The sequence below is a fragment of the Pedobacter lithocola genome (genome assembly GCF_042650845.1).
In the GTDB taxonomy this organism is placed as follows: Bacteria; Bacteroidota; Bacteroidia; order Sphingobacteriales; family Sphingobacteriaceae; genus Pedobacter; species Pedobacter lithocola.
The window spans coordinates 692,060-749,730 of the sequence record NZ_JBHSBW010000013.1 but is presented as its reverse complement, the minus strand read 5'-3'; the positions used below and the strand labels follow the sequence as shown (position 1 = coordinate 749,730).

General features: G+C 34.8%; 51 protein-coding genes and 2 pseudogenes (1 of these 53 cut by a window edge). 20 read left to right on the top strand and 33 right to left on the bottom strand.

The window, feature by feature from the left end:
- Window positions 1-156 precede the first annotated feature (156 nt).
- The 4 genes from cysS to ACFOWA_RS17410 all read left to right on the top strand — a co-directional run bounded on the left by cysS (window position 157) and on the right by ACFOWA_RS17410 (window position 4,791).
- The gene (gene cysS, locus ACFOWA_RS17425) at window positions 157-1,617 is read left to right on the top strand and encodes a cysteine--tRNA ligase (RefSeq protein WP_378987545.1); all 1,461 of its coding nucleotides are present in this window, start codon (window positions 157-159) and stop codon (window positions 1,615-1,617) included.
- Between the two features lie 84 nt (window positions 1,618-1,701).
- Entirely contained in the window at window positions 1,702-2,682 is a 981-nt protein-coding gene (locus tag ACFOWA_RS17420; protein ID WP_378987542.1) for a M28 family peptidase, read from the top strand.
- 145 nt (window positions 2,683-2,827) lie between these two features.
- On the top strand, window positions 2,828-3,685 hold the full coding sequence (locus ACFOWA_RS17415) for a nuclear transport factor 2 family protein (protein ID WP_378987539.1): 858 nt from the start codon (window positions 2,828-2,830) through the stop codon (window positions 3,683-3,685).
- A 221-nt stretch (window positions 3,686-3,906) separates the two neighbouring features.
- On the top strand, window positions 3,907-4,791 hold the full coding sequence (locus ACFOWA_RS17410; RefSeq protein ID WP_378987537.1) for a glycerophosphodiester phosphodiesterase family protein: 885 nt from the start codon (window positions 3,907-3,909) through the stop codon (window positions 4,789-4,791).
- 61 nt (window positions 4,792-4,852) lie between these two features.
- Here the strand turns inward: ACFOWA_RS17410 and ACFOWA_RS17405 are convergent, their stop codons facing one another.
- The 4 genes from ACFOWA_RS17405 to ACFOWA_RS17390 form a co-directional block, all read right to left on the bottom strand.
- Window positions 4,853-5,053 carry a hypothetical protein gene (locus tag ACFOWA_RS17405; protein WP_378987534.1) on the bottom strand — a complete coding sequence of 67 codons (201 nt, stop codon included), beginning with the start codon at window positions 5,051-5,053 and terminating at the stop codon, window positions 4,853-4,855.
- A gap of 102 nt (window positions 5,054-5,155) precedes the next feature.
- Window positions 5,156-6,118, bottom strand: a complete 963-nt coding sequence (locus tag ACFOWA_RS17400) for an AAA family ATPase (protein ID WP_378987531.1) — start codon at window positions 6,116-6,118, stop codon at window positions 5,156-5,158.
- A gap of 6 nt (window positions 6,119-6,124) precedes the next feature.
- Window positions 6,125-7,486 (bottom strand): peptidylprolyl isomerase, encoded by a 1,362-nt coding sequence (locus ACFOWA_RS17395; protein ID WP_378987528.1) that lies wholly within the window; start codon window positions 7,484-7,486, stop codon window positions 6,125-6,127.
- Between the two features lie 60 nt (window positions 7,487-7,546).
- Window positions 7,547-8,134 carry a hypothetical protein gene (locus ACFOWA_RS17390; RefSeq protein WP_378987525.1) on the bottom strand — a complete coding sequence of 196 codons (588 nt, stop codon included), beginning with the start codon at window positions 8,132-8,134 and terminating at the stop codon, window positions 7,547-7,549.
- 104 nt (window positions 8,135-8,238) lie between these two features.
- On the opposite strand from ACFOWA_RS17390, the gene ACFOWA_RS17385 reads away from it, so the two are divergent.
- Window positions 8,239-8,880: a hypothetical protein gene (locus ACFOWA_RS17385; protein ID WP_378987522.1), complete on the top strand. Its 642-nt coding sequence runs from the start codon at window positions 8,239-8,241 to the stop codon at window positions 8,878-8,880.
- Between the two features lie 10 nt (window positions 8,881-8,890).
- A complete protein-coding gene (gene rdgB, locus ACFOWA_RS17380; protein WP_378987519.1) occupies window positions 8,891-9,463 on the top strand; it encodes an RdgB/HAM1 family non-canonical purine NTP pyrophosphatase in 573 nt (190 codons plus the stop codon).
- A 12-nt stretch (window positions 9,464-9,475) separates the two neighbouring features.
- Here rdgB and ACFOWA_RS17375 read toward each other — a convergent pair whose 3' ends face one another.
- Window positions 9,476-11,677: an OstA-like protein gene (locus ACFOWA_RS17375; RefSeq protein WP_378987516.1), complete on the bottom strand. Its 2,202-nt coding sequence runs from the start codon at window positions 11,675-11,677 to the stop codon at window positions 9,476-9,478.
- Window positions 11,678-11,740: 63 nt separating this feature from the next.
- Here ACFOWA_RS17375 and tilS point away from each other — a divergent pair, with 63 nt between their 5' ends.
- The 5 genes from tilS to ACFOWA_RS17350 all read left to right on the top strand — a co-directional run bounded on the left by tilS (window position 11,741) and on the right by ACFOWA_RS17350 (window position 17,694).
- Window positions 11,741-13,072 carry a tRNA lysidine(34) synthetase TilS gene (tilS, locus tag ACFOWA_RS17370; RefSeq protein ID WP_378987513.1) on the top strand — a complete coding sequence of 444 codons (1,332 nt, stop codon included), beginning with the start codon at window positions 11,741-11,743 and terminating at the stop codon, window positions 13,070-13,072.
- Window positions 13,073-13,561 carry a hypothetical protein gene (locus ACFOWA_RS17365; protein ID WP_378987510.1) on the top strand — a complete coding sequence of 163 codons (489 nt, stop codon included), beginning with the start codon at window positions 13,073-13,075 and terminating at the stop codon, window positions 13,559-13,561.
- A gap of 126 nt (window positions 13,562-13,687) precedes the next feature.
- Window positions 13,688-14,827 (top strand): N-acetyl-alpha-D-glucosaminyl L-malate synthase BshA, encoded by a 1,140-nt coding sequence (bshA, locus tag ACFOWA_RS17360; protein ID WP_378987507.1) that lies wholly within the window; start codon window positions 13,688-13,690, stop codon window positions 14,825-14,827.
- Between the two features lie 248 nt (window positions 14,828-15,075).
- The gene (locus ACFOWA_RS17355; protein WP_378987504.1) at window positions 15,076-16,956 is read left to right on the top strand and encodes a glycoside hydrolase family 35 protein; all 1,881 of its coding nucleotides are present in this window, start codon (window positions 15,076-15,078) and stop codon (window positions 16,954-16,956) included.
- Window positions 16,957-17,247: 291 nt separating this feature from the next.
- Window positions 17,248-17,694, top strand: coding sequence for a KTSC domain-containing protein (locus tag ACFOWA_RS17350; protein WP_378987501.1), 447 nt, complete (start codon window positions 17,248-17,250; stop codon window positions 17,692-17,694).
- An 84-nt stretch (window positions 17,695-17,778) separates the two neighbouring features.
- Here the strand turns inward: ACFOWA_RS17350 and ACFOWA_RS17345 are convergent, their stop codons facing one another.
- Both ACFOWA_RS17345 and ACFOWA_RS17340 read right to left on the bottom strand, forming a co-directional pair.
- Complete coding sequence (locus tag ACFOWA_RS17345) at window positions 17,779-18,894, bottom strand: lactonase family protein (protein ID WP_378987498.1); 1,116 nt, start codon at window positions 18,892-18,894, stop codon at window positions 17,779-17,781.
- A gap of 82 nt (window positions 18,895-18,976) precedes the next feature.
- Window positions 18,977-20,521, bottom strand: coding sequence for a pseudouridine synthase (locus ACFOWA_RS17340; RefSeq protein WP_378987495.1), 1,545 nt, complete (start codon window positions 20,519-20,521; stop codon window positions 18,977-18,979).
- A gap of 263 nt (window positions 20,522-20,784) precedes the next feature.
- On the opposite strand from ACFOWA_RS17340, the gene ACFOWA_RS17335 reads away from it, so the two are divergent.
- Together ACFOWA_RS17335 and ACFOWA_RS17330 are read left to right on the top strand one after the other, a co-directional pair.
- Window positions 20,785-21,555 carry a lytic transglycosylase domain-containing protein gene (locus ACFOWA_RS17335; RefSeq protein ID WP_378987492.1) on the top strand — a complete coding sequence of 257 codons (771 nt, stop codon included), beginning with the start codon at window positions 20,785-20,787 and terminating at the stop codon, window positions 21,553-21,555.
- A gap of 183 nt (window positions 21,556-21,738) precedes the next feature.
- A complete protein-coding gene (locus ACFOWA_RS17330; RefSeq protein WP_378987489.1) occupies window positions 21,739-22,782 on the top strand; it encodes a 2Fe-2S iron-sulfur cluster-binding protein in 1,044 nt (347 codons plus the stop codon).
- Between the two features lie 53 nt (window positions 22,783-22,835).
- On the opposite strand, the gene ACFOWA_RS17325 is transcribed toward ACFOWA_RS17330, so the two are convergent.
- The 7 genes from ACFOWA_RS17325 to ACFOWA_RS17295 form a co-directional block, all read right to left on the bottom strand.
- Window positions 22,836-23,264, bottom strand: a complete 429-nt coding sequence (locus ACFOWA_RS17325; protein ID WP_378987486.1) for a hypothetical protein — start codon at window positions 23,262-23,264, stop codon at window positions 22,836-22,838.
- A gap of 272 nt (window positions 23,265-23,536) precedes the next feature.
- The gene (locus ACFOWA_RS17320) at window positions 23,537-24,343 is read right to left on the bottom strand and encodes a carboxypeptidase-like regulatory domain-containing protein (protein WP_378987483.1); all 807 of its coding nucleotides are present in this window, start codon (window positions 24,341-24,343) and stop codon (window positions 23,537-23,539) included.
- 602 nt (window positions 24,344-24,945) lie between these two features.
- Window positions 24,946-25,248, bottom strand: a complete 303-nt coding sequence (locus ACFOWA_RS17315; RefSeq protein WP_378987480.1) for a hypothetical protein — start codon at window positions 25,246-25,248, stop codon at window positions 24,946-24,948.
- Window positions 25,249-25,321: 73 nt separating this feature from the next.
- Window positions 25,322-26,362 carry a hypothetical protein gene (locus ACFOWA_RS17310; protein ID WP_378987477.1) on the bottom strand — a complete coding sequence of 347 codons (1,041 nt, stop codon included), beginning with the start codon at window positions 26,360-26,362 and terminating at the stop codon, window positions 25,322-25,324.
- A 360-nt stretch (window positions 26,363-26,722) separates the two neighbouring features.
- Complete coding sequence (locus ACFOWA_RS17305) at window positions 26,723-27,301, bottom strand: hypothetical protein (RefSeq protein WP_378987475.1); 579 nt, start codon at window positions 27,299-27,301, stop codon at window positions 26,723-26,725.
- 163 nt (window positions 27,302-27,464) lie between these two features.
- Window positions 27,465-27,785 carry a tyrosine-type recombinase/integrase gene (locus ACFOWA_RS17300; RefSeq protein WP_378987750.1) on the bottom strand — a complete coding sequence of 107 codons (321 nt, stop codon included), beginning with the start codon at window positions 27,783-27,785 and terminating at the stop codon, window positions 27,465-27,467.
- Complete coding sequence (locus ACFOWA_RS17295) at window positions 27,674-28,153, bottom strand: hypothetical protein (protein ID WP_378987472.1); 480 nt, start codon at window positions 28,151-28,153, stop codon at window positions 27,674-27,676. The genes ACFOWA_RS17300 and ACFOWA_RS17295 overlap by 112 nt, the downstream gene beginning before the upstream one ends.
- 421 nt (window positions 28,154-28,574) lie before the next feature.
- Between ACFOWA_RS17295 and ACFOWA_RS17290 the strand changes: the two genes are divergently transcribed.
- Both ACFOWA_RS17290 and uvrA read left to right on the top strand, forming a co-directional pair.
- A complete protein-coding gene (locus tag ACFOWA_RS17290; protein ID WP_378987469.1) occupies window positions 28,575-29,549 on the top strand; it encodes a hypothetical protein in 975 nt (324 codons plus the stop codon).
- Window positions 29,550-29,660: 111 nt separating this feature from the next.
- Window positions 29,661-32,567 carry an excinuclease ABC subunit UvrA gene (gene uvrA, locus ACFOWA_RS17285; RefSeq protein ID WP_378987466.1) on the top strand — a complete coding sequence of 969 codons (2,907 nt, stop codon included), beginning with the start codon at window positions 29,661-29,663 and terminating at the stop codon, window positions 32,565-32,567.
- Window positions 32,568-32,873: 306 nt separating this feature from the next.
- Here uvrA and ACFOWA_RS17280 read toward each other — a convergent pair whose 3' ends face one another.
- From ACFOWA_RS17280 to eat, 12 genes and pseudogenes are all read right to left on the bottom strand, one after another.
- Entirely contained in the window at window positions 32,874-33,311 is a 438-nt protein-coding gene (locus ACFOWA_RS17280; RefSeq protein WP_378987463.1) for an SH3 domain-containing protein, read from the bottom strand.
- 8 nt (window positions 33,312-33,319) lie between these two features.
- Entirely contained in the window at window positions 33,320-33,784 is a 465-nt protein-coding gene (locus tag ACFOWA_RS17275; protein ID WP_378987460.1) for a BON domain-containing protein, read from the bottom strand.
- 417 nt (window positions 33,785-34,201) lie between these two features.
- Window positions 34,202-34,756 (bottom strand): SMI1/KNR4 family protein, encoded by a 555-nt coding sequence (locus ACFOWA_RS17270; RefSeq protein ID WP_378987457.1) that lies wholly within the window; start codon window positions 34,754-34,756, stop codon window positions 34,202-34,204.
- A gap of 566 nt (window positions 34,757-35,322) precedes the next feature.
- Window positions 35,323-35,793: a CYTH domain-containing protein gene (locus ACFOWA_RS17265; RefSeq protein WP_378987454.1), complete on the bottom strand. Its 471-nt coding sequence runs from the start codon at window positions 35,791-35,793 to the stop codon at window positions 35,323-35,325.
- Window positions 35,793-37,742, bottom strand: coding sequence for a beta-N-acetylhexosaminidase (locus tag ACFOWA_RS17260; protein ID WP_378987451.1), 1,950 nt, complete (start codon window positions 37,740-37,742; stop codon window positions 35,793-35,795). The genes ACFOWA_RS17265 and ACFOWA_RS17260 overlap by 1 nt, the downstream gene beginning before the upstream one ends.
- Window positions 37,743-37,840: 98 nt before the next feature.
- Window positions 37,841-38,392 carry a cupin domain-containing protein gene (locus tag ACFOWA_RS17255; protein ID WP_378987448.1) on the bottom strand — a complete coding sequence of 184 codons (552 nt, stop codon included), beginning with the start codon at window positions 38,390-38,392 and terminating at the stop codon, window positions 37,841-37,843.
- 68 nt (window positions 38,393-38,460) lie between these two features.
- Window positions 38,461-39,294, bottom strand: coding sequence for a helix-turn-helix domain-containing protein (locus tag ACFOWA_RS17250; RefSeq protein WP_378987446.1), 834 nt, complete (start codon window positions 39,292-39,294; stop codon window positions 38,461-38,463).
- 52 nt (window positions 39,295-39,346) lie between these two features.
- The gene (locus ACFOWA_RS17245) at window positions 39,347-40,711 is read right to left on the bottom strand and encodes an aldehyde dehydrogenase family protein (protein WP_378987443.1); all 1,365 of its coding nucleotides are present in this window, start codon (window positions 40,709-40,711) and stop codon (window positions 39,347-39,349) included.
- 92 nt (window positions 40,712-40,803) lie between these two features.
- Window positions 40,804-41,517 carry a gamma-glutamyl-gamma-aminobutyrate hydrolase family protein gene (locus tag ACFOWA_RS17240; protein ID WP_378987440.1) on the bottom strand — a complete coding sequence of 238 codons (714 nt, stop codon included), beginning with the start codon at window positions 41,515-41,517 and terminating at the stop codon, window positions 40,804-40,806.
- A 116-nt stretch (window positions 41,518-41,633) separates the two neighbouring features.
- Entirely contained in the window at window positions 41,634-42,782 is a 1,149-nt protein-coding gene (locus ACFOWA_RS17235; RefSeq protein WP_378987437.1) for an iron-containing alcohol dehydrogenase, read from the bottom strand.
- Window positions 42,783-43,033: 251 nt separating this feature from the next.
- Window positions 43,034-44,395 (bottom strand): annotated as a pseudogene (locus ACFOWA_RS17230) (glutamine synthetase family protein).
- Window positions 44,382-45,665 (bottom strand): annotated as a pseudogene (gene eat, locus ACFOWA_RS17225) (ethanolamine permease). Before eat ends, ACFOWA_RS17230 begins: the two co-directional pseudogenes overlap by 14 nt.
- 240 nt (window positions 45,666-45,905) lie before the next feature.
- Between eat and ACFOWA_RS17220 the strand changes: the two are divergent.
- A complete protein-coding gene (locus ACFOWA_RS17220; RefSeq protein WP_378987434.1) occupies window positions 45,906-47,405 on the top strand; it encodes an NAD(P)H-hydrate dehydratase in 1,500 nt (499 codons plus the stop codon).
- A gap of 10 nt (window positions 47,406-47,415) precedes the next feature.
- Window positions 47,416-48,117 (top strand): AIM24 family protein, encoded by a 702-nt coding sequence (locus ACFOWA_RS17215; RefSeq protein ID WP_378987430.1) that lies wholly within the window; start codon window positions 47,416-47,418, stop codon window positions 48,115-48,117.
- Window positions 48,118-48,325: 208 nt separating this feature from the next.
- Here the strand turns inward: ACFOWA_RS17215 and ACFOWA_RS17210 are convergent, their stop codons facing one another.
- The 3 genes from ACFOWA_RS17210 to lipA form a co-directional block, all read right to left on the bottom strand.
- Window positions 48,326-49,180 carry an anti-sigma factor gene (locus ACFOWA_RS17210; protein ID WP_378987427.1) on the bottom strand — a complete coding sequence of 285 codons (855 nt, stop codon included), beginning with the start codon at window positions 49,178-49,180 and terminating at the stop codon, window positions 48,326-48,328.
- 2 nt (window positions 49,181-49,182) lie between these two features.
- Window positions 49,183-49,734 carry an RNA polymerase sigma factor gene (locus ACFOWA_RS17205; protein WP_378987424.1) on the bottom strand — a complete coding sequence of 184 codons (552 nt, stop codon included), beginning with the start codon at window positions 49,732-49,734 and terminating at the stop codon, window positions 49,183-49,185.
- A gap of 101 nt (window positions 49,735-49,835) precedes the next feature.
- Window positions 49,836-50,729, bottom strand: coding sequence for a lipoyl synthase (gene lipA / locus ACFOWA_RS17200; RefSeq protein WP_378987421.1), 894 nt, complete (start codon window positions 50,727-50,729; stop codon window positions 49,836-49,838).
- A 514-nt stretch (window positions 50,730-51,243) separates the two neighbouring features.
- On the opposite strand from lipA, the gene ACFOWA_RS17195 reads away from it, so the two are divergent.
- The gene (locus tag ACFOWA_RS17195; protein WP_378987418.1) at window positions 51,244-52,752 is read left to right on the top strand and encodes a malate:quinone oxidoreductase; all 1,509 of its coding nucleotides are present in this window, start codon (window positions 51,244-51,246) and stop codon (window positions 52,750-52,752) included.
- Window positions 52,753-52,821: 69 nt separating this feature from the next.
- Here ACFOWA_RS17195 and ytxJ read toward each other — a convergent pair whose 3' ends face one another.
- The 4 genes from ytxJ to ACFOWA_RS17175 form a co-directional block, all read right to left on the bottom strand.
- Window positions 52,822-53,130: a bacillithiol system redox-active protein YtxJ gene (gene ytxJ, locus ACFOWA_RS17190; protein WP_378987415.1), complete on the bottom strand. Its 309-nt coding sequence runs from the start codon at window positions 53,128-53,130 to the stop codon at window positions 52,822-52,824.
- Between the two features lie 287 nt (window positions 53,131-53,417).
- Complete coding sequence (ribH, locus tag ACFOWA_RS17185) at window positions 53,418-53,909, bottom strand: 6,7-dimethyl-8-ribityllumazine synthase (RefSeq protein ID WP_378987412.1); 492 nt, start codon at window positions 53,907-53,909, stop codon at window positions 53,418-53,420.
- Between the two features lie 63 nt (window positions 53,910-53,972).
- Window positions 53,973-54,647, bottom strand: coding sequence for a LytR/AlgR family response regulator transcription factor (locus ACFOWA_RS17180; protein WP_378987409.1), 675 nt, complete (start codon window positions 54,645-54,647; stop codon window positions 53,973-53,975).
- Window positions 54,648-54,977: 330 nt separating this feature from the next.
- Window positions 54,978-56,483, bottom strand: coding sequence for a sensor histidine kinase (locus ACFOWA_RS17175; protein WP_378987406.1), 1,506 nt, complete (start codon window positions 56,481-56,483; stop codon window positions 54,978-54,980).
- 192 nt (window positions 56,484-56,675) lie between these two features.
- On the opposite strand from ACFOWA_RS17175, the gene ACFOWA_RS17170 reads away from it, so the two are divergent.
- Together ACFOWA_RS17170 and ACFOWA_RS17165 are read left to right on the top strand one after the other, a co-directional pair.
- Window positions 56,676-57,023 carry a Spx/MgsR family RNA polymerase-binding regulatory protein gene (locus tag ACFOWA_RS17170; RefSeq protein ID WP_378987403.1) on the top strand — a complete coding sequence of 116 codons (348 nt, stop codon included), beginning with the start codon at window positions 56,676-56,678 and terminating at the stop codon, window positions 57,021-57,023.
- Window positions 57,024-57,091: 68 nt separating this feature from the next.
- On the top strand, window positions 57,092-57,671 hold the 5' portion of the coding sequence (locus ACFOWA_RS17165) for a hypothetical protein (RefSeq protein ID WP_378987400.1). Its footprint extends 164 nt past the window's final position; only the first 580 of its 744 coding nucleotides appear in the window; it begins with the start codon at window positions 57,092-57,094; its stop codon lies beyond the right edge, outside the window.

Below are 57,671 nucleotides of genomic sequence, written 5' to 3'. Positions count from 1 at the left end.
TACGCTTTACTGCGCTAACAGCCAAAATGGCTGTAGTATTGATTTTCAGATAAAATATTTAGATTACTTAATGTATGAATTGTCAATTAACCAATTGGATTGTTAAACAATTTATCAATTTTAAAACTTTACGATGGTAAATATTACATTTGCAATATGAATACCGGCTTACAACTATATAATACGCTTTCTCGTAAAAAAGAACTGTTTATACCCTTAAATGCACCAAATGTTGGCATGTATGTGTGCGGACCAACAGTTTACAGTGATGTGCATTTAGGCAATTGCCGAACTTTTATGTCGTTCGATTTAATTTTCCGCTATTTAAAATATTCGGGTTACAAGGTTCGATATGTGAGAAATATTACAGATGCAGGCCATTTGGAGGGAGATAGAGATGAGGGTGACGATAAATTTGCAAAACGAGCGAAGTTAGAGCAGCTAGAGCCAATGGAAATTGTACAAAAGTACACACTTGGCTTTCATGATGTTATGCGGATGTTTAATACTTTGCCGCCGAGCATAGAGCCGACAGCTACTGGGCACATTATTGAGCAAATTGAGATGATAAAAATCATCATCGAAAATGGCTACGCTTACGAAATTGGCGGTAATGTTTATTTTGATGTAGAAAAATATAGTAAAGAATACAATTACACCATTTTAACCAATCGTAACTTGGAAGACATGCTGAACAATACCCGCGAACTGGGCGGTCAGGATGAGAAAAAAGGACGATTAGATTTTGCATTGTGGATTAAAGCAAAACCAGAAACTTTGATGCAATGGCAATCGCCATGGGGTTTAGGTTTTCCCGGTTGGCATATCGAATGTTCGGCAATGAGTGCGAAATATTTAGGTGCAGAATTTGATATACACGGTGGTGGAATGGATTTGGCGGCAACGCATCATACCAACGAAATTGCTCAGTCAGAAGCTTGCAGCAAACATCAACCTGCTCGATTCTGGATGCATACCAATATGTTAACCGTAAACGGAACCCGAATGTCAAAATCGGCTGGTAATGGGTTTCTTCCTTTACAATTGTTTACCGGCGACCACCCATTGTTAAAGAAAGGCTATGGCCCGATGACGGTAAAGTTTTTTATGATGCAGGCTCACTATCGCAGCACTTTAGATTTTTCTAATGATGCACTCGATGCATCGGAAAAAGGTTTTCGCCGATTAATGGCTGCCGTAAGTTTATTGGATAAATTAAATACATCTGAGGAAAACGAATTCGATATCGACGCATTAAAGCTGAATTGTGTAAATGCAATGAACGATGATTTTAATAGTCCGGTTTTAATAGCAGAACTGTTTGAAGCGGTAAGAATTATCAATACAGTTTATGATGGAAAGGGAAAAATCTCAGCTACTGAATTGGATAAATTGAAGCAGTTGATTAATGATTTTGTTTTTGATATTTTGGGTTTGAAAGATGAAGAATCTGATAATCTGGAATTAAACAGTGTTTTACAAATGGTTATAGATTTGCGTAAAGAAGCTAAGGAAAATAAAGATTATGCAACTTCTGATAAGATAAGAATCGGTTTGCAAGAATTGGGTATTCAGCTTAAAGATGGTAAAGAAGGTACAACCTGGAGTAAATCCTAGTTAGCACTCAACCTCAGTCTTAACCTCAGCCTCAATCTTAGCCTCAACCTTAACCTCAGCCTTAATCTCAACCTCAACCTTCCCATGAACAAAAAACTTTATATACTTCCTGCACTCATATTATTAGCTTTTCAAGCGTGTAAGAACGATAAGAAAACCGAGCAAACAGAAACTGTTGAACAGGAGATAAAACTGGTTTCGCCAGAGTTTAATGCCGATAGTGCTTTTGCATATACGAAAGCGCAGGTAGATTTTGGTCCGAGAATACCCGGTACCGTAGCGCATCAAAAGTGTGCTGATTATTTGGTTTCGAAACTAAAATCATTCGGTGCTGAGGTTAAAATGCAAGGTGCAAAAACCACAACTTACGATGGTAAAAGCTTTCAGTTAAAAAATATATTGGCAAGCTTTAATTCGGAGAACAAGAATAGGGTTTTAATTACTGCACATTGGGATGCCCGCCCATTTTCTGACCAAGATACCGATCCTGCAAACCACACGAAACCATTTGATGCAGCTAATGATGCCGGAAGCGGTGTTGCTGTTATTTTAGAAATGGCAAGGCAAATGCAACAAAAACAACCAAATGTTGGTGTAGATTTTGTTCTTTGGGATTTGGAAGATTATGGCAAAGCCAATGATGAAACGCCTGATGAAACCACTTGGTGCTTAGGTTCGCAATATTGGGCTAAAAATGCTTTGGCAAATGGCTATAAAGCAATGTACGGCATCAATTTGGATATGGTAGGTGGGGGAAACGCACAGTTTACACAAGATGAAATTTCTCGCCAATCGGCCCCTGAAGTAGTAAATAAGGTTTGGAATATTGGAAGTGAAATTGGGTATTCATCATATTTTGTAAGCATTCCTAGTGGTAAACTGGTTGACGACCATTTCTGGATGAACAAAGCTGGTGTGCCATCAATAGATATTATACATTACAATGATAATAGCGGGTTTTACATAAACTGGCATACACAACTTGATAATTTAGCCAACATCGATAAAAATACAATTAAGGCTACCGGGCAAACCGTGCTAGAAACCATTTACCGCGAAAAGTAAATGTTAAATTGTTAATTACTTTTACAAACATCTGGTACATAAAATTTTATATTCGCCATACCTTAATACAAATGAAGATGGAATCAGCATAATTGTTCATCTAATTAGAACTGGCTGCATAGCTTCAACAAATAAATTTATCCTCATGAAAAAAATATTAACAACCACTTTTGCAATTGCATTATCGTTCAGCGCCATTGCGCAAAAAAGTGACGGAACAACTAAATCTCTTGTTAACGCCGAAAAGGAGTTTGCAAAAACAATAGCCAAAAGGGGCGATAAAGATGCTTACCTGGAGTTTTCATCAGCAAATACTTTAGTTTTCAGACCAAATCCTGTTAATGCAAAAACTTTTTATGCAGGTCAATCAAAAGGTACAAGCGAAGTAATGTGGGAACCTAACTATGCAAAAGTATCGCGAAGTGGTGATTTAGGTTTTACTACTGGTCCGTATGAATTAAGTGGTACTGAAAAAAAATATGGTCAGTATCTTTCTATTTGGAAAGCAGAAAACGGCACCTGGAAGCTAGCAATAGATTTGGCTACTGAAAGCAATAAGCCTTTGGCAAATACTACGAAACGTTATGAGGAGCCAAAAGACCGCTACATTCCAAAATTTTTAAATGAGAAAGACCAGAAAGCAGCAAAGGATGTAATTTTAACTACAGAAAAAACACTTAATACATTTCTCAAAACCCACGGTATTGGTGCTTTTGGAGGTTTTCTAACTCCCAATGCTCGTTTATTATTCCCAGGCAATGAAGCAATTGAAGGCAAAGGAAAAATCCTAACTTTTTTAAATGGAATGGTTGATAAAATTAATTTAAAAACCGCAGGTGTGGATAAAGCTTTAGGAAGCGACTTAGCCTACACGTATGGTGTTGCAACGATAGATTATAAGGCAGATTTAAGAGAAAGCTTTAACTACGTTTTTGTTTACGAAAAAGCTGCTGATGCAAGCTGGAACTTAATAGTTCAGGCTTTTGTGCCAGCAGATAGATAATATTTAATGTGAATTTTATAAAGGGCGCTCGGTAAAATGAAGCCCTTTTTTTGTTTTAAGCAACTGGTTTTTTAGCTGCAACGCCCTTTCACATTAGCCCTGATTGCGGCGGTATCCTCGAAGCGCAGCGAAGAGATATAGCCAAAAGCAGGAACAAATTTATTGTATAGCATTTGCTTTGTGCTACAAAAATTAATCTAATCGATTTACGTTTTAATTTCATGAATAAAAAATTTAATCTTCTGCTCCTTGTAAGTTTTGTTTGCTTACAGGTTTTAGCTCAAAAACAAAAGTTCGATGTGCAAGGGAAGGCCGGAGCACGTGGTATTATGCCCGAAAACACCGTTAAAGGGATGTTAAAAGCATTAGATTTAGGTGTTAATACTTTAGAAATGGATGCTGTGATTTCGAAAGATAAAGAAGTAGTATTATCACAGGAGCCCTATTTTAATAATGAAATTTCTTTGCAGCCCAATGGAAAGGCAATTACTTTTAAAGAGCAAAAGAACTTCAATATCTACAAAATGAATTATGATGAGATAAAGAAGTTTGATGTTGGGAGTAAAGTTCATGCTCGCTTTCCCGGACAAATGAAATTTAAGGCATCAAAACCACTTTTATCAGAAACTATTGATGCAGTGGAGGCATATGTAAATGAAAATAAATTAAAGAAGCCAGTTTACAGCATCGAAACAAAAACGATTAAGAATGGTGATAATGAATTCCATCCTGAGCCTGCAGAGTTTATAGATTTAATTATGGATGTAGTGAATGCAAAGAAAATATCGAAGAGAGTGATTATTGAATCGTTCGATATGCGAACATTACAATATTTGCATGAGAAATATCCTAAAATACAAACATCTTTATTAATTGATGAGAAGGAACCGTTTGAAGATTACATCGAGAAATTAGGCTTCAAGCCAACCATTTATAGCCCGTATTCTATTTTGGTAGGTAAAGGATTGGTAGATAGATGCCATGCAATGGGTATTAAAATTATCCCGTGGACGGTAAATACGGTTAAAGAAATTACATATTTTAAGAGTTTGGGTGTAGATGGAATTATAACTGATTTTCCAAACATCATCGGACAGATTAAGTAACGTCTAAACAAAAAATGCGCTGATGTTTTCAGCGCATTTTTTTATGAATATTTTTTATCTCTTAATGATGTGGTGCTGCTTCTGCTCCTTCGTGAGCTGGCATTTCTGTTTTTTCATGAGATGAGGCAGGTGCTTCTTCATGATTAAAAATTGGTCTGGTAAAAATTACGACTAATATTAAAACCAGAATCCATGCGGTTAATGGTAAAGCCCAAATGCCTGATGTTTGCTGAACTGGTGCGTGTGAATCGTGAGCTGACATATCGAATATTTTGATTTAAAATTTATGCTTTGTAAATGTTTGCTAAAGATAGTAACAAAGTTTAAAATATAAAGATTTGACTTTTATTTCTATTTCAAATACTTACAACAAATCTTTTATTATTTTCTCAATGGATAAACCTTCTGCTTCAGCACGATAATTTCGCACTATACGATGGCGAAGAATTGGTTCCGCTACGGCTTGCACATCTTCAATATCTGGTGCGTATTTACCCGAAATTGCGGCATGGCATTTAGCACCTAAAACTAAAAATTGCGAAGCCCGCGGACCAGCGCCCCAACTTATGTACTTATTAATGGCATCAGTAGCAAATTCGCTGTTAGGACGAGTTTTCGCTGCTAATTTTACAGCGTATTCTAAAACATTATCGGTAACCGGAATATCTCTAATCAGTTTCTGAAAATATTGAATATCATCTGCATGGATAATTTTTTGTAACTGAACTGTTTTATTGCTGGTTGTATTTTTAACAATTGTTAATTCATCTGCAAAAGCCGGATAATTTAACTGAATGTTGAACATAAAACGGTCTAATTGCGCTTCTGGTAGGGGATAAGTTCCTTCCTGCTCAATAGGATTTTGAGTGGCTAATACAAAAAATGGTTTTGGTAATGTATGTGTTAAACCTGCCGCTGTAACCGATTTCTCTTGCATGGCTTCTAACAATGCAGCTTGAGTTTTTGGTGGTGTACGGTTTATCTCATCAGCTAAAATAATGTTCGAAAAAACTGGTCCCTTGATAAATTTGAAGTGCCTGTCTTCACCCAAAATTTCAGCTCCAATAATATCACTAGGCATTAAATCTGGCGTAAATTGAATTCTGTTAAAATCTAAATCCAACACCGAAGCCACCGTTTGTACAAGTAAAGTTTTTGCTAAGCCTGGCACGCCAACCAACAAACAATGTCCGTTGCTAAAAATGGCTATTAAAACAGCTTTAATAATATCATCCTGACCAATAACAACCTTGCTAATTTCTGCTTTTATGTTGTTAAAAGATTGATGAAGCGCATCAACAGCTTCTACTTCGTTCTTGTACTGCATCGGCATTTACTTGGTTTGCGTAGTGTTCTTCGTCCAGATTTTTAATTCAGGACAAGTTTCAAATTCGTCGTCAATTTTAATATATGTGCTTTCACGGCGTTTTTCAAACCATTCACTTAAGATGCGATTGATTTTATCTGTTTGTGCAGCATCCCTTATTTTAGGGAAATCCTGTCCGAGGTTTGCCTTATGAGGTGGAATTTTCGATTTTAAATACAATAAACGATAACCCTGTTTCCCATCAGCAGCAGTAAATAAATTTGGTTTAGAAATGCTACCAACTTTCATGGTATCAATTACTAAAAATATAGATGGATCTACTTTCTCCAACGGTATAAAAGTTGTTCTGGCTTGTACGTTATCTGCATTAAGCATCATACCACCGTTGTATTTTGTTTCTTTATTATCAGAGTATAAATTAGCAGCTGCAGCAAAAGTTAGTTTTTTAGCCATTATGTTGTTGTAAATACTGTCGGCATGCAACTTAACTCTATCTAAACTAGATTGTGTACTTTTTGGCATAATTAAAATGTGGCGGGCATGAACCTGCTCACCTCTTCGCTCTATAACTTGTAATATGTGAAAGCCAAATTCTGTTTCAAATACTGGCGACATTTCACCTGCTTTAAGTTTAAATGCCCAAGATGTAAACTCTTTGGCCATCATGTTTCTATCAAAGAAACCTAAATCGCCACCATCACCAACTGAACCAGGGTCCTCAGAATATGCTTTCGCTAATGCGCCGAAATCTTCTCCACCTTTAATTCGTAAACGTAAAGCTTCAATTTTATCATGAAACCTTTCTTTTTCTGCTTTAGTCAGCTGCGGATTTAAAATCACTTCTCCAACTTCTACTTCAGTACCAAATTCAGGAACGCTATCGCCTAAAGATTTGAAATATTTTTCAACTTCCAGAGGAGTAACATTGATGTTTTCTGTAATCTTACTTTGCATCTTCTGTGCCTGCAATTCATCTTTTATTGATGGTCTCATCTCATCTTTATACTGCAATAAAGATTTGTTTAGAAACGATTCCAAGCGTTCTTGTCCGCCGGCACGTTGCATCATCGAACGCATTCTTCTATTTACCTCATCATCAACCTGCCCATCTTCTACCATCACCGAATCGATTTCGGCTTGTTGCTTAAGCAATTTTTGCGTTAAGGTTTGTTGTAAAATCATACACTTAATACTTGGGTTAGGCTGATTTCCCTGATACAAATATTGGGTGTATTGCTGATTTAAATCTGATAATAAAATAATACCATTACCTACTACAGCAGCAACTTTATCGATGTTATTTTTTTGAGCATAGCTGTTAAAAAACAAGCTTACCAAAGCAGTTACTACTAAAAAAACTTTCTTCATTCTATTTATTGTATTTTGCAAATTTACTACTAATGGTTTAATTAATTGAATTTGATTTAGTTAGGGCTTTATCAACTTCCGCAATTCAGTATCATTAATTTTAACCGGATATTTTTCTCTTAAGCTTTTCAGCCAATTGCTTTCCAATTGTTGTTGGTAATCGGCAATAACTTCACCTCTTACGTCATGCAATGGTTTGTTATAAATTAATTTATTTCTTCTGTAAAAATCATCTATCTCTTGCTCATCATCCTGTGCCTTGTTCCATATTTTCTGTTCGGAAACGTTAAACATTAAAACACCTTCGCGATATTCATTTAGTAGATAATCATAATCTTTGCTCGAATTAATTGCCTTTTTGTGTGCGTCTAAAGCGCTTTCGAAAGTCTTAATTTCTGCCTTGTACGTGTTGTTTTTATCAAGCCCCATTTCTCGGGCATCTAATACCTTTAATTTAAAATTGATGTACAAATTTAAATAATTCAATAGCTCGTTATAATCTGTAGTGTTATTGCCATTGTGGCTTTTCTTGTAAGCCCACATAAACTCTTTACTGCTAACGGGTTTATTGTTAATTGTGGCAACATTTTGCGCAAACGCCGAACTACCCAATAAGCCTAAAACAAATAAGCAATACGCCTTTCTCACACAGAATATTCTACAGAATTTAAAGGATAAAAGTAACAATAAGCGGGGCTATTATAAGATATTTAACTAATTTTAACAGATATTATTTTACTGCAAAAATACGAATGGAAAGTCAGGTTACCAACAACGCAAATGCTTTAAGGTTATTTTTTACTGAAGATGTTTTTTTGGTTGAAGACAAGGACGTTAAAATCGATGCTGAGGTTGCCTATGAAGGTGTTTCTGACAAATTTACCCCACTAAAACAAGCGGCTGATAACAATAAAATTTCAGTTTTGAAGGATGAAACACCTGTAATAGTTGAAAATGAATATATAGAAAACGCAGAAATTCCGCTTATTTCAGAAGAGCCTAAACCAAAGCCAGACTTTAAATATCTAGGTGGAAATAAAAAGTTTGTTCTTATTTTGGTTAATGATAAGAACTACGATGTAAGCAGCGAACAGGGTAGGGAGTTGCTTCGGAAAATTGTTAAAGCAATTGATTTAAGTACGCCAGATTTTGCGCTTTTAAACTACGCAAATCACCTAGAAACAGACTATGCTGAATTACAGCAATTTTTTAAACCGCAGTTAGTGCTTGCATTTGGCGTTGAAACCAATCATTTGAACTTAAATTTAGTGTGGGCAAATGAGATTTTAATACATGAGTCAACCAAGATGATATTTGCTCCTAATCTTCATGATTTAGACAGTAATCTAACCGAGAAAAAAGCCCTTTGGTCGCACCTTCAAAAAATTAAGTAACACCTAATTTATGAATCAACTAGTTTTCGCAACAAATAATCAGCATAAAACTGAAGAAATTCGTGCTGCTTTAATTGGACAATATGATGTTTTAAATTTAGAAGATATTGGTTGTTTTGCTGATATTCCGGAAACTGCCGATACCTTTGAAGGAAATGCGACGCTTAAAAGCCAGTATGTTGCAACTCATTATAAATTAGATTGTTTTGCCGATGATAGCGGCTTGGAGGTTGAAGTTTTAAACAATGAACCAGGTGTTTATTCTGCCAGATACGCAGGAAGCAGAGATAGCTTAGAGAATATTAATTTGGTGCTGAAAAAATTGGACGGTATTGTTAACCGGAAAGCTAGGTTTAAAACTGTTATTTCTTTAATGCAAAATGGAGAAAACCATTTGTTTGAAGGTGTAATAAATGGCACCATACGAACAGAATTGTCTGGCGCTAAAGGTTTCGGCTACGATCCGATTTTTCAGCCTGATGGTTATGACATTACTTTTGCAGAAATGGATATGAAGGAAAAGAATAGCATCAGCCACCGAGCAATTGCTTTGAAAAAAATGTTAGCGTTTTTAACAAAGTAAGGTCAATCCTGCTTATTGTTTAAATAAGAGTTTTGGTGCTATTTTCGTCGTATCCTTTTTAGGCAATATTGGCTTAATACCAAAATTCGGCAAGGAATCGGTTTTAGGGATGAATTTAGGCACAATTGGTTTAATCACAACTAGGGTTTTACTTGCAAGGGGCTTCGTCACCGCTTTTGGTGTTGTCTTTGCTGGAGTACTTTTCACATTCGCTTTAGCTTTGTTGCTACCTGTTGCGCCAATTGCTTCTTTTCTCGATTTTGGTCTGTCTTTCGGTTTCCAGGAGAAGCCTTTCAAAACGTTATCCTTTTCGGTTTTAATTTCTGGATTTAAAGCGCCTTCAATGCTATTGATGTAAACAATATCATCAATATCATTATCTTTAAAAGTAAATTTTATACGACTGCTAACCGTTTGATTCATTTCTTTATACACCTTCGTACTATCATCTTGTGTATAATAAATACTTTCGGCGTTGCCATCAACATACAGTGTTTTTAATTTTCCTTCAAAGAAAAATCCGGTCATGTAGCGACCTTTAATCTGATTAAACCTTAACGAATCGGCAGGCGTATTTACCAAAAATGCATTCCTGAAAGCCTGCAAATTATTCAGCTTATTCTTTTTAAATTGTACGTATATGGTATCGCCAACTACTTGCGAACCTTGCGACCAAATTATTGGATTGCCAAAGCAGCGTAAGGTAGAATCGGCATTGGTATAAAATAAGCTATCAGTTTTCGCCTGGATATTGCTTTTGAAAATTTTAACGTTATGATGGGCTTTAATAATTCGGGTTGTTATAGTATCTGCCGGATTAAATGCAGAATCTGGTTTCAATAAAGAAGGTTTTAATTTAGCAATAGACTTGCTAATAGTATCCTTAATTCCTTTTTTAGAAACTAATTTTTGTAAAGAGTCCGTTTTAATCTTGGGCAAAACTTTCACTATAGAATCTGGTTTCTTTACATTCTTCAATAGCGTATCTGTTTTTGATTTTACAAAATTTATCTTTGTCGAATCGATTTTTAACTTTAAACTATCGGTTAATTTATCAGAAACATCATCAGGTTTTTTGGGTGGCAATTTCTCTCCACGCTTAATTTTAGGTTCTTTGCTTTGGCTATTGGTAGGTTTTTTATTACCAGAACTTTCAGCAATTTCGGTATTTCTTTCGGGTTTTTCCGTTTCCTCCTCATCTTCTCCCACCTGGTTATCGGCTTTGACAAAAATTTTTGGTATCAGTTTTAATGTTTTCTGCAATACCACCTGCGTTTGCAAAGTATCAGCACCAAGGCGAAGTGTGTCTGGACGTTTCTTATTGTTTACCATTACCGAATCGCCAGAAATTAAATCGATATATGCATTCTTGGTAACCAATGTTCGCTGGTCTATCTTATAATAGAAGCCTAAATCACCAAACATTTTTGTTCCGTCTTTCTTATCTGTAAAAACGATGTTTCTTACCGCTTTTCCGTAGCCTGTTTTCCCATAATAGTATAAACTATCGCCTCTTAGAGATTTTGTTCCTTGGGTATATAAATTCTTTTTACCAAAGTAGGCATCTTCAGTTGTTGTATTATAGGCGCCATTTTCAGTATACATATTATCGTCTTTACCTTTAATGTTGGTTGGTCCGTAAAAATAGGTCCACTTCGAATCCAGGTTATAACGCATAGTATCCGATTTAATGGTGCTTTGAGGCGTAACCACTACAACATTGTACCTAAAATATGCATCGCTGGTATTATTAAAGTAATATCCGTTTTTGCTGGTTAAAGTAATGCCTTGGTCTTGTGTTACTATCTTACCTCCATTGGTGTAAGTACCAATCTTGGCCACCATATTATAATCTAAAACATTAGTGGTTAAAGTAGATTTTGGGTCAACCATTCTAACATTTCCTGTTAAATGGGCATGCTTTTTATTTCCATCATACTGCAATTCATCAGAATAAATATCTGTTGTTAATTGCTGAATGTGAACATTTTTATACGCTTCAAAATAATTTCTTGCATTATAAAAAACAGCACTATCGCAGGATAGGGTTGCATTATCTTGTTGAAAAACAGGATTTATAAATTGTATTACATTTTCTTTGGTAATAGCTTTTGCTCTTGTAGAGGAAATAATTTTTATAATAGAACCTTTTTTCTGGCCAAATAATAAAACCGGACACATCAGTAAAAAAAGAAAGACAAATATTTTTTGCACTCTACAAAGTTAGTTTTTTGTTCCGAACGTTGGAAACCGGTTAAAATTAAATATTTTTGGTGAATGCTACCCGTACAAAAATTTCTCGATTTTATTCAACAAGAACAGTTATTTGTTACGGGCAATAGAATTCTTTTAGCGGTAAGCGGAGGTAAAGATTCTGTTTTGATGTTACATTTTTTTAAAACTTGTGGTATTGATGTTGGTGTAGCGCACTGCAATTTTAATTTAAGGAAAGATGAAGCCCAACGTGACGAGCATTTTGTTAAAACGCTGGCACAATCCTTAAACTTGCCTTTTTATGTAACGCAGTTTGATACAAAAAAATATGCCGACGAGCATAAAATTTCTACCCAAATGGCAGCAAGGGATTTGCGTTACAGTTGGTTTGAGGAAATAAGAACTACCCATGGCTATGATTATGTTGCATTGGCCCAGCACCAAAACGATACCGTTGAAACTGTACTGATTAATTTAGTTAGAGGTACCGGAATTAGTGGTTTACATGGCATATTGCCAAAACGAGATAAGCTTATCAGGCCGCTACTTTTCTTAACTCGCAATGAAATTGATCATTTGGTTGATGAAAATAACATCTCTTTTGTAGAAGATAGTTCGAACGCAAGTACAGATTATGTGCGCAATAAATTGCGATTGGAAGTTATTCCTCACCTTCAAAACATTAACCCAAATCTTGAACATACCTTTGCTAAAAATAGTGCTCGTTTTGCCGATGTAGAAAGCTTTTTGAATTTACATGTTGTAAAAATCGCTAATGAAATTGTTTTAGAGCAAGCCGATGGGATTTTCATTTCGATTGAAGAAATTAAAGCCCTAAACCCACAAAAGCTTTTACTTTTCGAATTGTTAAAACCTTATAGTTTTTTAGAAACCGTTGTTGAAGAAATTACTGAAGCCTTAAATAAACAAAGTGGTATTAAATTTTTTAGCGCAAGCCATCAGGCAACAATAAATCGTGATTATTTAATTATTAGTAAAATTAGTACAGAAGAACATCTACATAAATCTGTTCATATAAACGATAGTCAATTCGAATATAATGAACATATTTTTCAGCTTCAGTTTACTGATGAACTAAAATTTGAGACCGATAAAAATAAAATCTTTGTTGATTCAAGTGTACTACAATTCCCTTTGATTATCAGAAATTGGCAAACTGGCGATAGATTTATTCCGTTAGGGATGAGAGGATTTAAGAAAATCAGCGATTTCTTCATTGATGAAAAGGTGCCTTTGCATATAAAATCAAACGTGCCGATTTTAGTTAATGGAAATGGTGAAATTATATGGATTGCCGGTATGCGGCAGGATAACCGTTACAAATTATCTAACTCAACAAAAAAAGTTGCTATATTCGAACTCAAAATTAAATAAGTGGAAAGCAAATTCGCATACATCGAAAAACAGTACATCGGCAGAGATTATGTTCGCATATTCATCAGGCTGATAATGGCTGCATTTTGTTTTGCTGCTTACGTTTACGAACGCGACCGTGATAATACTCAGGATTTATTTTTAGTAGTAGGATTTGGCATTATTGGCGTTTCTATGCTTTTGCTTTTTTTAATTCAATATAAAATTGTGGTTGATAATGGAAGTTTAATTTTAGATGGACTCTGGACAACCAAACGCGTTAAGATAGATTTGAACAGTATCATTGACGTTAAGAAAGCTACTTATAGTCGGTATTTCTTCAATAATCCGGTTTATAATTTACACACAAAAGGAACCATTCGTTTCTATTCTTCAGGAAAAGATGCAGTTGTTTTGACTGATAGAGATGGTTTAGAATATTTCATAGGTACTCAACGCCCGAATGAGCTTCTGCTTGTAATCAAGGAAGAAATGAAAAAATCTAAATAGTTAAGTTTAGTTTTTTAGAAATTCTTTAATAAATCCATTACCAATTCTATCCTTTTTATTGCAATTGTCTTACACTCAAATTAGATATAATTGGGTTACATTTGCCATAACAACAATACAATAAAAATGAAGATAGGAATTGTTTGCTACCCCACTTTTGGTGGTAGTGGAGTAGTTGCAACAGAGCTTGGTAAAGCGCTTGCTAACGAAGGTCATCAGGTTCATTTTATCACGTATAGTCAGCCGGCAAGGCTCGACTTCTTTTCCTCAAACTTATTCTATCACGAAGTTTCGGTAAGAGATTATCCTTTATTTGATTATGCACCTTATGAATCGGCTCTTGCAAGTAAATTGGTAGATGTTGTTCGTTTCGAACAGTTAGATGTCTTACATGTTCATTACGCCATTCCTCATGCTTCTGCAGCTTTTATGGCGAAGCAAATTTTAGCAAGTTATGGCATACATATTCCGGTTGTAACTACACTTCATGGTACAGATATTACCCTTGTTGGTAAAGATCCTACTTATAAGCCTGTTGTTACCTTTTCTATAAATCAAAGCGATGGTGTAACAACGGTATCACAAGATTTAAAAGATGATACCTATAACCATTTCGAGGTTACAAAGGATATTAAAGTTATTCCAAATTTTATAGATTTTAATCGTTTTAGTTTGCAGGCAAAAGATCACTTTAAAAAAGCAATTGCGCCAAACAACGAACGTATATTAATTCATACCAGTAATTTTAGAAAAGTAAAACGCACTGCCGATGTAATTCGAATCTTCGAAAAGATTCAGGCTGTTATTCCTTCAAAATTATTGATGGTTGGTGATGGACCAGAGCGTGCTTATGATGAGCAATTGTGCCGCACACTTAACATTTGCGATCATGTACGCTTTTTAGGTAAACAGGATGCTGTTGAAGAAATTCTTTCTGTTTCTGATTTATTTTTAATGCCGTCAGAATCTGAAAGTTTCGGATTGGCAGCATTAGAAGCAATGGCATGCAAAGTTCCGGTTATTACAACCAATGCTGGCGGTTTACCTGAGTTAAATGTTGATGGTTTTTGCGGCTACATGAGCAATGTTGGAGATGTAGAATCGATGGCTGCCCACGGAATAGAAATTTTAAAGGATGATGAAACTTTGAACCGTTTCAAAGAAAATGCATTTACGAGAGCGCAAGATTTTGATTTGAAAAAAATACTTCCATCTTATGTTGATTATTATAAAGAAGTAATAGAAAATTCTTTGCAGCCTAAATAGTTAAATTTAATTTTTTGTGCTCTAAACGTTATATTTAAAGGTTTGAGTATATAATTAATAGAAAAAAAAGTTCGTTTTTGAAGCGTATAAAGCAATCAAACGTTTGACTTAAATTAGAGTTTTTCAATAATATTAAGCCGGGTTATTCGGTTTTTTGATAGAACTTCTTTAATGAGCTGTTTTTTTCTAAAAAATATATATTCCGCTAAATCCAAATTTCGGGAATTAAACGTTTGATGAAAAACACAATGAGAACCAAAATTTTTACCATTTTTTTGCTATTAGCTTTTGTCGTAAACGCTAAAGCACAAAACACATCAAAATCTATTAAACATAGCTTTGCCATTGCCGATGGAAATTTTCTTTTAGATGGCAAACCTGTGCAAATCCATAGTGGTGAAATGCATTATGCCCGTATCCCCAAGCCGTATTGGCGTCATCGGTTAAAAATGATGAAAGCCATGGGCTTAAATGCTGTAGCTACTTACGTGTTTTGGAACTACCATGAAACTGCTCCCGGCGTTTGGGATTTCAAATCAGATAATAAAAATATTGCTGAATATATTAAAATTGCTCAGGAAGAAGGGCTGTACGTTATTCTTCGTCCTGGGCCTTATGTTTGTGCCGAATGGGAATTTGGCGGCTATCCTTGGTTTTTACAAAAAGTACCTGGAATGGTTATTCGTGGCAATAAGGAGCAATATCTGTCTGCTACAAAAGCATATTTTACAGCTTTATATGGTCAGGTTAAAAGCCTTTTGGTAACCAACGGCGGACCAATAATTATGGTTCAAGGTGAAAATGAATTTGGTTCTTACGTTTCGCAAAGGAAAGATATAAGTTTAGAGGAACACAAAAAATATAGTGCAGCGGTATTTCAACAACTAAAAGATGTTGGTTTCAATGTTCCCTTTTTTACATCTGATGGAAGCTGGCTTTTTGAAGGCGGTGCTTTACCTGGGGCATTACCAACTGCAAATGGTGAAGATGATGTTGCAAAACTAAAAGAAGTAGTAAATAAATATAACGGCGGCAAAGGTCCTTATATGGTTACAGAATTTTACCCGGGTTGGTTAGAACACTGGGCAGAACCATTTCCAAAAGTTTCTACTGAAAGTATTGTTAAGCAGACACAAAAATATTTAGATGGTGGCGTATCCTTTAATTATTACATGGTTCATGGTGGTACAAACTTTGGTTTTACATCGGGTGCTAATTATGATAATAAACATGATATCCAGCCAGATTTAACCAGTTATGATTATGATGCACCAATTAGCGAAGCAGGTTGGGTAACTGATAAATACATCGCACTTCGCAATTTGCTTAAAAAGGCAGAAACACCAGCTATTCCTGCAAAAATCCCGGTAATTGAAATTCCGAATATTGCTTTAACTAAGGCGATAGATTTGGAAGATGTAAAAAATAACGTGAAACCTGTTAGCAGCGATAAGCCGTTAACCTTTGAAGAATTGAACCAAGGCCATGGTTATGTTTGGTACAGTAAAAAGTTTAAGCAACCCATTAGTGGTAAATTAGAACTGAAAGGGCTTAGAGATTATGCCTTAGTTTATGTTAATGGAACAAAAGTAGCCGAGTTAAATAGTTATTATAAAAAATACGATTGTGATATTGATATTCCTTTTAATGCAACACTGGATATTTTTGTGGAAAATATGGGCCGGATAAATTATGGAGCTAAAATCGTTAATAGTACCAAAGGCATTATTTCTCCGGTAATTATTAATGGCGAAACCATTACAGGCAATTGGGATATGTTTAAACTTCCTATGGATGTTGTTCCTAACCTCACCACCAATAAAAACACAGCAACTGCGGGTAAACCTGCTATTTATGAAGGTAATTTTACACTAGCGAAAACTGGCGACACCTTTCTTGATATGCGTGATTGGGGCAAAGGAATTGTGTTTATAAATGGGGTAAACATTGGCAGATATTGGAGCGTTGGTCCGCAGCAAACTTTATATGTACCAGGTTGCTGGTTAAAAGTTGGGAAAAACGATATTTTAATTTTAGAGCAAAAAAACGATGTTATGCATAAGTCTGTAAAATCCATCTCAACGCCAATTTTAGAAGAATTAAAATCTGAAAATGGTATACCGAAATAAGATTTAAAATTATACTGAACCTGTTGAAGTATTTATCGTGATTTACGAATAGCTCAAACTTTGGTTTTTAATTCTGCTCAAAACTATCTTTTCGCTAATTATTTCTGTAGATATTTTCGCAACCATTTCATTATCAGCACTGCTAAAAGCTAATTAATTTTAATGTCAGATAAAATAGATCTTAAAAAACAAAACTTTCTCAAAATCAAAGCATTATAAATTGTACCTTTGCGCCTTTGAAACCTTAACAAAATTGCAAAGGTTTCGTGTTAATATTAGAAAATAGGTTAGATGAAAAAAATTGTTGATTACAGAAAGCTTTTAAGTGTAGATAAAAATGCTGAATTAAAAGATCTAAAATCGGTGTACCGCACATTAATGAAAGATTGTCACCCAGATAAATTTCAGCAGGAAGAAGAAAAATTAGAAGCAGAAGCAAGAAGTAAAGATATTATCGAAGCTTATCACTTTTTAGTTAGCATTGCTCCCGAAACTCGTGAGCAAAATATCGAAACTTATACCGAAACCATTACGAAATCGAATATTTTGGATTTTGAATACAAACAACAAGTATTAAACATTCAGTTTTTTGATGGAAGCGCTTACGAATACTTTGATGTGCCTAAAGCCATTTATGTAAAGTTAGTAAATGCTGATTCGCCAGGACGTTTTGCCCGCCGACATATATTTAGCGATTTTCCTTATCGCAATGTAGCTAAAGTTGCTGAGCCAGCATAAAGCATAAAAAAAGCTCCAAAATATTTTGGAGCTTTTTTTATGCTTAAAGATTTATCAAATTTATACTTTGTTCAATCTTAACCGCTACTTCGTAAATATTAAGTTAACTGGTGCAGCAACTGCTATTTTTTTGCCACTATCGGTTAGTTTGCCTGTAAGTTTATTGCGTTTAAAAATTACAACATCGTTCGTATATTGATGCGCAACCAATAAAAACTTCCCACTCGGGTCGATAGAAAAGTTTCTTGGTCCTTTTCCTAAAGTGCTAACCGTTTCAACAAATCTTAATATTCCAGTCGGTAATATCGAAAATACAGAGATTGTATTGGCATCGCCTCTGTTGGTTTCGTAAAGAAATTTTCCATCAGCAGAAACATGTATGTCTGCAGCATCAATTCTGCCTTCAAATCCTTTTGGTGTTGTACCAATTTCCTGAATTTTCTTTAAACTTCCGTTCGAATAAACATAGCCTGTAATACTTCCATTAAATTCGTGTGCTAAATAGGCAAATTTGCCATTCGGACTAAATGTTATATGCCTAGGACCAGTGCCTGGAGTCGTTTTTAAAACATTCCTTAAAGATAAAATCTGTTGTTTACTTTTTGGATTATAGCTGTAAATGTAAATTTGGTCTTCGCCTAAGTCATTGCAAATTAAAAACTTTTTATCGGGCGTAAATTTAACCATGTGCACATGAGCACTTTGTTGCCTTCCTTTTGGATCGATGCTTTTACCAGAATGTTTAATTACCAATGCCGCTGTATTTAAAGCACCATTAGCTTTGCGATTAAAAACCGCTAAGCTGCCACCGCTATAGTTTGCTACAATTACATTATCATTATCAACAGTAATGTAGCATGGATCAGCACCTTCACTATCAACTTTGTTTGTAAATGTAAGTGCACCAGTTAAACTATTATACTTAAATGCGCTTACGCTACTGCTACTACCAGATTCGTTAACCGAGTAGGCAAATTTCCCATCTGGTGATATTGCTATGTAACTGGGATTTGAAACATTTTTCGTAATGCTTTTTATTTTTGTATTTCCAGTTGAGGTATTAAAGTTAAAAGTGTAAATGCCTTCGCTTTTCGCAGGTGTGTTGGTGTAGGTGCCGATTAATAGATTATAACTGGTTTGCTGCGCTAAAGCCGCTATGGATATGGTCATAAATAACAAAAGTAAATTATACTTTTTCATAGAACTGATTTTTTAGATTGTAAACAAATATGAGAAAAATTAAGGCTAACAAAAAAAAGCAATCTTTCGATTGCTTTTAGTATTATTTAATAAGGTGTTTAATCTGAATTAATTCATGCTCTTCAAGGTAGCGCCATCTTCCTCTAGGTAAATCTTTCTTGGTTAAATTACCATAAACAACTCTATCTAATTTCTCTACATTATAACCTAAATGTTCGAAAATACGGCGTACGATGCGGTTTTTGCCACTATGAATTTGAATGCCAATTTCTTTTTTTGTACCACCGGTTACGTATGAAATGTTATCTGGTTTAATTAAGCCATCTTCTAACTCTAAACCAAACTGAATTTTATTTAAATCTCCTTGTGATAAAGATTTATCCAATTCTACGTTGTATATTTTAGTTATGCCGTTTTTAGGATGAGATAATTTATCAGCTAAATCACCATCATTTGTCATTAACAACAAACCAGTAGTGTTACGGTCTAAACGTCCAACAGGGTAAATCCGCTCGCGACTAGCTTTATCCACCAGTTGCATAACTGTACGGCGTTCCTGAGGATCATCTGTAGTGGTGATGTAATCTTTTGGTTTATTTAATAAAACGTAAACTTTCTTTTCGCGTTTAAGTAATTCACCGTTATAACGAACCTGGTCTTTAGCCGGATCTACCTTATGGCCTAATTCTGTTACAGCTTCTCCGTTAACGGTAATAATACCTGCTGCAATCAATTCGTCTGCTTTACGGCGAGAGCAAATTCCTGCGTTTGAAATATATCTGTTTAGGCGTATTAAGCCTTTATCTTCATTTGTTTTGCGCCCCTGCTTAATTACAGTTCTTTCCTCACGGTTAAATTCTGTATCTCTTGGCTGGCTTTCTTCACGTTTTCTAAAAGGTCTGCTATCAGCACCTTCTCTTGGCTTTACATCTCTAGAACTTCCTGCACTTGGCTTAAAGTCATCATTTCTTGCGCCCCTAGCCTTAAAGTCTTTGTATCCGCCTTCTTTACCAGCTCTTGATTTAAAGTCGCGTTCGCCTGTTCGTGGCTTGTAATCTCTTGCTCCGCCTTTTCTTGGTTTAAAATCTTTCGAATCTCCATCCTTAGATTTGAAATCACGATCTCCTCGTGGTTTATAGTCTCTTGCGCCACCTTCTTTATTATCTCTTGATTTAAAATCTCTATCGCCTGTTCTTGGTTTAAAATCTCTGGAACCACCATCTCTAGATTTGAAATCTCTATCACCCGTTCTTGGTTTATAATCTCTAGAACCACCTTCTCTTGGTTTGAATTCGCGTTCGCTACCTCTTGAGGTTGAATCTTTTGATTTGAATTCTCTATCGCCAAATTTGAAGCCTTTTGCTTCACCATCTTTTGATTTAAAATCTCTATCGCTACTTCTGGATTTAAAATCTTTTTTGTCTCCGAAAGATTTAGATTTGAAATCTTTACCGTCAGTGCTTCTGGGTCTGAAGCCGGTTTTAGAATCGGATGATTTTTTGAATTTACTGTCTTTGTCTTCTGATCTTTTTCTGTCAGAACCACCGGCGTTACTTCTGCCTTCGGTTTTTCGGCTTCCCGGATTGGACTTGTCATCCCGACTGTTCCTGTTGTTTTTGTTTATCATGATACACTTTTAGCCACACCTGAAATGCGGGCTGCAAATTTATGCAAAATTGCTGAATTTCGCAATCGGTATGAGGTATAAAATTTTGTCGAAAAATAGCCTCTAACATAGATAAAAATTGATGAAAATCAAAATTAAAAATCTTGGTTTAAAGCAGTTTAAACTAAGATTTTGACATATAATTTGGTAACTAGTTGGTAATCTGGTTATTAATTTTTACCTTTGTCAACGTTTTTTATAAGTTCACCAAAAAAAGGAGGAAAATGTTAAAGAAACACATCATACCATTTTCGGTAGTGGCAGCACTATTTATTATGGCAAAAGTGTTCGCTTACCAAATGCCCTTAGCACAAAAAAGTCTTTTAAAAGAAGAAAAATTTAACACTACAATACCAGTAACTGAAAAGCCAAAGACAGAGAAAAAATCTTTAATGGCACAGTTAAATTTTGCCGAAGAAACCTTGCCATTAGGCGATAAAAAGGTAGAACGCAAAATGAAAAAAATCCTTGCAGCTCATACTTACGGCAATACGCAAACGCATCGTTTACAGCGAAAAGCTGCAGAATGGTTTCCGATTATCGAGCCTATTTTAGCAGCTTATGGAATTCCTGATGATTTTAAGTATTTAGCATTAGTAGAATCGGGCATGCAAGCCGGCGTTTCGCCAAAAGGTGCAGCAGGTGTTTGGCAGTTTATGCCGGGTACAGCTCGTAGCTATGGTTTAAAAGTTAACGGAAGAAATGATGAACGCTACAACTTGCGCAAATCTACCGTTGCAGCATGCAAATACATTAAAGAAATGTATAAAGGTTTAGAAAGCTGGACATTGGTTGCTGCGGCATACAATGTAGGCGATGGTCGCTTACGCAAGCAGATTAATAATCAAAATCAAGATAATTACTATAAAATGCGCCTAAACCGTGAAACCGGTGGGTACGTTTACAAAGTAATTTCGATGAAACAGATTATTGAACACCCTGTACGTTATGGTTACGATAAACCTAAAGAATTATTGGCATACAATGCCGAATAAAAAATAAAAGACAAGCATTTGGTAAGGCGTCCTGATTATTCAGGACGTTTTTTTTGAAGTTGATTCACAGGTTTTATCATTCGTCATTTATCCCTTATATCCTAACTTTGTCTTTGATCTTTCAGCTTTAGTCTTTAATCTCTTATCTTTCAGCTTTAAACTCAAATTCCTTTATTTGCATATATGTATAAACTTCGAATAGAGAATATAATAAATCAGCCTGGAGATAACATAACACTACAACTCCAACCTTTAGATGGAGATTATCCTAAGTATCTTGCTGGTCAGTTTCTATCCTTAATTTTCGAAGGAAAAAACAAAGAAGTTCGGCGTTCTTATTCCTTTAATAGTTCGCCCGACTTAAACGAGCCCCTTTCAATTACGGTAAAACGTGTAGAAAATGGAGAGATTTCAAGATTATTACATCATAAAACCTCGATAGGAGATGTTCTTTTAGCTCAAGAGCCTCAAGGTTTATTTACTTATCTACCAGAAGGGGATTTAAAACGCGATGTATTTCTTTTCGCTGCAGGCGTTGGCATTACACCATTATTCTCGATAATGAAAACCGCTTTAATAAGTGAAAGGCAATCGAAAATTACACTCGTTTACAGCAATCGTACGCTAGAGAGCACTTTATTTTATGATGAACTGATTGAATGGCAGAAAAAATATCCTGAACGATTAAAAATCATATTTGTATTTAGCAATAGTAAAAATTTGTTAGCTGCAAGGTTAAACAAATTTTATATTGAAAGAATTTTAAAGGAGCATTTAATTTACGAGAGGGATAAGGCTTTATTCTATTCATGCGGACCAATAATTTACATGGATTTATGCCGAATTACTCTTTTGGGTATGGGTTTCGATATTAAACAAATTAAACGAGAAACATTTGTATTGCCCGAAGATGAAGTTGATGAAGACGACAGTTCTGAAAAGGTTGTTGATAAAAACACGTATTCAGTTATTTTAAATTTTGAAGGTAAAATATATAACCTGAATGTGCCTTGGCCAAAGCGAATTTTAGATGTTGCTTTAGAACATAAAATTAAATTGCCTTATAGTTGTCATGGCGGCGTTTGCAGTACTTGTGTAGCCAATTGCACAAGAGGTGGCGTTAGAATGGATTATAATGAAGTGCTAACAGATGATGAAATTGAAAGGGGAAGGGTTTTAGTTTGTACCGGTCATCCTACAGAAAATGGAACCACAATTGAATGGTAAGATTTTTTTAAAATGTTTAATTTTAGGTAACTAAAGACATTCTAATCGGATTTTTAATAATTCCTAAATTCTTTTCCTTTCTCAACCAAACCATTTTCAAACGTATTAAGTTGTTCTTTGGTTGCTACAATTTCAGTTAATTCAAATGGATACTGTTTGGTTTGATTTGCACTTATCCATTTTCCAACAATTCTATTTTTGGTTAAAGTACCTAGAAAGGTTCCTGTGAAATTTGTATTTGGTAATTCAATGAAACTTATATTTCCATTATTGTTTCTATAGCCGTTCAATAAAATGTAATCTTTGTTGGTGTCGTATTTATAAACTCCAATGATTTGGTCGGCGTTGGTACCTTCATTTAATCCCTGCAGGTAAAGCGTGATTTTAATTTTATTGTTGATTGTGCCTTTATACAAATTGCCAGTTTGTGCGAATGTTTGCGTATAAAGTGTTAATAGTAAAAATGTAAAAAATAATTTCATAATTGGTTTTTTATTTTTCGTGATAAGCGATAGTTCGGTATATTTTTAATTTTATAGATGACCATAATACTATGAATTATTTAGCTAAATAGTTTGGATTTGTTAAAGTCACTCATGCCAGAATTTTTAATTAAATAAACTGAAATTGTTAGTAGAATCATTAGCAAAACAATAAAAACGCTGCCTGTGCTATCAGAGAAATATCCTTCTTTTAAAAATAAAATGGATGAGATGATACTATATATTATTTTCATAGTGCATGTAAACCTTATTTATTCTTCTAGTGGTTGCTCAAAATGTAGCTCACCTCGTTTTTCGTTCGGGCAGTTATTTTTTATTTTTCTAAAATTTGCTGCATTTTCAATAGGAGTCATTAACCATTTTTCTTTATTGAATTGCCACAAAACCAATCCATTGTCAGCATCAATTATTTTGGCTGATACGCGAAATCCTGTTTGAGTACTTTCCTCGTAAGCATCAAGACTAAAGGATTCATTGCCAATTATTCTGGTAAATTTATCGATGTAAAATTTATACGCCTGTTCCATTTGAAATTGAATGTATAAGTTACCATCCTTAAGTGTAATTCGTCTGGTAACTCCATCGCAGGGTTCATAAATTAAATAGCCTTTTTCATCTTTTTTTACTTCTATCCAATCTTTTTGAATGGCATTTAGGCTCTCCCAAGTTTTAGGTATTTTTCTATTTTCTGATTTTGGTAGGGTAGTGGTTAAATCCAACTTTTCATAAATTTTGGCAGCTTTTAATCTTACAACTGAGGTCTCTTTCTCAATAAAATTGTACTCAGTTGTTTCTCCAGATTGATGCCAAACAGTAGGAATTGTATCTGTAACATAACCTGATTTACTAAAAATTAAATCTTCTAAAACATTACGATTTCTATCTAGTTTAAAGTATCCGTTTTTATCGGTTTTGGTATTTCTGTTTCCGCTCTCTTCAGCCACAATTACAAACTCAATAGCTTTATTTTGCTCATCAATAACTCTCCCCTGATAAAAATTATTTGTTGTTTTACAAGAGAAAAATAGCAATAACATAAAATATAGAAAATATCTCATTTCGGTTTTTTAGTTGGTTTTACAAATGGGTTTAAACTTTGAAGTTATGCTACCCATAAGTAGCCTTTGCTAGAGAAATCATTTTTACAGTCACCCATAAATTTACCTTCTCTGATAAATGGTTATTTGATTTTTTATACATTAAATTTTAGCGACCATTTAGCGGTGTGTTTTATAGAAGTATTTGTTCTGGATGATGGTTAATTTCTCTTTCTTATTTTTTTGTATTGACCAAATGCTAATGTAATGTTGATGATTTGAGAAATAATAAATAGTTGATTTAAACTTTAGCATAATATACTTTTAAAGCATTAAAATGTTAATTGAGCTGTTTTTGGTAAGTATATCCATTTTTATAAAAGTTGTAATTAAAAAATAAATCTTGGGATGATTTTATTTATTACAATAGAGATTTAGCCTTTTGGCTAGAAGTTTTCTTCTTTTTCAAATAAAACGAAATTATTTGAAATTAACAATAGGAAAGCTTTAATTAAGAGGCGACTTAGATGCGAGTTATTTTGCTCCAAAGCGTAGTGCGTAACAAAGAATAGTGTAAATGATTATGGCTGTTACGTTTTTATAAACAACACTGTACAATTCTTTTATGGATGTGTTTTTTTTAAGCCGATGAATAAAAACAGAATTAGAAATAAAATAATAGAAAACCCAGCTACTATTATTGATGCAAGCTGAAAAAACACTTCGCTAAAATCCTTACTTTCTCCGAAACATTGTACTTCGTTTCCCCAAATATCAACACCCATAGCGCCTTCATAATTGCAATTTACACATGCTAAATATTCAGGTAAAATAATACCCAGGTAAAACAAGATAATTGGTATGAAGACAATCAGTAAGATGATTTTAATTACTTTCAGTATTTTTAGCTTTTGGGTGGTGTTCATTGCATGTTTTAATTAAAGCTAGATTATCTAAATTTTCGGAGTTTTTTAACCAACTAGCCTTTTGCAAAACCTTTTAAAGTTTTAGTTTTTGTTTTCTGTTACTTTTTAGATAAACCTGGTAAACCGATTGACTACCGAACATAAAAAGTGTGTCTTTTTCGTTTTTTGGAGTATTTAACTGTTCAAAATAATTGTCATCATCTTCCATATCTTTAAAATTAAAAGATTTATTTCCAAATTTTATACTGTAATAGTTGATGTTCCACTGCCTAAATTCTATGGGGCTAAAAAATACGCCAACATATAAAAAGTTACTGTACACAGAAGGTTTATCACTTTCAATAAATCGAATATAATCTCGGGGTAAAAGCCCTGTAGTTTCTTTATCATAGTTTGGGAAAAGTAAATATAGGCTTTCCCATATATCATGGATTCTATCTGTGAATGATTCGGCATCTTCAATATCAAACAACTGCCCGTTATTATCTGTGTAGCAATGAACGTTCAACTCATCATACATATTCGATAGCTCTGTAACGGCAGAGAGTTTTTTATAAAAATTTGTTTCCTTTGGTTTGCCTGCAATGTATTCTGCTGTCCATTGTTCGTCGCGTTTTGAATCAGCGGGAACGTAAGTGTAATTTTTACGATTCACAAACTCCCGAAAGGTTTCTTTTATGGGGTGCTTATTAATAATTAATGGACCACTCTTTTCAAAATTTTTCAAATCATAACCAAAAAGCTGGCTCGTGCTGTCATTATCCAAACTAGATTCATCTAATATTATCCTATGATTGGCAGAGTCGATATAAAATGATTTGGCTTTTGGAAGTATTTTTACAGTTCTATAGTGCTCATCAACAATTGTGGTGCTATAATATTTATCTTCATCCTGATTTAATATGATGCTTCCTTTGAGCGAAGGAAAATGTAATTGAAAAGGATCTATACAGATACCTGTTTTCTCAATAGCGAATTCAGTGTCTTTATCTTCAGGAAAAAAAATCCAGTCTTTGTGTTTATCTTTTTGAGGAATTGTGTATCCCCAATAAAAGCATATTCCGCAAAACAATCCTAAAAATAGTAAGATGCCTATGATTATTTTTTTTCTCATTCGTTTTTGTAGCGTTTTAATTTAGATAAGATAGTTTAGCATTTCGCATTATGTTTTGCTTGGCAAATAGGAGGGTAGGAGCTCAATTAAAAATCCACTATGGTAAATAATATTTTTGGATTGTTCCTACAGGATGTAAGCAGCGAAGCTTTTTCCTAGTTAGCTTAAGTTTTATTTTTTTAACAGTTTAAAGCTCTTATTAAAATTATAGCTAACGGTTTCGGGCTTTGCGTTCGGGTGGGTTTCGGAGCACAAAACTGTCAACCTGCTACTGAACTTGAATAGAAGCACAAGGCTCCAAGTTTGCACGTCAGCCCGCCTGACGCAAAACCCGTGTTATAGCCAGTTGTTATTCTTGTCCTATGTTCGTTGATATACATACTTTACTTTTCTGTCACCTTGGTCATAAAATACGTAAAGTCGGCAGTCGTCATTGAATGTTTCATAAATGTCTACTTGGCAAATAAATTTCATCTTTTGTCCCTTTGAATTTAATGGAGTTTGGTCGTTTTGCCACCACTCAGGTTCATCTATAATTTCAATTAGTGTCGAAGTTTTATTTTCAGCTTTGACTTTTAGATACTTTTCTTGACCTTCCTTAATATACTTTTCAAAGTCCTTCCCAATTGTCAATGCCGATTTGTCAAATGTTGGCTGATACAGTCCATTTTCTGTTATGTTAAAAGTAAATTCATCAATATAATCTTTATCAGGAAAGGGTTCCTTGTGGTCAATGTCAGGGTCAAAACTTACATACATTACGTGTATTTTGTCTTTAACTCCTTTATTGTTTAGGTCAAGAGTTGCAATAGGAAAAAAGTTGTCAAAATTTGAATACTCTGTAGTCAATACAGTTTTCTTGTCAGGAAAGAACCTGTCGTTTTGTTTGCAACTGAAACTAAAAAACATAATTGTCGAAATTAATATTGTTGATTTCATTCTTTGTGTCGTTTTACAATTGGCTATAACTCCCAAATATATGAAACAACCATAAGTTGTATCACGTAAAAAATCTTGCTCTAGGCGTCCTTAAGCCATACTCTATCTTTTTTGTATTGCGTTTTGAGTACACTCTGCTTAAAAGCCTACTTAAAAAACGCAACTATTTCTCAAAATTTATTTTATCCAAGGGGCTCTGTACCATTGTCAAATCTTTCTTACCAACCTTCGCATAAATCAATGTAGTTTTTATATCCTCATGGCCTAATAATTTTTGTATGTAGCTAATGTCTGTTCCTTGCTCTAACAAATGTGTAGCAAAGCTGTGTCTTAAACTGTGTATGCCAACATATTTATTAATCTTTGCTCGGGCTAAGCTCTGTTTAAATACCAATTGGGCACTTCTAATGCTGTATTGATCGCCAAATTGACCTTCAAATAAAAATTTCTTTGATTTATATGCGGTGTAATAGGCTCGTAAAATTGGTAATATTGTTTCTGGTAAATTGGTATATCTATCATGGATAACTTTTGGTTATAAGTTTTTATAGTAGAGCAGCTATAGGCTTTTAAATATAACGTATCGATATAAGCTTGATAAGCTTTTTGGTTTACCAAATTAATTTTTGAAATATTTTGTATGCCAATAATTTTTTCGGGTAGCTTAAACCTTAACCTGTTTTCTACAACATCGGGTATATGCCAGGCCTTTAAAGTATGGCTCCATCGCACACCTTTAATTTCTTTAATCTCGGCAATTAATGCAGCATGTTTATCAAAATATATACCTATTCTACTTTGTTTATGGTGCTTAAGTAATTTGGCTTCCCATTTCACAACTTCTTTTTTCATTATTTTAGAGGTTGTAATTTTTCAAAACCATCAACAACGATGTAGATTTTACCATTAGCAAATGGTTGGTTGTTAAAGTCTGATTGATAGAAATATTCTGTAAATTTTTATCAATGTTTTGGCAAGGAAGGTAACCGAAGCCACATTTGTTATCGCAATATTTTTGAGTGGATATACTTCCACCACTAATAAAGGAATTTAAATTGAGGCGTACCATAATAAAGTTTAAGTTGCTTATTATGGGATGATGGTTAAAATTAATATATTTTCACATCAATGTAAAAGAAATGTAACCTGAGCTAGTTATTTACAGTTTGATCAAGCAAAAATAATTGGTGTTTATGGCTACTGCGCTTTAATATATCGGATGGTATTTCTATACTAACAAAACCAATCTTCAATTCCTAACGTTTATGGTTTAATGAAAAAGTATCTGCTCTTGTTTCTAATATTTAGTTTTTGTTGCATTAAAATTTTTGCTCAGAAAATAGATAAAGATTCACTCCTCCAAAAAAGAGAAATTGCGAACAAGGAATATGTAAAGCTTTATAAAGAAAATGCCGATTTTGCTTATACATCGCCAGCTGGCGAAATTGGTGCACCCACGAAATATGTAATTAATGGTAGATTAACTACAACTTACATGTTGCTGGGTAGTTATAAATCGCCTATTGCTTTTGCTGTAATTCCTGATTTTACTGTTCGGGTTAGAAACGAATTATCTGCCGGAGTTAGAACGCCAAGCTTTCGTCTAGGAGGCTCGCTTTTTGCCAGGTTAAACCCAAACCCAAATCATTATAAATATGCAGAGCTTGCATTTACACATCACTCTAACGGGCAAGATGTTTCTGCCAGAAACGATGATGGTAGCATTAATACCAAAACCGGAAATTTTAATGCCAACTATCTAACCCTATCTTATCGATTCGGAAATTTTACGCCAATTAAATCTGATGAAAGTTATTTCTCTCTAAATCATAGAGTTGGTTTACAATGGCATAAATGGTTCCGTTACGAACCTGTTCTTGATGATGGTTTCGGCTTTACCAGGCTGCTTTACAATGTTTCTCTTAGGAAATACGATGTGATAGAAAAGAAATCCAGAATTAAAAATAGTTTTAAAGAAGAAAAAGAAACCTGGCGATTAAACGCCGAAGTAAGTTATGCCGTAAATAAAATCCCCGCAAAAAATATTTGGAGTGCCGTCAAGCGTTTAAATGCTGAAGTTAATTTCAATTACAGTTTTCCTTTTATGAATAACGTGTTTTTGCTCGCTGCAGTAGGCTATTATGGAGAAGATAATTATAACATTTATTTTAAAGATAGTTACAGTTATATGCGCTTTGGTTTGGCATCAGGTTTTCTCAGAAATCGAAGTCGGCATTATGACAATTAATCCTTAATACAGATTGGATTACACTTTCTTTTTGATAAAATTTTTAGCATTTTTGCAGATTGGAATTTTAGTCCTTTCCGCTTAAAATTCTTCCCAATTTTTTAATAAAATATGAGCAATAAATCTATCGACCTTGGTGAGCAAAAAGATGTAGAAGTTTACGGAGCAAGGGTACATAATTTAAAAAATATTGATGTAAGTTTTCCACGAAACCAGCTCGTTGTAATAACAGGCTTAAGTGGTAGCGGTAAATCTTCATTAGCTTTCGATACTATTTATGCCGAGGGCCAAAGGCGATATATGGAAACTTTCAGCGCTTATAGTCGCCAGTTTATGGGCGGGATGGAGCGCCCTGATGTTGATAAAGTTTCGGGTTTAAGCCCGGTTATTGCCATCGAACAAAAAACCACCAGTAAAAATCCTCGCTCTACGGTTGGTACCATTACCGAAATTTACGATTTTATGCGTTTGCTTTATGCTCGCGTTGCTGATGCCTATTCGTACAATACCGGTGAGAAAATGGAACGCATGAGCGAAGACCAGATTCTTCAAAATATTTTTAAAAAATTTGATGGTGCTGCAGTAAACATTTTGGCGCCAATTGTAAAGGGAAGGAAAGGACACTACCGTGAACTTTTTGAGCACGTGCGTAAACAAGGTTATGTTAAAGTTCGTGTTGATGGAGAGATAAAAGACATTACTGCGAAAATGCAGGTTGATAGGTATAAAATTCATGATATTGAAGTTGTTATCGACCGGTTAATTATCGATGAAAAGGATAAAAAGCGACTGCTAGATTCTTTGCAAACTGCCATGAAAATGGGTAAGGGCGTAATTAAAATCAGCGATAAGGATAATAATGTGGCGCATTTTAGTAAATTTTTAATGTGTCCAACAACCGGAATTTCTTATGATGAACCACAACCTAATAGCTTTTCTTTCAACTCGCCTTATGGTGCTTGTGAACGCTGCGATGGCTTAGGTTATATTTTTGTAGTAGATAAGGATTCGGTAATGCCAAACCCGAAACTTAGCATTTTAAATGGTGGTTTGGCTCCGCTAGGCGAGTATCGCGATACCTGGATGTTTCAAGTTTTAAAATCGCTTGCAAAAAAATATGCCTTTTCATTGTCAACGCCTATTGAAAAATTAAGCGATGAAATTATCAACATCATTTTAAACGGAACGCCAGATTTAATAAAAGTTGAGGTTGAATACAACAAATGGAACGTACAGAATTATAACATCACTTTTGATGGCATTATTAAAATGCTCGAAGAGCAGAATGAGAAAAGAGGGGAGAATGCGGTTGATGATATGGAGGCTTTTCGTAAATTAAAAACCTGCCCAGAATGTAACGGCGCAAGGTTAAAAAAGGAAAGTTTGCATTTCAAGGTTGATGGGATGAATATTTTCGATTTAGCATCGATGGATATTACCAACCTGCATAAATGGTTTGAAAACGTAGATGAAAGATTAAACGAACGCCAAAACATTATTGCAAAAGAAATTCTAAAAGAAATAAAAGCTAGGATTGGATTTTTAACGGACGTTGGTTTAACTTATTTAACGCTTGATAGAACTGCTCGTACGCTTTCTGGTGGCGAGGCACAACGAATTCGTTTAGCAACCCAAATTGGTTCGCAATTAATGAATGTGATGTATATTTTGGATGAGCCAAGCATTGGTTTACACCAGCGAGACAATGAACGTTTAATTAATGCCTTAAAAAACCTTCGTGATTTAGGTAATACCGTTTTAGTGGTAGAGCATGATAAAGACATGATTCTGGAGGCTGATTGGGTTATTGATGTTGGTCCTGGTGCAGGTATTCATGGTGGGCAAATCGTTGCTGAAGGAACTGCAAAGCAAATTTTAAAATCAGATACCTTAACAGCTGCTTACTTAAATGGTAAGAAAAGTATAGAAACGCCAAAAACCAGAAGAAAAGGTAACGGACTTAAGCTTTCAATTACCAAAGCAAGCGGACACAATTTGAAAAATGTTTCGGTTGATTTCCCTCTTGGTAAATTTATTGCCGTAACCGGAGTTTCAGGTAGTGGGAAATCGAGTTTAATTACAGAAACGCTTTACCCGATATTAAATCATCATTTTTTTAGGGCAAAGAAAACACCGCTTCCTTACGAAAAAATTAGCGGCTTAAAAGAGATAGATAAAGTAATTGAAATTGACCAGGCGCCAATCGGCAGAACACCTCGTTCAAATCCATCTACTTATACAGGTGTTTTTTCTGATATTAGAAATTTATTTGTGCAATTGCCCGAAGCTAAAATTCGTGGCTACAAACCTGGTCGTTTTTCGTTTAATGTAAAGGGTGGTAGATGCGAAACCTGTCAGGGTGGGGGAATGAAAGTTATAGAAATGAATTTCTTACCTGATGTGCAAGTTCCTTGTGAAGAATGCGGAGGCAAAAGATACAATCGCGAAACCTTAGAAGTTCGTTACAGGGGAAAATCAATAAGTGATGTTTTAGACATGAGCATTGAAGATGCTTGTGTGTATTTCGAACACATTCCAAACATTTACCGAAAAATTAAAACGCTTAAAGATGTTGGTTTGGGTTACATCACATTAGGGCAATCATCAGTTACTTTATCTGGTGGAGAAGCACAGCGTGTTAAACTGGCTACAGAATTATCAAAGAAAGATACGGGTAAAACCTTTTATATTTTAGATGAACCCACAACTGGATTGCACTTCGAAGATATTAATGTTTTATTAGGCGTGCTACAGGAATTGGTTGATAAAGGCAACACGATTTTGGTAATAGAGCACAATTTAGATGTAGTTAAAGTAGCCGATTGGGTTATTGATTTAGGAGAAGAAGGTGGCGCAGGTGGAGGTAGAATTTTATTTGAAGGAACCCCAGAAGGTTTGGTTCAAAATCCATTGAGTTTAACCGGAAAGTTTTTGAAAAAGGAGATGGGGTTAGAGTCTGAAGTGGATAGTCCGCAGTCTGAAGGTAAGAAGGCGAAGAAAACAAGTCCAAAAAGCTAATCCAATCCCGGTCTATATCATCACAAAATGGAATTTTGATTTAAAATTGTTGAGTGATTTTGGAGACATAAACCATGGCGAGGAATTTTTAGGCTTAAGCATATGCAAGGATTGTGTTATGCTAAAAATAATTTGTTATTTAGTTTTGTTGCTTTTGTGGTAAAAATTTGACCACAAAAGCCACAAAAGAATAAAAAAGCAATTAAGAATTTATCAAAACTTCGTTCAAAGACTTCTTAGCTGCGCTCAAAATGACGACCAATTAAAAACAAAAAAATCCGCAACATTGATAAATGCTGCGGATTTTTAATTTGATATTTTTAATGCTTGTGCTTCTAGATATTGAGCATAACAATAACCTTCTTCGCCATCAACAGTTCTTACCAACCACCATAATTCATTACTTCTATTAACTAAAGTAATTGTTTCTCCGTGGGCAGCTTTACCTACAATTGGCTGGTCGGTTCCTGGTCCTTTACGGATGTTTAAATTACTGCTTTTGGTAATTACTTTGGCGTGAGTTACCTCAGCATTAATCGATACATTTACATTCAAAACCAAATCTCCTGAAGCAAAATTCGGGTCGATTTGATTGTAAATTTCCCATAAATGATCTTTAGTAGCACCATTGGCTGCGGTACCATCGATGTATAAAATACCATCTTGTTCGCGTACGGCTAAATCCGTTATACCAGCTGCAGTTGCTGCATCGGTTAATGCTTTATATTTATTTTCTAATGCCATGATTTAGATTATTTTACTGTTAATTTATTATCGATTTTTTTAGGTTTTAATACACTTAAACGTTGCATTAAACCAACTAAAGAAGCTTTGTTAATCTCGCCGGTAAGTGTAACTACACCATCTTTAACATCAGCTTTTACCGTCGGGAAATCTTTAGTAGCATCTGATACATTTTTGAATAAAGTAGTGTCTTCCGTAATAACTACTGGCGCAGCAGCAGGTTTAACGGTTAAATTGTTTACTACAGATTTTACACCCTTTTCTGCTTTTGCCACTTCTTCTGCTTTTGCTTTTGCGGCATCATCTGCAACTTCTCCTGTTAAAGTAACTTCGCCTTTTGCTACCGCTACGGTAACTCCGGCAGCTTCGTTAGCCTGAATTGCAGCTTGAATATCTGCATCTTTTGGTGAGCAACCTACGAAAAATAACGTAGCCGCAATTACCATACTCATTAGTAATTTTGTTGTTTTCATGATTTTATTATATGTAATTGTTTAAAATTTTCAATGTGGAAATTGGAGTTTTTGGGATGCCAATTTCAAAAAATTAAACAGGGAGGATTGTAGGAACGAATATAGTAAATGAGTTTAGATTGAAACCAAAAGTTTATGTTTTATTTATAAACATTAGACCAATGGTTAAAACTAAGATAATTTTAAGTTTGAAATTGCTTTAAAGTTTTACTTAGGCTCAAACTCGCTTGCATTTTTTCTAGTTTTCTAAAGCCTTTTTATTGAATATTGCCAAATGTTGAGGGGCTTTGCAAAAAGCTGGAAATCGAAGCACAAATCTGCAATTTTGTACAAAAGTTGAACCGAAGAACTACCGCTGAACTTTTCAGTTTCGCCCAACTATTGCAAAACCCTTGTTGGCAGTAGTGCTTTTTCGGGTTATTCCACTATAAATTTTTTGGGATAATTGTCAATTTTCTCAACTTTAAAATATTCGTCAAATTCTTCCTTTTGTTTGGTTTGATAGAAGTCGATTATTTTTCCAAAAAACGTTTCAAGTGTCGGTGCAATTACATTTCGGTCGTTGTCGGCGTGCCAAAATTCTACTAATTGTCCTTTTTGTTCAGTAAAAATTCCTTTCAAGTCGAAGCAAATACTGTCGCCACCTCCATTTTGAAAAATTGGTATCCAGTTTTCATTCCACCAATTTTCGATTTCGAAGTCAAACCCAATCATTGGTGTAAGTTCAGAAGCGTCATAAAGCGCTTGATGTAAAGGAATAAAACAAGAATTGTTTACAAAAGTTTCATAACAATTCGGTTTTTGTCCGTTCTTCCATTTGTATAGTGTTCGTAAATCTTGTGGTATTTCAATTTTATAATATTCCTCTAATTTGTCCAATTGAGAGTCGTCCAAAGGTTCGTTAAGTTCCGAATAATATTCAGGTCTTAGTGTCGATAAATATTTGTCTAATTTTTGAATTATTTCGTCCATTTGTTTCGTATGTGTTTCGGTCTGTAGCATTACTGCCAACTTATAAATATACGAAACAATCACACGTTGTAGAACTAAAAAAAAGGGCTGCTGACAGCTCATAAATCCACATATCATTATTTTTGTATTGCGTTTTTTGAGTACACTCTTCTTAAAAGACTACTCAAAAAACGCAACTACTCTACAAAATTTATTCATCAAATGGCTTTTCTATTTTCAAATCTTTGTAATTAAATATGCATAACTTAATGTAGCATTTATATGCTCGAGAATTAAAAATTCTGAATATATCAATTATCAATTCTCGGCTCAAACAAATCAATCTTTATAATTTGTTCTCTAAAAAGATATGGTTTACCCAACAGTTTAAATTGAAGTAGCAATTGATTTATAAAGCGTAAATGTTTAAATTTAGTATTATATCATTATGGATTTTCGAAAGAATTAAAGAGAATCAGGCATGTTTTTTGTCTACATTAAATCTTCGTAAAAAGCAATAGGTTTTGCTTTTGTGATGCCGCTCAATCATTGCCATTGGCTTTAGCCTAATAACTTGAAGGGCGATGTTATTTCCAATTTTTAAATGGATGTTTAGTTAAATTGGAATTGTAATATTTCTTGTCGTGAGTAACTTCTTCAGCAATCCAATCAGGCTTTTCGAAATATTCTTCTTCTGTTGACAGTTCAATTTCTGCAACAATTAATCCGTGGTTATCACCAGAAAAAACATCAACTTCCCAAACTTTTCCAGCTGATTTAATTTCATAACGTATTTTTTCTAATGAAGATTCGGAGAAATTATCCAATAATTCTTCAGCTTCAATTAAAGGGATTTCATATTCAAATTCCAATCTCGATGCGCCAACTGAAATGCCTTTAATTGTAAGCCAGGCTTTAGTTTCGGCTATTCTAACACGAATGGTTTTTGTAGGGTCTGTCGAAATATAACCTTGCTTAAGTTGTTTTCCAGCGGGTTTATCAAGTTGTTCCCAAACCTCATGCTGAACTAAAAATTTCCTTTCAATTTCTATCCCCATTATCTGGTTCTTTTTTGCAAATCGGTTATTGGCATACTAATTAATCTGCCAACGGGGTTTTTGCCTTTATAAGTAATCACCCTTAGCATACTTGCATCTTTTGGTACTTGCAAAGCCGATGTATATTTAGGATAAAAGCGATCGGGACTTGAGTTATCGAAACTATAATAAATATCCAAACCATCAATTTCAGGTGTTAACTCAATCATCAACTGTTTATCAGCGCTTCTTTTAACCGTAAATATTGGATCGTAAATCGCCGGAGCATATTTAACTTCTGCAAAATCTAATCGTTTAAAATGTTCTTCTGTTCTGGCAATAAAGTTAGTCCAGTTTTTCTTTTCAATCGGGCTCCACACAGATTCTGAAATGGCAAAAGCACGTGGCCAAAGCATATATTGCACCTGGCGAAAGGTAAAAATTTGCTCTGTCCATAAATTTGCTTGTCCGCCGATAATAAATTTAGGATCTGCACCAGCCGGAATAGGATTAAACTGATATGCTTTATTTAGTCGCAACGAAGCATAAACTTTAGGCTCGGTAATTTGATCGGCTTGCATATAATCCAGGTAAGCAAAATCAGTTGGACTCATCACTACATTATGCTTTTCTTTTGATGCTTCGATACCGTATTTTAATCCTCTCCAACTCATAACTGAGGCAGTTGGCGATACACCACCTTCTAAAATTTCATCCCAGCCCATAAATTTTTTACCTTTCGAAATTACTATTTGTTCCAACCTTTTTTCGAAATATGCCTGCACCTGAGGCATGGTTTTCAAACCTTCACGCTGCATTAATGCCTTAACCTGCTCGTTCTTTTCCCAAAAGTTATGAGGCGCCTCATCTCCACCCATGTGTATGTATTCGAAAGGGAAAAGCTTCGCAACTTGTGTAATTACCGAGTCTAAAAAAACGTAAACTTTTTCATTTGCCGGGCAAAGTGTATTATCAACCAATGCAGTTGGGGGAGCACCACGACTCCAATCCATAATTTTTTCGCCCGACCGAACTTTATAATTTACAGCTTCAGGTGTACAGGAAAGCTCCGGATAGGAAGCAATAACCGCTAAACTGTGTCCTGGAACATCAATTTCGGGCATTATGTTTACGAAACGCTCTTGTGCATATTGAACTAATTCTTTAATATCTTCTTGTGTGTAAAAACCACCATAAGTTCGTGGTTCATCAGGCGTTGGTGGAATAAAATCTCCAAACGTGCCTGTTTTTTTTACGCTCCATGCACCAACTTCTGTAAGTTTTGGCAAACCTTTAATTTCAATTCTCCAACCTTCATCATCTGTTAGGTGTAAATGCAGCAAGTTAAATTTATAATGAACCATATCATCAATAAACTGCTTAACCTCTTGCTTGGTAAAGAAATGACGGGCAACATCAAACATTAAACCTCTCCAACCGAGTTTAGGGTAATCTACAACATCAACACAGGGTAATTTCCATTTTACGTTTTGAACTACTTCTTTACTTTCTATATCGGCTGGGAAAAGCTGAATTAAGGATTGAACACCCCAAAATATGCCTGCAGGTTTGTTGGCGGTAATTACGATTTGAGTTGGATTTACATTCAATTTATATCCTTCCACGCCCAATTGAGCATCATTCTGCGTATTTAAAATAAATTTTATTGTTGGATGATTTGCAGTTGTAACCGAACTCACAAACTTACCGGTCGCTTTTTCAATCCTATCGGATAAAAATGCTATTGCCTGTTTTAAATCTTCATTTTTGGGCGTCTGAATACTAATATTTTCTGGCAAGGTGAAAGTCCCTGTTTTCTTCATTAAAGAAACGGGTTCAGGAATTATCGCAATTTGTGTTTGTGCAATTGCACTTTCTGTATCGCCGATTTCGCTTTCGCTAACAATGGTTTGAGCGTAACTTTTGCCAGCTAAAATGCAGCAAATGATGAATAGGAATTGTTTTTTCATTATTAATAAATTGCGGATGAACCGAATAAGTATTAATCCGCAATTTATTAAAAAAAAGGCTTCAATAAGAAATAATAAGTTTAAAAGCAGATTTCTACTTAAAATTTTAAAGGTGGACCAACAACTTTCATGTCGTGATTTATAAAAATTTTGGCGCCTTGTTCAGGACTTAGTTCACCCTTAAGGCTCCCCAATACACGGAAGAAATCTTCCATTTTTCCAGAAGGTTGGAAAAAGCAGAAACACTTACCTTTCTCTGTTGATTGGGCGAAGGTATGAGGGATATTCCTTGGTAAAAAAATGGTGTCGCCGGCTTTTAAAAGATAATTTTCATTACCTACCTGAAATAAGTATTCGCCTTGCATTATGAAAAATATTTCATCTTGATGTGGATGAATATGTAATGGAGGACCACCTTTTTCATTTCCTGTGTATTCGAAAACTGTTAATTGACCTCCGGTATCTTTCGAAGATATTTTGACATCATTAGGATTTTTACCACTAAGCAATGTTCTTTCTTTAAACCTGCTTTCTCCATTTTTAACAATAAATGATTTTCCACTTCTTAATTGCTGTACATCGGATTTTGATCCGAAAGCAAATAATGGAATTGTTGCTGCTGCGCCTAATAAAAATTTTCTTCTTTCCATGGTTATAGTTTAATTACCATGCAAATATGTAAACAGGTTTTTTAAGTTTAGTGGTAAGAAAACGACATTTAATAGGTGTCTGCCTGGCCAAATTTTCTTTCGGGTGATGCTAAATCCAAGAGATGGAAATTGGCTGGTGACTTTCGAGTAAATTCTTTATAATCTTTAACCAAATGCTGATAATCGTAATAACCACAATTAATCGCAATACTAAACCAATCTAACTCTGGATGCTTATTTTTCATTCTAAAGGCATTTTCAAAGCGGACAATTCTATGAAAATACTTTGGTGGAATTCCCATTCTTTCGATAAAATTCCTTTCGTATTGCCTGGTGCTTAAGCAAGATTGTCTAGCTAGCCAATCTACATTAATATTTCCCGTTGATGCTAAAATCAAGTTACTAATTTTATCAATCCTTTGTAATTCACTCTTTGTTTTATCGATGAGATTCTTTAAAAATGATTCAACAACAACAACCATTACATTGAAATCTTTAGCATCATTTAATCGGTCGTTAACCTCTTTAATCGTATTTCCAAAAACTGTTTCAGCATCAAAATAGCTGTTATTTAATTCCTTAGAGGGGATATTTATTAATCTATAAAGTGCACCGGGCTTAAACACGACTTGAAAAACCAGAAAGTCACTTCCAACAAATCGATTTGTAACCTCGAGTTGTTGCCCCATTAAAACTGTTTTTAAGTTTGTTATTTTTTTCTTACTAGTATCGTATTCAACTAATTCCGTATTTCTTGGATAAAAACTTAAACAATGTTCGGGTTTTGGCGGATACGGTTTGAAAGGAATGTTTTTTGAATCATTGAAAATAAAATGGACAATGCGATATACCCGAATAAATTCGGCAAGTGCTGGGCTTGGAAAAAATTCGCTAAGAACCATAACAGGAAGTTAATGATAAATTATTAAAATCACCATTTCTTTTACGACCTAATTATCCCCTTAAATGGTATCCTTTTTGTTTTGTAAATGCCCTTAAACCTTGGTGAGATAGTGTTGCGCCAATACCCGAATATTTGCGTCCGCTCCAGGGTAGGGCAGCGCTAACCCTATCGCAACAGTTCCAATAACCAGAACCTGCATCAAGCTGACTTAATATTTTTTCTGCCCGGTTTTGATTTGCCGTGTAAACAGATGCCGTTAAACCGTATTTCGTGTCTTGCATCATTTTCAAAGCTTCATCATCGTCTTTAACTTTCATAATACCTATAATGGGACCGAAACTTTCTTCCTGCATAACCAACATATTGTTGGTAACATTGGTAAGAACGGTTGGCTCAAAAAAGTACCCTTTTCCTTTCAAAGCTTTGCCACCAATAACTAACTTTGCACCTTTGGCCAGAGCATCTTTTATCTGATCTTCTAAAACTGCTATCTGGTCTTTTCGGGTTAATGCTCCAAGATATACACCATCCAATGTTGGTAAACCACTTTTCCAACTTTTTACTTCGTTAACAAATGCATCAAGGTAGTTATCATATATTTTTTCATTTACATAAATGCGCTCTACCGAACAGCAACTTTGTCCGTTATTGTAAAATGCACCATCTGCTGTTCCAATTGCGGCATTTACAACATCTGCAACATCTTCAGCAAGATATAAAGGGTCTTTTCCACCTAATTCTAACTGACAGGGAACCATTTTAGCAGCAACTTTTTCGTAGATGTATTTGCCTGTTTTATACGAGCCTGTAAAGAAATAACCATCAAAATTTAATTCTAATAAAGCCGAACCTGTTTCTTTTGCGCCAACTGCCACTTGAAAAACTTCATCAGATACACCTGCTCTTTTTAGTAGTTTTTCTATTTGTAAACCCGTTAAAGTTGCAAATTCAGAAGGTTTGTACATCACGGCATTGCCACTTAACAAAGCAGGAATTATTACATTAACCCCAACGAGATAAGGATAGTTCCATGCCGAAATATTGCAAATAACACCTAAAGGTTCGTATTTAATGATTTCTTTTAAACCGGGTTCTTCTATCATTACTTCATCAGTAAGATATTTTTCTGCATTGTTTAGCATCCATTTAATTCTTGCCCTTGCGCCATTAATTTCATTACGAGATTGCTGCAGAGGTTTTCCAACTTCGTTGGTTAAAATTAAAGCTAAACTTTCAATTTCAGTTTCCAAAATGTCGCTGAAAGCTGATAGAATTGATATTCTTTCTTGCAAGGTTAGCTTTGCCCATTTAGGTTGAGCCTGTTGTAAGATTTCAAATTTGCTTTGAAGCGAAGCTTGATTATCTTCTTTTAAAGTGGATATAATTTCTTCAGTTGCTGGATTTATGATTTGCATATTATTTTTTTTGCCACAGACTTTTACAGATGAACACAGATTTTAATGGTCTAAAATCCGATTCAACTATCCGTTAATATCGGTGGTTATTTTTATCTCTGGTAAATGTTTAATTTAATAGCATTAATAAATGCTTCATGTAAATTTTTGCTAAAAGGGCTTTGTTTGTCTTTTAACCTTTCAGGATGCCACTGCACAAATAAAAGAAACGATTTTCCATTTGGATTTAAACGTTCCATAGCTTCTGTAACACCATCGGGAGACATAGCACTTACCACCAAGTCTTTCCCTGTTTTATCGGTGCTTTGATGATGATTGCTATTAACCAGACCTTTATCGGTATTTACAATTGTATTTAACCAAGACGATGGGTTTACAATTATGTCATGGTAGCGATCACTTTTATCAGGCATTTTAGAATGGTCGAATTTCCCCCAAGTTGATATATCAGGAATTAACGTACCACCAAAAAAAACATTTCCAACTTGCATGCCTCTACAAATTCCAAGAATAGGAATTTTGTGTTGTTCGGTATATTCCAAAACCTTAAATTCAAATTCGTCTCGTTTCTCGTCGATGTCATCTTCATAACAATAGGGATAATACTCAGATTTATTATAAAACCTTGGATGAACATCTTCACCACCTGTTAAAACGACACCGTGACATTGTTCAATTGCATCGAAATTATTTAGCTTGTAACCGAGTTGAATAACTTCTACATTTTTGTTGTAGGATAAAACCCAATCACGGTAAATTTCATATTTACTGCAATCGGTAACGCCTATAATAATTTTATCAAACATGCTTAATTAATAATATTGAATATGTTATTGGTGATTATTTTTTTCGCGGAAATAAAATTATAGTAATTTTGATTCCTTTCATAACCCTACAATCCTAAAATCAATCTAATCCTGGTCTATAGTGCCTTTAGATACAACTGTTTAAAATCTTCTCTGCTTACTGGTTTTGGATTATTTGGGTGTGCAAAATCTGCCAATGCTAAATCAGAAAGTGTTTCTATATGCTCAGCTTTAACACCGATATCACCTAATTTATGTGGAATATTAACCCTGGAGTTTAAATCAAACAGATATTCGACTACTGCATCTCCGGTTTCTTCTTTGAGTTGTAGTGTTCGGGCAATTTTGCGAAAACGGTCTTCAAATCCCTCAATGTTAAATTGCATTCCGTAAGGAAGATTAACCGCATTTGCCAAGCCGTGATGCGTATCTAACAGAGAGGATAGCGGATGTGCTAAAGAATGAACCACACCTAAACCTTTTTGAAATGCTATAGCACCCATCATAGAAGCCATTAACATTTTGCTTCGGCTTTCTAAATCAGGCTTATTGGTTGCTCGTTCTATAGAATCTTTTATTAGTGAAATTCCTTCCAATGCAATGCCATCGCACATGGGGTTAAAGTTTTTAGCAAGGTAGGCTTCTAAGTTGTGGGTTAGTGCATCCATTCCGGTTGCTGAGGTTATGAAGGATGGTAAATCCATCGTTAATTCCGGGTCGGCAAAAACGATTTGTGCCATTAATTTTGGTGAAAATAAAATCTTTTTTTGATGGGTTTCATCATCGGCAATAATTGCACTCCGACCAACTTCGCTACCCGTTCCTGATGTAGTTGGAATGGTAATAAAGTGAGGCACATCATTGGTTACATAAATATCGCCACCTATCAAATCATCGTACTTAAATAAATCTTCCCGGTGATTAACCCGAAGCACAATAGCTCGTGCAACATCTAAAGCTGCACCTCCACCAATGCCAATAATGCTGTCGCGATTTGTTGCATCCCAAACCTCGCTACCTTTGTAAACATCGCTTTTAACAGGGTTTTTATGAATTTCGCTAAAAACCTCGACAGAAATATTTTTAGCCAATAAATCCTCCACAATCTTTTTAAAGAAAGGCAATTGCGCTATCGTTTGATCGGTTACAATCAGCGGATTTTTTAAATTGTTTTTATGTAAATAAGCAGGTAATTCTTTTACCGCACCTGCACCAAAACGAATAGTTGTTGGGAAATTAAATTGATGGATTTTATCGAATATCATTTGATGTAATTTTTATTTTTTCAATTCCCCTCTTTTAGAGGGGTGCCCGAAGGGCGGGGTGTTTTATTTTCTTGGCCAGACGGGCTTTTTTCTCTTGACAACAAAATAAAAAAAAGTGCCGACTTAAAATTTTTGTTTTCTATTGCCGTGCTAAACCGCTCCGTCATGCTGAATTCATTTCAGCATCTGTATTGCAAAACCCAACTAAGGTTTTATAAGATCTCTTAGGTGGTTTATTTAATTTATTTATATTAAATTATCTCCAAGTACCTTTTCAATTCCCAATCGGTTACTACTTTCGCATATTGTTTACATTCCCAGTCACGCGTCATGGTAAAGTGTTCTACAAAATCATTTCCCAATAGTTCTTTAGCTAAGTCAGAGTTTTTCATTTTCTGTGTCGCATCTACCAAATTACCAGCTAAAACTCCGTTTGATAAATCTGTATAGCCATTACCTTTCGTTGCAGGCTGTTCTAATTTCATTTTGTTTTTAACGCCATACATCCCCGCTGCTAAACAAGCAGAAAGTGCCAAATACGGATTGGTATCTGAGCCGACAATTCTGGTTTCTAACCGTGTAGCATTTTTGCTCCCTGGCAAAGCACGTAAAGCCGTTGTGCGGTTATCAATGCTCCAAGTTAATGTAGTTGGCGCCTAAGCACCTTCTACCAAACGTTTGTAGCTATTAATTGTAGGAGCAATCATGGGTAAAATATGGGGTAAGCAGTGTAATTGTCCGGCAATGTACCTTTTCATCAATTCACTCATTTTATGTTCATCTTTATCGTTAAAAAACAGGTTGGATTTACTGTCTTTATCCCACAAACTTTGGTGAACATGCCCGCTACAGCCTGGTAAATTTTCATTAAATTTTGCCATAAACGTTGCAATTATGCCATGTTTGTACGCAATTTCTTTAACCGAGGTTTTAAATAGAATGGCTTGATCTGCAGCTTGTAAAATTGGTGCATATCGTATTGCGGCTTCATAAACACCTGGTCCAGTTTCTGTATGTAAGCCTTCAATAGGAATGTTAAATTTATTCAGCAGCTCAAATAGATCCGTCATGAATTCATTTTTAAGTGAACTACGCAAAATCGAATAGCCAAACATGCCTGGCGTTAAAGGTTTTAAATTACTAAATCCTTTTTCTTGAATTGATTCTGGCGTTTCCGAAAAATTAAACCATTCAAATTCTTGAGCAAAGTATGGTGAGTAACCTAGATTTTCACATTCAGAAGTTAATTTTTTGAGCAATTGTCTGGGGCAAACATAATTTGCTACGTTATTATCATCAATAAAATCACCCAAGAAAAATGGCACATCGTTTTCCCAAGGAATTTTTCTAAAAGTGCTTATATCAATTTTAACTTGCGCATCAGGATAACCAGTGTGCCAGCCTGTAAACTTTCCTTTATCGTAAGCTACATCTCCAATGTCCCAGCCAAATGTAACATCGCAAAATCCTAATCGTCCTTCTACTAATGAAACAAACTTTTCGGCAGCAATATATTTTCCCCTTAAAACGCCATCAATATCAGCTACGCCAACTTTAACTTTGCCCGATGGATGGTTATTTACGTAATCCAAAATTTCTTTATTTGTACTCATTAGTTTGCCTTTTAGTAATTTGGTATAATAGAAAGCTACCTAAAACAAGGCCCGAAAATAGTAGTCCCAATTTAAGGTTATAAATCAACATTGCGATAAATGATCCGCTTGCAATTACTAACGCTACAAACGGAAAAACCGGATAAAATGGAACTTTAAATGGCCGCGGTAAATCAGGTTGTTTATTGCGTAAAGTTATTATCGAAATCATAGAAATGATGTATAGCGCTAAAGCTCCAAATACGGAGATAACAATAATTTCGGCAGTTTTACCTGTTAATAAAGCGATTATCCCAATCATCATATTTCCAATTAAAGCATTCGCTGGTGTTTGAAATTTTGGAGATATTTTGCCTAAAATGGAAGGAATGTTTTTTGTGTTACCCATTTCGTATGTAGAGCGTCCAGCTGCTAAAACCAAACCATGAAATGATGCAACTAAACCAAATAGCCCTACCGTAATTAGCAGATGATATAGTAAGTGATTATTGCCGGTAATCATCGAAAGTGCGAGCGGTAGGGGTGAATCAGATGTTTCTCCTAAAACTCCATTTTTATAAACAATTGCTTCCCATCCACCAATACCAATTGCCGAAATAAAAATAAGTACGCACAGAATTACCAATGTAAATATTGCCCATCCAAAACCTTTACTTATATCTCGCTGCGGATTTTTAGTTTCCTCAGCAACGTTTGCGATTCCTTCTATCCCTAAAAAAAACCAAATGGCAAAGGGAATTGCTGCCAAAACCCCACTCCATCCATTATGGAAATTATTGCTGATTAGGTTTGCAGCATTAAATTTTGGCAGGCTAATACCTGTAAATAAAAGTAATTCTCATACAGCAAATATGGTGATGATAACTTCGAATGATGCCGCAGCTTTAATTCCGTAAATATTTAAAGCAGTAAAAATAAAATATATGGCTATAGCACTCGTAATAATAGGAACTTGCGGAAAAAACGCATTGAAATACGCACCTATTGCAAAAGCAATTGCTGGTGGTGCGAAAATAAATTCAATCATTTGAGCAATTCCTGCAACAAAACCCCAGTTATTGCCTAATGCTTTATTCGCATAATCAAACACGCCACCAGCTTTTGGAATGGCACAAGCCAATTCAGCATAGCTAAAACTAAAGGTGACATACATTACCATAATTAATATGGTGGCAATGGCCATACCAAGTGTACCTCCTTTTTCCAGACCTAAATTCCAGCCGAAGTACATGCCAGAAATTACATAACCAACACCCAAACCCCATAACATAAATGGAGTAAGCGATTTCTTCAAACCGTTTGTTTGTTCCATTATTTAGTATAAATTATAATTAAACTGCTCAGGAATAATTAAATAAATGGTTTGTTAATGTACTAATTTTTTCAGGTAGTGGTGTAGTATTTTAAGTTAAAAAATTATCAATTTAACTGTAAGCCGTTGTTTCTGCTGTTGTATTCAAAATAAGAATCTACCTTTTGCTTTCTTAACTGATAAGCTTATCTTCGGTACATGCTAACATTGCTTACTTCGGCTCAAATGCGCAAAGCAGATGAATTTACCATTGCTAATAAACCAATTGCATCGATTGATTTGATGGAAAAAGCTGCAAGAGCATTTGTTCAATGCTTTTTAAAAGATGAATTTGATACCAGCAAAAGTGTTGCTATTTTTTGTGGCAAAGGAAATAATGGAGGAGATGGATTAGCAATAGCCCATATTTTATTGGCGAATGGCTACGAAAATATTAAAGTTTATGTTATAAATATTAGCAAAAAACAAAGCGATGATTTTGCTATAAACTTGCAGCGGATAGAAGAATCAAAATGTAAAAAGGTTGAACTAACTAAAGCTTCTGAATTAAAAAACATTAAAGCCGATTTAATAATAGATGCAATTTTGGGTTCGGGATTAAACAAACCTTTAGAAGGAGAATTAGCAAAAATAGTTAAAGCAATAAATAAATTAAATAAAAGGATTTATGCTGTTGATGTTCCAACGGGTTTCCCCGCAGAAGGTAAAATCGCAGGCGAATACAATGGTATTAAAGCATATAAAACCATTTGCTTCCAGCGACCGAAAATTAATTTTTTCTTTCCCGAGTCAGTAGACGCAACCGAAAAATTTGAAGTGGTAGAAATTGGATTGGATGAAAACTTTATTCAAAACCTAAACGGTGATTTCCAATTTGTTGAAGAAACCGATGTAAAGGGTATTTTAAAACCCCGTAAATTATTTACACATAAAGGTATTTATGGGCATGCGTTGATAATTGCTGGCGATACCAATACAATGGGTGCCGCATTATTATCATCTATGGCATGCTTGCATAGCGGCGCCGGATTAACAACGGCATGCATCCCGCAAAGCGGATTAAAAGCATTAAATGCTACTTTGCCCGAAGTTATGGCTTTACCTAGAGATGGAACTTTGGCCATTAATAATTTGGATAAGTATCATGCAATAGCAATCGGACCAGGTCTAGGATTTTCGGCAGAAGCTAATAGTTTACTAAAAAGTTTAATTGCGCATAAAAAGCCCTTGATTATCGATGCTGATGCCTTGAATACATTAGCAGAAAATCCTGATTGGATTGATCGGATTCCTGAAAATGCCATATTGACGCCACATATGAAAGAATTTGACAGGTTATTTGGGAGAAATGATGGTTGGTGGGAGCGGGTTCAAAGTGCTAAAATACAGGCACAAAAATTAAATGTTATCATCATACTTAAAAATCAATTTACATTTATTTGCCTGCCAAGTGGTAAAGTTATCATCAATCCAACTGGCAATCCGGCAATGGCTCAAGGTGGTATGGGTGACGTTTTGACTGGAACAATTGCAGCTTTTATGGCTCAAAAATATTCATCGACGGAAGCTGCAATATTAGCTTGCTTTATTCACGGTAGAGCAGGAGATTGCTTGTCGAAAGAACTTTTCGTAGTCACAGCCTCACAGGTTGCCCAACAAATTTCTAAAGAAATATATAAATTGAACAAAATAAATTAACGCATTCGAAATGGAAAAAAGAGAATACACCTTAAACGAATTAATTCAGGAATCGGCTGAAAATCCGAATGAAAATGATTTTTTTGAGTTAGAAAAACCAGCTATGCTGGAAGTGAATCTTAAGAATCAAAAAATAATGGCTAAGGCGGGCAGTATGGTTGCTTACATTGGTAATATTGATTTTAAAAAGGAAGGTTTACTTAGCAAAGGATTGGGCGGTTTACTGAAAAAGGCAATATCAGGAGAAGGTACATCGTTAATGCATGCTGCAGGAACAGGTAAACTTTATTTGGCTGATGAGGGTAAGAAAGTTAAAATTATAAAACTTCAAAACGAATCGATTTTTGTTAATGGCAATGATGTTTTGGCATTGGAAGACAGCATTAAAAACGAAATTAAAATGCTTAAAAGCATTGCCGGAATGATGAGTGGAGGCTTATTTCAGGTAAAACTTTCTGGTAGTGGTTATATTGCAATTACCACTCACGGCGAACCTATCTTACTTAAAGTTAGTGCCAATCAACCAGTTTATACCGATCCGAACGCAACTGTTGCCTGGTCAGAAAATTTATCGCCTAACATTAAAACCAACTTAACATTTGGTTCATTTATTGGCAGAGGTAGCGGTGAATCATTTCAATTGGAATTTTTCGGCGAGGGTTGGGTTTTGGTGCAACCTTATGAAGAAGTTAAATACGTTCAAAAATCATAACATCTGATTATAATTTGAATGATGGAAATATGTGATTGAGATTACTTCGAGCCTTGCAATGCCGACATCCACTTCGTTATTGCGAATTATGAAGCAATCTCCAATTACGAACGCTTCAAGTCTAAATCAAATTATCGATTACTGTTTTAACAAAAAAGCCTCAACAATTTCAAATTGTTGAGGCTTATATTTAAAGTATTATTTTTTATTAAACACCACCCATTACGGTTAGTTTTTCCATTGTAGGATTAACACTTCCACCCATTGGCTCTAATGTTACTGCAAAAGCCTGAGCCTCTTTAATCGTTTGCATTTTAACCAATGCTTCGTTCGAAGTAGAATCTGTTTTACCAAAAACACCCAAACTTACCGGCTTGCCGTTTACTAAAGCCCACAATTGGTATTCGTGAGTTTCATCAGCTTTAGGCAAATCCATTGCCACATAGTTAATCAAAACCGTTTTATCGTTTCTATTCCAATAAACTTTCATTTTTGATTTTGGACTGTAAGCTTGCCCAGCCATTTGAATGGTTGCCCATTCTTTACTATCGGCCATTGCAGCCATGTTATCTAAACCTTTATTTTCGAATTCAAGTTTACTAACTACACCTGCAAATTTCTGTTTATCTAAATTTAAACTTGCAATCTGCTCATGCGCATCTCCAAGTTTGTTGTAAGTTATAAATAATGCAGCTGTACTTATTGCCAACAAAGCAATACAAGCTACTAAAGCATAACGTAAAGTTCTAACCTTACTATCGCTTCTATCGATTTGTAAAATTTTAGGTTCTTCTAATATTGTAGATTGTGTAGAAACATTAACTGTATCTTCATCTTTCAAACCCAACTTTTCAAACAACCTTGATTCTACATCAGCAGATGGCTCTACCACATTTTGCATAGCGTACTGTTCGATAGTCAGCTCGATGGCTGCTATTTCATCTTTTACCTCATGGTAACGAGATGCCATTTCCTCAACCTGCAACATTTCTTCGGGTGATAAATCACCCAAAACGTACAGTTCAAGTACTCCAGATTCGATATATGCTTTTAAATTTTCCACGCTCAATTAAAACTCCTTCTCAATTCTATAATAGCCAATCTGATTCGGGTTTTAACCGTACCCAAAGGCAAACCTAATTCTTCTGCCGCCTCTACATGTGTAAAGCCTTTATAATAAACTAAATCGAGAACAGACTGTAAATCAGGTTTTAAGTTCTCTACAAGTTGTTTAACTCCCATAACATCGGGGTTAAAGCTTACCTTGTTTTGCTCATCAACGAAACTTACGTTATTTTCTATATCTTGGTTTTTGAGTGAATTCTTAAAGTCTTTAGACCGAAGCTTATCGATAGAAAGATTTCGGGCTATATTCATCATCCAAGTGAATAAACGGCCTTTTGTATTATCGTAGTGTGATGCAGATTGCCAAATTTTTACAAAAGTTTCTTGCAAAACATCTTCAGCTAATTCGGTGTGGGTTATAATTCGAGATATAACGCCATACAAAGCTGACGAATACATGCTATACAAAGTTTTAAGTATTGCCGGATCTTTCGATTGCAATGCTAAAACTAGCTCAGGCTCGGATAGGGTTAATTTTTTTAATGCAGTCACTGTTGGTTACGAAGATACTATACTGAACACACAAAGCAAAAAAATGTTTTATAAACTTATTCTTTTAAGGAATTCGATTTTTCTATTTAAAATTTAGTTTTTTAGTAAACGCCTTCGATTGGGAAAAGATGCTTTTCTGCATGATAAGATGATCGAACTAATGGTCCGCTTTCTACATATTTTAAACCCTTAGCCATTCCAACCTCTTTGTACATAGCAAAAGTATCTGGATGAATCCAATCTACCACAGGGTGATGATTTTTTGTTGGTTGTAAATATTGCCCTAATGTTAAAATATGAACGCCATTTGCAACCAAATCATCCATCGCTTCAAAAACATCCTCTTCGGTTTCACCTAAACCAAGCATAATGCCGGTTTTTGTTCTTAATCCAAATTCTGATATTCTTCTCAAAGCCTCTAAGCTTCTGTCGTATTTTGCCTGTATGCGTACCTGTCTGGTTAAACGCTTTACTGTTTCCATATTGTGCGAAACTACTTCTGGTCTCTCATCTAAAACACGGTATAAATTATCCCAAATTCCTCTAAAATCCGGAATTAAAGTTTCAAGTGTTGTTATTGGGCTTTCTCTACGAATTGCTTTTAATGTCTCAGCCCAAATGATAGAACCACCATCTTTTATATCATCTCTATCAACCGAGGTAATTACGCAATGTTTAACACCCATTAATTTTACTGAATTTGCAACGCGATTGGGTTCGTCAAAATCTACAGCTAATGGTCTGCCAGTTGCTACAGCACAAAATGAACAGCTTCTGGTACAAATATTTCCCAAAATCATAAAGGTGGCTGTACCTGCGCCCCAACACTCGCCCATGTTTGGGCAATTTCCACTCTCGCAAATGGTGTGTAGCTTATGTGTATCTACCAAACTGCGTACCTGTGCGTATTCTTTTCCAACAGGTAATTTAACACGCAACCAATCTGGTTTACGTTTAACTTCAGTTACAGCAGGTACTACAGGTAAATCAATCATAAAGCAAAGTTAAGGATTAGGATTGAAATGTTGTAGCGCAGAAATGTTTGGAGGTTGTAATAAAATAATCCTCTGTATGATGATTAAACAAAAACTGTAATTATTTGGAAAAATACTGAAGTACTAATATCAACGGTTCAGTCCGTCTTTCCGTTATATCCCCGATGAAAAATCTAAGGATGCAACTTCAATACAGTTTAGGTGGCAGGTCCAGATTATAACGTGGGGTTTTACTCAGAAAGGTTTTTTACTTTATGGATAAGTTTCCATTTTCAGATATAAAGATTTGTTATTTTAGGAGATTACACAATTTATATTTTGTATTTATAGTAATATTTAAGCTATTATGTAATTTTTCGTGATTAACACAATTGCTTCTCGCTATATTAATTTCGTTTTGTTGAAATTTGGTTCATTTTATTTCTAATTTTTTAGCCATTTTTTAGGTTTTTTTTGTTTAAAGATCACGACAAGTTTAAAAATGATTTTAAATTTGCGCTTTCTTTAAAATAAGATGACTAAAAAGATAAAGACAGTTGGTAAAACTGACGCAGATGTAATTTTAATTGGGGCTGGCATCATGAGTGCAACCCTTGGTGTTTTATTAAAAGAATTAGAACCCAGCTTAAGTATAGAAATTTACGAACGACTTGATATCGCGGCAGCGGAAAGTTCTGATGCCTGGAACAACGCCGGTACTGGTCACTCAGCTTTTTGTGAATTAAATTACACACCCGAAAAAAAGGATGGAACTGTAGAAACAGTTAAAGCTGTTCAAATTGCAGAGCATTTTGAGGTTTCTAAGCAGTTTTGGTCTTATCTCATCGAAAAAGGATTGGTTTCTAACCCCGAAAATTTTATTCGTAAAATTCCGCACATGAGTTTTGTGTGGGGAAAGAAGAATGTAGATTACCTTAAAAAGCGCTATGATGCTTTGCAGAAATGCAATCTATTTAGCGATATGCAATACACAGAAGATATTGATGTAGTAAAAGATTGGGCGCCATTAATTATGGAAGGGCGTAAAAAGAATGAAACGGTTGCTGCAACAAAAATGGATTTGGGTACCGATGTAAACTTCGGTTCGCTTACCCGTGATATGTTTAATCATCTTAAGAATCAAGCGAATGTTAACCTTTATTTTAATCACGAAATTCGCGATTTGAAAAAGAATAAGGAAGGCAACTGGAGTATAAGTGTAAAGGATTTAGAAACTGGCGATAAACGCAAGAGGGTAGCAAAATTCGTTTTTATTGGTGCTGGTGGCGGTTCGTTACCTCTTTTAGAAAAATCTGATATTCCTGAAGGAAAGGGATTTGGTGGTTTTCCTGTTAGCGGGCAATGGCTTAAATGTACCAACGAAGAAATTATTGCCAAACACCATGCAAAGGTATATGGTAAAGCTGCGGTTGGGGCGCCGCCTATGTCTGTACCGCATTTAGATACCAGAATGATTAATGGCAAGCAAGCCTTGTTGTTTGGTCCTTATGCTGGTTTTTCTACAAAATTTTTAAAAAATGGTTCATTTTTAGATTTACCAAAATCTATTAAATTTAATAACATCCGTCCAATGCTTTCTGCCGGATTGCACAATCTGGATTTAACAAAATATCTGATTGATCAAGTAAGACAGTCGCCTGAAGATAGGTTGGAAGCTTTGAAAGAATACCTTCCAACCGCGGAATTAAAAGACTGGCAACTGGAATATGCCGGCCAGCGAGTGCAAGTAATAAAGAAAGATGAAAAAGAGGGTGGCGTTTTAGAATTTGGTACAGAGGTAGTAAGCGCTGCAGATGGTTCTATCGCTGCATTACTTGGTGCTTCTCCGGGTGCATCAACCGCGGTTTCTATTATGCTTGATTTATTGAATCGTTGTTTTACAGAGGATTTAGCAACTCCAGAATGGCAAGCAAAAGTTAAGGAAATGATTCCTACTTATGGAAAAGCTTTAGCTAATGATACTGAGCTTTGTAAATCAACCCGAAGCAGAACATCACAAATATTAAAAATAGAAGTAGCGTAAATTAAAAAGCCACAGCTTTACAAATATAAATTCGTTAAGCTGTGGCTTTATTATAAATTCGTTATTGGTTTATGCGGCTATTACTTCTGCAACTTCATCTGCAGAAATATCACTATGTGATGATTCCAAAACGCAATCGCCATCTTTAATTAATAATATTTGTGGAGATTGATGCGCAACTTGAAAAACTTCTGCAATTTTATTTGAGATTTCGCGATAAGCTATCAAATCCAAAAAGTACAATTTTGTGTCTTCGGGTATTATATCCCAGTCCATTTCAAAATTTTTTCTAGCCATCATACTGATAGAACAGCGTGTACTATGTTTAAAAATAAGGCTGAAACCACTTGCGTTTTTTATTTCGTCAAGCTGAGCCATAGAAGTTAAATTAACCCAGGTCATAATTTATATTGATGATTTTTGATAGGTAAACAGTTTGCACAACAGAAAGTTCTGCAAATAACCTAAAAATGAAATGCAAGTGTGTTGATTAATTTCTTCTTCTTTTGCCTTCAGGATATGAGCTATATGCCGGACAAAGTTTAGAAGAGCAAGACTCTAATATGGTAATGGTACAAAATACCGACAATAATAGGATAGCAACTTTTTTCATTCAGATAGTGATTTTAAAGTTCTAATGTACAAATAATTATTAAACGGCAATATTAAATGTTTGCAGAAAAATCGGCCATTTTTATGGCAGTAATTGCAGCTTCATCGCCTTTATTGCCATGTTTACCTCCTGCCCGGTCTTGCGCTTGTTCTAAATTATTTGTAGTTAACACACCAAAAATAACTGGTTTGCTATACTTAATACCAACATTTGTAATACCTTGAGCCACAGCATCGCATATAAAGTCGAAATGTTTGGTGTCACCCTGAATTACGCAGCCTAAGCAAATCACAGCATCTAAATCACTTTTTTTGCTTAATAAAATTTCAGCCCCACCGGTTAATTCGAAACTGCCAGGTACAGGTAAAGAAATTATATTTTCTTCCTTTACTCCATTATCTAACAACGTTTTTAAAGCACCATTGTACAACGCACCGGTAATTTCTGCATTCCACTCTGCAACAATTATCCCGAATTTATAATTTGCACCATTTGGAACGATTGTGTGTGAAAAATCTGAAAGGTTTTTTAATTGACTTGACATGCGGCAAAGATAGTGCTATGCAATGAATGATAAAAGCAGGTTATGTTTAAATGTTGTAATTTATCAAAGCAATTGTAAATTGTTGTAGGTTGCTCCGATTGGAATTACTTTATCGCCAATGAATATTTGACTGCGATCGAATTTGGTTATTTTATTTTTTGCAACAATAAATGCCCGGTGACAACGAATAAAATCGGTTTTTGGTAGAAGTTCTGCCAAATCATTTATGGTAATTCTCGAACTCAGCAATTTATCTTTTAGCTGTATTTGGGTATAATTTCCCGAAGCTTCCACAAATAAAATTTCATTCAATTCAACTTTAACCTGCTCATAACCATCTTTTATAAAAATATATTCTGATTTAGTTTCTGCCCGTTGATTACGAAAATTGTATAATTCATGTACCTTATTACAAGCCTTTAAAAATCGAGATAGCGAAAATGGTTTTAACAAATAATCAACCGCATCAAGTTCAAAACTTTGTACTGCATGTTCGGTGTATGCGGTGGTAAATATCACCATTGGTGGTTTGCTCAAGCTTCTAAGAAAATCGATACCGCTTATATCAGGCATCTTTATATCCAGAAAAATCAGGTCGATTTTGTTTTGCTGCAGATAAGTTATAGCTTCAAATGCATTTGTAAAAGCAGCACTTAACTCAATAAATGGCACTTTCGATGCGTGAGACCTAATAATTTCGAGCGCTATGGGCTCATCATCTATAGCAATTGCAATCATTTTTAAAGGTACAATTTGATTTAAAATTCTTTCTAAAAATTATTTTTTTGCAGCTCATAGCTAGTAATCCTTGGCAAAGTATTACCGCCAATACTACAATCTTTTGGTTAATGGTTTTGCTTATTGTAATTTATTCAACCAAAAGTATTTTCGTGTTTGTCGGGGCTATTTAACAATGTTTTTGCGCTTGGCAATTTACAGCAAAAACCTATGTTTATAAACCCGATAAAGCCAAATAGCCCGGAGTGAGGCACGAACGAGGACTATTGGCGATAGCAGGGCTGCACACCGTTAAGAGCATAGAACGTTCGTTTTCAAAAAAAGCAATCGCTAATCTAATTGTAGTGTTAAATGAATAAAAAATTCTTTGGCGCTTTCGCGGATAATTAATTCATGTTTTCCAAAATAAAGTAAAGCCAATCGTTGTTTGACATTTTCTAAACCTATACCACTTTTCAGTTTTTCAGGGTCGTTATCAGCTTTTAAATGAATGCTATTATGAACATCAAAGTAAAGTGTTTGCTCTTTAGTTTGCAGTGTAATTTTAATATGCGATGGCTGTTGCAAGCTAATGCCATGCTTAAATGCATTTTCTACAAAGGGTATTAAAAGCATAGGTGTAATTTGCAAATTGTTTAACTGCTCATCTATTTGCGTTTCAATTTTAATATCGGCCGAGCGTGAAGTTCTAAGTTTTTGTAAGTCTATATAATTGCTTAAGTATTCTACTTCGCGTGTTAGTGATATTTTATCCTGCATGTTTTCGTGGAGCATGAAACGCATCATATCGCCAAGCTTTTGTATGCCTTCACCGGTACGCTCTGCGTTTTCTTGTAAGGCAGTTCCAAAAAGCGTATTTAAAGCATTAAATAAAAAATGAGGATTAATTTGTGATTGCAAGAAACTCAGGCTTGCATCTGATTTACCTAATTCAGTTTTTAGGGTTTTAATTTCAGTTCGATTGGCCAATCGTCTTTTATAAATGTACCATGATAACGGTGCACTAATAATTAACTGTGTTGGTAGATGAAAAATAAATACAATAAAAAACATTTCAACCCGCCAAATAAATAAGGTTGATATTAAACCTAAAGGAACTGCTAAAAGAATTGATATGAAAAAAACCTGCCAGAAGTAAACTTTGAATGGTTTGCCTTTGGCAAAATTTTCTGGCAAAAGGTTATATAAAGAATAAATTACAATACCGATTGATGAGAATATTACCAGAGTCCAGCATACGCTGATTTCTATAGCCGAATTAGTAGATATCCACAATAACAAACCAACAAACCAAAATGCTAAGCCGAAAGACATATCTACTTTGGCTAAAGTGTTTTCACTAGCATCTTTATATTTGTTTTCACCTAAATATTTTATAAAAGTTTTTAATAGCGCATAGGAAGATATGATTACAATAGACCACATACTATAGATGTATCCTTTAAAAAATATTCTATTGTATGCATGTTGTAAATCATCATATTCATCGAGTATGTAGGCATCGGTATAGGTTTTACAAATGCTAAAAATTAATCCACCCAAAATGAAAATTCCTGCTAAAAATAAGCTGTTGGCTAGTACATTTCGTTTATTAATTAAAGCAGGAATGATAGAAAAGTTTATGGCTAAAAAACTTAAATATAGAATTGTAAACCGAAATAGTTCTGGAACCAGATAATTTGAAAAATAGGAATATTCCAAATCTGCCCCTCTAAACTCATAATAGTTGTGGTTATTAATTCTGCCATCGGCACCCGAAATTAGTAAAATAATTACCAGTACGTACAAAGCTGTTGATACCCAAAATTCTACCTTTTGTAAATCTTTAATATTCATTTTATGATGATTTGATGGTACAATTTTACCTAGCTAAATTTAATAAACTTTATAAATGTGATGGAATAATAGAAAAATGTGATGAACTATGGAGGTGCAGGTTATAAGTTGTAAGTCTTAAGTAAGAAAAGTTATCAAAGTTGATGATATGCGCCTATAATTATAACTTAGAGCCCATAACTTAAAACTCAAATGATAGTTTACGGAATACCCAATTGCAATACAGTAAAAAAGGCGCTTGATTGGCTAAAATTGCACAACATAGACTTCGAATTTCATGATTTTAAGAAGAAAGATGTAACTGCAGAGAAATTAAATGATTGGTGCAATACATTTGGCTGGGAAACGGTATTAAATCGTAAAGGCTTAACCTGGAAAAAACTATCAAAGGATGAACAAATAGCGATTGACAATCAGGATAAAGCCATTTCTTACATGGTTAATAATACAAGTGCGATTAAGCGTCCAATCATTGAAAAAAACAATAAGGCTATTTTAATTTTTTTTCAAGAAGATAGTTATGCTGAAACACTTGGCTAATCACTTTGTTTAATGTTAAAGTTTGTTAAAACGAAATTTTAACATTTAAACTAATCTACTTTTGAAATATGTATAAGCTAATCATCTTTTTATTAATTGCTATCCCGTTTGGTACTTTTGCCCAAAATAGTGTAGCAACTGGCGCTATTTATGATTTTTCTAAAAAAACAATGACTTTGCCAGGTGTAACGGTTAGAAACTTAAATAGTAAAAAAATTATTAGTGCAAACGCAGCGGGTAAATTTAGCATAAATGCAAAAGTTGGCGATTTATTAGAATTCTCTCTTATAGGCTATGTAACCGATACCGTTTATTTAACCAATCTACTCCCGAAAGCGGTTTATATGGTTGATAAAAGTAACAATCTGAATGATGTTGATATTAGAGGTGTAAAAATTAATAAAGCTATTTTATCGCCCGACCCAATGGCCGAAAAATATACCCAAATGGGTACTGGTGGTAATTTGGATAGAAAAAAAATGACTGATAAAGTTGGCGGACTAAGCTTAAATTTAGGTTATGGAAAATACAAACGTCAACAGCGTAAAGAAGCGGAATTAGAAGAGCGAGAAACCTATTTAGCAGAAATCGATGAGAATTTTAATGAGAAATCGATTGGCAATCTTTTAAAATTAGAAGGAGAAGACT

What these genes read in the sequence shown, in the direction of transcription:
- ribH (WP_378987412.1), bottom strand. Translation starts at nt 53,909, where the DNA reads ATGTCAAGTCAATTAAAAAACCTTTCAGATTTTTCACACACAATCGTT.
- ACFOWA_RS17215 (WP_378987430.1), top strand. Translation starts at nt 47,416, where the DNA reads ATGGAAAAAAGAGAATACACCTTAAACGAATTAATTCAGGAATCGGCT.
- rdgB (WP_378987519.1), top strand. Translation starts at nt 8,891, where the DNA reads ATGAATCAACTAGTTTTCGCAACAAATAATCAGCATAAAACTGAAGAA.
- ACFOWA_RS17335 (WP_378987492.1), top strand. Translation starts at nt 20,785, where the DNA reads ATGTTAAAGAAACACATCATACCATTTTCGGTAGTGGCAGCACTATTT.
- ACFOWA_RS17240 (WP_378987440.1), bottom strand. Translation starts at nt 41,517, where the DNA reads ATGTTTGATAAAATTATTATAGGCGTTACCGATTGCAGTAAATATGAA.
- ACFOWA_RS17310 (WP_378987477.1), bottom strand. Translation starts at nt 26,362, where the DNA reads ATGAGAAAAAAAATAATCATAGGCATCTTACTATTTTTAGGATTGTTT.
- uvrA (WP_378987466.1), top strand. Translation starts at nt 29,661, where the DNA reads ATGAGCAATAAATCTATCGACCTTGGTGAGCAAAAAGATGTAGAAGTT.
- ACFOWA_RS17170 (WP_378987403.1), top strand. Translation starts at nt 56,676, where the DNA reads ATGATAGTTTACGGAATACCCAATTGCAATACAGTAAAAAAGGCGCTT.
- ytxJ (WP_378987415.1), bottom strand. Translation starts at nt 53,130, where the DNA reads ATGGCTCAGCTTGACGAAATAAAAAACGCAAGTGGTTTCAGCCTTATT.
- ACFOWA_RS17290 (WP_378987469.1), top strand. Translation starts at nt 28,575, where the DNA reads ATGAAAAAGTATCTGCTCTTGTTTCTAATATTTAGTTTTTGTTGCATT.
- ACFOWA_RS17305 (WP_378987475.1), bottom strand. Translation starts at nt 27,301, where the DNA reads ATGAAATCAACAATATTAATTTCGACAATTATGTTTTTTAGTTTCAGT.
- ACFOWA_RS17235 (WP_378987437.1), bottom strand. Translation starts at nt 42,782, where the DNA reads ATGATATTCGATAAAATCCATCAATTTAATTTCCCAACAACTATTCGT.
- ACFOWA_RS17265 (WP_378987454.1), bottom strand. Translation starts at nt 35,793, where the DNA reads ATGGGGATAGAAATTGAAAGGAAATTTTTAGTTCAGCATGAGGTTTGG.
- ACFOWA_RS17420 (WP_378987542.1), top strand. Translation starts at nt 1,702, where the DNA reads ATGAACAAAAAACTTTATATACTTCCTGCACTCATATTATTAGCTTTT.
- ACFOWA_RS17330 (WP_378987489.1), top strand. Translation starts at nt 21,739, where the DNA reads ATGTATAAACTTCGAATAGAGAATATAATAAATCAGCCTGGAGATAAC.
- ACFOWA_RS17220 (WP_378987434.1), top strand. Translation starts at nt 45,906, where the DNA reads ATGCTAACATTGCTTACTTCGGCTCAAATGCGCAAAGCAGATGAATTT.
- ACFOWA_RS17275 (WP_378987460.1), bottom strand. Translation starts at nt 33,784, where the DNA reads ATGAAAACAACAAAATTACTAATGAGTATGGTAATTGCGGCTACGTTA.
- ACFOWA_RS17405 (WP_378987534.1), bottom strand. Translation starts at nt 5,053, where the DNA reads ATGTCAGCTCACGATTCACACGCACCAGTTCAGCAAACATCAGGCATT.
- ACFOWA_RS17250 (WP_378987446.1), bottom strand. Translation starts at nt 39,294, where the DNA reads ATGGTTCTTAGCGAATTTTTTCCAAGCCCAGCACTTGCCGAATTTATT.
- ACFOWA_RS17270 (WP_378987457.1), bottom strand. Translation starts at nt 34,756, where the DNA reads ATGGACGAAATAATTCAAAAATTAGACAAATATTTATCGACACTAAGA.
- ACFOWA_RS17175 (WP_378987406.1), bottom strand. Translation starts at nt 56,483, where the DNA reads ATGAATATTAAAGATTTACAAAAGGTAGAATTTTGGGTATCAACAGCT.
- ACFOWA_RS17355 (WP_378987504.1), top strand. Translation starts at nt 15,076, where the DNA reads ATGAGAACCAAAATTTTTACCATTTTTTTGCTATTAGCTTTTGTCGTA.
- ACFOWA_RS17410 (WP_378987537.1), top strand. Translation starts at nt 3,907, where the DNA reads ATGAATAAAAAATTTAATCTTCTGCTCCTTGTAAGTTTTGTTTGCTTA.
- ACFOWA_RS17315 (WP_378987480.1), bottom strand. Translation starts at nt 25,248, where the DNA reads ATGAACACCACCCAAAAGCTAAAAATACTGAAAGTAATTAAAATCATC.
- ACFOWA_RS17180 (WP_378987409.1), bottom strand. Translation starts at nt 54,647, where the DNA reads ATGATTGCAATTGCTATAGATGATGAGCCCATAGCGCTCGAAATTATT.
- ACFOWA_RS17320 (WP_378987483.1), bottom strand. Translation starts at nt 24,343, where the DNA reads ATGAGATATTTTCTATATTTTATGTTATTGCTATTTTTCTCTTGTAAA.
- ACFOWA_RS17245 (WP_378987443.1), bottom strand. Translation starts at nt 40,711, where the DNA reads ATGCAAATCATAAATCCAGCAACTGAAGAAATTATATCCACTTTAAAA.
- bshA (WP_378987507.1), top strand. Translation starts at nt 13,688, where the DNA reads ATGAAGATAGGAATTGTTTGCTACCCCACTTTTGGTGGTAGTGGAGTA.
- tilS (WP_378987513.1), top strand. Translation starts at nt 11,741, where the DNA reads ATGCTACCCGTACAAAAATTTCTCGATTTTATTCAACAAGAACAGTTA.
- ACFOWA_RS17280 (WP_378987463.1), bottom strand. Translation starts at nt 33,311, where the DNA reads ATGGCATTAGAAAATAAATATAAAGCATTAACCGATGCAGCAACTGCA.
- ACFOWA_RS17340 (WP_378987495.1), bottom strand. Translation starts at nt 20,521, where the DNA reads ATGATAAACAAAAACAACAGGAACAGTCGGGATGACAAGTCCAATCCG.
- ACFOWA_RS17345 (WP_378987498.1), bottom strand. Translation starts at nt 18,894, where the DNA reads ATGAAAAAGTATAATTTACTTTTGTTATTTATGACCATATCCATAGCG.
- ACFOWA_RS17255 (WP_378987448.1), bottom strand. Translation starts at nt 38,392, where the DNA reads ATGGAAAGAAGAAAATTTTTATTAGGCGCAGCAGCAACAATTCCATTA.
- ACFOWA_RS17295 (WP_378987472.1), bottom strand. Translation starts at nt 28,153, where the DNA reads ATGAAAAAAGAAGTTGTGAAATGGGAAGCCAAATTACTTAAGCACCAT.
- ACFOWA_RS17195 (WP_378987418.1), top strand. Translation starts at nt 51,244, where the DNA reads ATGACTAAAAAGATAAAGACAGTTGGTAAAACTGACGCAGATGTAATT.
- ACFOWA_RS17400 (WP_378987531.1), bottom strand. Translation starts at nt 6,118, where the DNA reads ATGCAGTACAAGAACGAAGTAGAAGCTGTTGATGCGCTTCATCAATCT.
- ACFOWA_RS17260 (WP_378987451.1), bottom strand. Translation starts at nt 37,742, where the DNA reads ATGAAAAAACAATTCCTATTCATCATTTGCTGCATTTTAGCTGGCAAA.
- lipA (WP_378987421.1), bottom strand. Translation starts at nt 50,729, where the DNA reads ATGATTGATTTACCTGTAGTACCTGCTGTAACTGAAGTTAAACGTAAA.
- ACFOWA_RS17395 (WP_378987528.1), bottom strand. Translation starts at nt 7,486, where the DNA reads ATGAAGAAAGTTTTTTTAGTAGTAACTGCTTTGGTAAGCTTGTTTTTT.
- ACFOWA_RS17325 (WP_378987486.1), bottom strand. Translation starts at nt 23,264, where the DNA reads ATGAAATTATTTTTTACATTTTTACTATTAACACTTTATACGCAAACA.
- cysS (WP_378987545.1), top strand. Translation starts at nt 157, where the DNA reads ATGAATACCGGCTTACAACTATATAATACGCTTTCTCGTAAAAAAGAA.
- ACFOWA_RS17385 (WP_378987522.1), top strand. Translation starts at nt 8,239, where the DNA reads ATGGAAAGTCAGGTTACCAACAACGCAAATGCTTTAAGGTTATTTTTT.
- ACFOWA_RS17415 (WP_378987539.1), top strand. Translation starts at nt 2,828, where the DNA reads ATGAAAAAAATATTAACAACCACTTTTGCAATTGCATTATCGTTCAGC.
- ACFOWA_RS17350 (WP_378987501.1), top strand. Translation starts at nt 17,248, where the DNA reads ATGAAAAAAATTGTTGATTACAGAAAGCTTTTAAGTGTAGATAAAAAT.